The organism is uncultured Porticoccus sp., from assembly GCF_963975625.1.
GTDB lineage: Bacteria > Pseudomonadota > Gammaproteobacteria > Pseudomonadales > Porticoccaceae > Porticoccus.
Genome location: NZ_CAXBHS010000010.1, coordinates 1 through 57,553, shown reverse-complemented (window position 1 = coordinate 57,553; position 57,553 = coordinate 1). Strand labels below are relative to the sequence as shown.

The following is a 57,553-nucleotide window of genomic DNA, read 5'->3' as shown; positions in this document are numbered from 1 at the left end:
AAACATTGGACGACGGCAAAAAATATTCGATTAGCCCCGGAACCCTCTATATTCTTGATCAACACGACCGTCATATCCTGCGATCCTTTAAAGAAATGACAATGGCCTGTGTATTCAATCCTCCGCTCAATGGCAAGGAAGTACACAACGCCGAGGGTGCGTATGAGCTGGATGCAGATTCAGTCAGCCAATGAGGGACAAAACCCGATCCAGCTCAGGAAAATGGAAAAAGATTCAACAGGAGACAATCCTTTAATGAGTTTTCACAGTGTGGAAAAAATCGGCGGCACTTCAATGAGCAACTATGCCGCCGTTAGAGACAATATTATTCTTAAACCCACAGGCGATACGCTTTATCAGCGTATCTTTGTGGTGTCCGCCTATGCCGGTATAACGGATCAACTGCTGGAGCATAAGAAAACGGGCAAAGCCGGTGTTTTTGCCTCATTTGCCAATGGTGTCAATGACGATAGCTGGCTGGATCTTCTTAATGAATTAAGAACCCAGGTTATTGAAATCAACAGCAACCTATTCGGCGACCCGGAAATGCTCGCCGATGCCAACCGGTTTATCGGTGATCGGCTCGATGAGGCCGAACACTGCCTGAGCGATCTGAAAAAACTTTGCCAACACGGCCACTTTGCACTGGATGTGCATTTGGCAACCGTCCGTGAAATGTTGGCCAGCATTGGTGAAGCACACAGTGCCTGGAATACTGCCCGGCTGCTTCAGAGAGATGGTGTCAATGCCTGCTTCGTCGATTTAACCGGCTGGAAAACCACGCGACACATGTCCCTGGATGAACGAATTAAAGTCACTTTTGAGGACATAGATCTCGAGAGTCAACTGCCCATCGTCACCGGCTATGCCCACACTCAGGATGGATTAATGTCCAGTTTTGACCGGGGTTACAGTGAAATGACTTTCAGTCGTTTGACCGTGATCACGAATGCGCGTGAAGCCGTTATCCATAAAGAATTCCACCTCAGCAGTGCCGATCCCCGTATCGTGGGCGACGACAATGCCGTACCCATCGGTCGCACCAACTACGATGTGGCTGACCAGCTGGCCAATCTCGGCATGGAGGCGATTCACCCCAAGGCCGCCAAAGGTCTGCGTCAAAACAATATCCCCCTGCGCGTCAAGAATACTTTTGAACCGGAGCACGCCGGGACGTTGATTACCAGCGACTATATTAGTGAAAAACCTCGCGTCGAGATTATTGCAGGGTGTCGGGGAGTACACGCTATTGAACTGTTTGACCAGGATATGGCTGGCAATTTCAGCCGTTATGACACAACTATCCTGGGGTGTATCAGCCGGTTCAAGGCACATGTGGTTTCAAAGGATATCAACGCAAACACGATTACCCATTATCTGTCCACCAACCTGAAAACAGTGAAGCGCATTTGTCGTGCACTGGAAGAAAAATTTCCCGATGCAGAAATTAATAATCAGGAAGTCGCTATCGTATCGGCCGTCGGCAGTGACATGCAGGTACCCGGACTATTGGCTAAAACAGTAGGCGCGCTCGCGGAAAAGGATATCAGCGTGTTGGCGATGCACCAGTGCATGCGTCAGGTCGACATGCAGTTTGTGATCAACAAGGATCGCTGGGAAGATGCTGTACGAAGCTTGCATAGATGCCTTGTTGAGGTACACGATCACGGACGTGCCATATGCCTCGCATCCTGACCTGCAAACCAGCGACATTCATCCAGGCCAACACACCGGGGTGTGCGATACACGCGCACACCCCGGCAAATATATTGGGCCAGCCCCAACAGCGTTTTTGGCCGACCAAGCCATGAACTATCCGATTCTTCCGGTAGTCGCACCGTACCCGTGGATCGCCTGACTACACCATGATTCTCTCCTTCCTCTGCTTCCTCTTGATGTTCACCCTTGTAGGGGTTCTGTCTGCCAAGAAAAGCCGAGGAACAAAGCAGGACTATTACCTGGCCAGCAATACTGTCCAGCCGTGGCTGGTCGGGTTATCCGCTGTTGCCACCAATAACAGCGGTTACATGTTTATCGGTGTGATCGGCTACACCTACGTCGCTGGCTTGTCGGCTTTCTGGCTAATGCTGGGTTGGATCAGCGGCGATTACCTCGCCTCTCGATTTGTCCACGCCAGGCTTAGGGATGCCGCACCCCGAACCGGCGAAGTGAGCTATGCCGGGGTCATCAGCAACTGGTACGGCAAACGACATTCTGCCTTGCAGAGGACCATGGGGTTAATTTCATTGTCGTTTTTGCTGGTGTATGCAAGCGCCCAGCTGGTCGCTGGCAGCAAGGCCCTTCATGTGCTGTTCGACTGGCCCATCTGGGCCGGCGCGACTCTCTCCGCTTTTCTGGTAACCCTGTACTGTATTGCCGGCGGCATTCGCGCATCGATCTGGACAGATGCGGCGCAGTCAATAGTGATGGTTTTGGCTATGGGCTTGCTACTGGTTATAGCCACCAGCTCTCTGGGCGGTATTGATCAGGCAATGATCGAGATGGGCGCTATCGACGGGTTCATGAGTTGGTTTCCGGGTGATTTGCCTTTCCCCGGTCTGCCAGGGGCATTGCTGTTCGCCGCCAGCTGGTTATTTGCCGGTCTCTCAATTATCGGTCAGCCCCACATCATGGTGCGTTTCATGGCGCTGAACGATAATCGCAAAATGAACCAGGCGCGGCGCTGGTATTATGCGTGGTACGTGCTGTTTTATGCCATGGCGACAGCAGTTGGCATGCTGTCGCGGGTATACCTTTCCGATGCTGCAACTTTTGATGCCGAGCTCGCACTACCGGTGATGGCCCAGGCGCTGTTCCCACCCGTGCTGGTCGGACTGGTGCTGGCAGGCATATTTGCTGCCACCATGTCGACTGCAGACTCACTGGTTCTCGGCTGCTCGGCAGCCATCACCCACGATCTGTTACCCTACAATGTTGAACGCACCAGCGTGATGAAAATTATTACAGTACTCGTCACAGCCTTTGCACTGCTCTGGGCTCTACTCAACAGCCAGAGCGTCTTTAGCTTGGTTGTCATGGCATGGTCTGGCCTTGCTAGCGCTTTTGCACCCTTGCTGATCATCCTATGTCTGGGGGGGAAACCGGGATCCGGTGTGAGCATCCTGGCCGTCTGCTCGGGACTTCTGGTCGCACTGGGCTGGCGTATGATGGGGTGGCACGATTTCGTCTATGAGGGCATGCCGGGCATTCTGTCGGGATTTTTGATCCTGTGCGGTGCTCTCTTTCTATCCAGAAGAAGGGAGGCCCAACTCACTCAATCACTGTAGACCCTCGGCACCCTGCGGGGCATCCTGGTTAACAGCTCGTAACTGATCGTACCCGCACAACCCGCCACTTCGTTGACGGAGAGGCCTTTACCCCAGAGGATCACTTCATCCCCCACCGCCACCGTCGGCAGGTCCGTGACATCCACCGTTATCATGTCCATTGATACGCGGCCCACCATCGGGCAGCGCTGCTTATTGACCAGCACCGGCGTGCCATCTGGCGCATGTACCGGATAGCCATCGCCATAGCCGATTGCAACCGTGGCAATCCTGCTGGGCCGTTGCGCCGACCAACGCGCACCGTAGCCCACTGAGTCCCCTACGGGAACATCCCGCAAAGCAATGACGGAAGAGCGCAATGTCATGACGGGTTGTAATCTGTCGGCTTCCGCATGAGGAACAGAAAAAGGGGAACTACCATAAAGCATGATCCCCGGCCTGTTCCAATCAGCGTGGGTCTCCGGCCAACCGAGTAGCCCCGCAGAATTATCAAGACTTAATGGCACAGTATCGGCATTTGCCAAACTGGCCACTCCTGTCTTGAATTGCTGTAACTGTCGATAAGTCAGATCACTCGCCAACTCATCGGCACAAGCAAAGTGGGTGGCAAGCACAATATCGCTGGCAACATTGCGGCTGGCGGCCAATATCCGATAGGTAGACTCAATCTCGTCAACCGCAATACCCAGTCGGTGCATGCCGCTATCCACACAAATCCAGACAGTTACGGGGGTTTTCAGCGATGCTCTCAAGATCGACTGTTGTTGCTGTTTATTCACCACTGAGAGCCAAAAACCGAGTTCAGCGGCCAGGGGTATTTCGTCGTCGGAGAAAGTCCCCTCCAAAAGGCACACAGGCTTGGTGATGCCCCCTTCACGGAGCTCTACTGCCTCCTCCAAACAGGTAACACCAAAGGCGGGAACCAGCGGCTCAAGGGCGCGAGCAACAGGTAACACACCGTGTCCATAGGCATTGGCTTTGATAATCGCCATTGTTCGGGAATTGGGGGCCAGACTTTTTGCCAACTCGCAATTGTGCCTGAGGGCAAGGAGATCAATATAAGCTTTTGCTGGTCTCGACATAATGCTTTCACCAAAAAGTACAGGCGGGCTGATGCACTCTATTAATAATTAAACTTACCGGCCGTATAAATGCGCTGGGCAGCCAGCCAGACATCGCCCACTTCCCCGCTTCCGACGGGCTTGCCATCGACCTCAATAACAGGCACCACTTCTTTTGAGGAACTCGTCAGCCAGATTTCGTCCGCATTGAGCACTTCTTCCATCAAGACAGGTCGTTCCTGCACGGCGATAGATCCGTCTTTGCGCAGTAGTTCCAACAGAATATGGCGGGTAACTCCCGGTAATTTCTGGCTATCCAGCGCTGGAGTAATGACTTCCCCGTTTTTAACGATGTAGGCATTACAGGCACTGGCTTCTGTCAGCTCACCACGCTCATTGAACAGCAGAATTTCATCAGCACCCTGCTGAAAACCCTGCTGAAAGTGCATGACATTACCCAACAATGCAGTGGACTTGATGTGGCAGCGATCCCATCGCAAATCGCGATCAGTGACAACCCGGTAGGGTCTAACCCGATTTTTGTCCGCCACGGGTGCAGCGGGAATCGCATAAGTGAAAGCAAAAATGGTAGGGGTGATATTTTCCGGGTAAGCATGAAAACGGCGGACATCGGCGCCGCGACTCACATGCAAATAAAGACCGAGATTGCCACCACCATTTTTATCGATGAGTGTATTACAAACCACGCGCCACTGGTGTTGCGACCAGTCAAGTGTTATGTCAATAGACCTCAGACCTTTCAGCATCCGCTGCATATGCAGTGAAAAACCGACGATCTCGCCATCATAGGACGGCAACACTTCATAAATACCATCGCCAAACAAAAAGCCCCGATCCATCGGCGAAATACGGGCTTCAACCATTGGCAGATAGGCGCCGTCGAGATAGACAATACTCATTAAGTTACCTTGTATCTCGCCGAAATAAAGCCGGCCAGCGGGGTCATAAAGCGGCAAATCTTAGCAGTGGGTATCCAGACAGGCAAAGTAAATTCCCCAGCAACTCAGCCTGACCCCTCAACACTGCTAACATCGATCAAATCACGCAACGAATTAACCAGAGCCTTACCCGTTTCACTGGGCAGGCCGTCTTCTGTCAGTGTGTTATCGAGGGTAACGCCATCGATACTGCCCCGACAGGCCAGGTATTCAAGTATGGCCCGGTTATCCCAGTCCGCCAGATAGTCTGTCCCTACGCAATAGGACATCATGGCTACCAACCCCAGCGCTGCCCAGTTGGATACATCCGCTATGACCAACTCGTCACAGGTGGTTATCGACGGAATAATGGTCAGTTCACCCAGTTTATCGAGCACATTACCCATGCCGATCTCATTGCCACCATCACCTAATGCAATGACCGGACAATCCGAGAGCTCAAGAAAGACATCAAAGCAGAGGGTACTGGAGTTGATATCCTCGCCGCGCATATTGTAATAATGCCCGTCAGCTGCGGGCCCGGGAAGTTCGATACTGACCATGAGCTCTGGCTGGCAATACGCTAACAGGTCGGCTACCTGCTGCCTGAGCCCTGCGGGACGACCAAGGGGCACGCGCTCCACGCAATAATCACCGCCTATGGCGTTAGCTAACACATCGCCACAAACCAGTATCGGCTCGGCACCAGTCTGTTCAAGCACTCGATAAAGCGCAATTGCACCGGCCGGCCCATCGGACTCAAAGGTGTCGAGCACAGGGAAACCCGTGCCGATCAATACCCGGCCAGAACAGCTCAACAGCCGCCTTGCTGCCCGCAGACAGTAGCCGGGTTTAAGGCTGGACTGAACGGATTGCATTCCCCGCAGATTGCGTGCCACCAGCAGGTGTTCAATGCTTTTGCTAACTGCCAACTCACGCCGGAGATCATTCATACGCCACCACAATATTAGCCATCAATCACAAACCTCGGGTTTTAGTTGCCTGTACATTCTGTCCGCCGCCAGTCGGATGCGACGGGCCTCCGCCATCGTGACGGACTTAAAAGAAATCAGACCACCCGGTTTTAATTGCGTGAGTTGTGACATGTCCAAAGAAATCACTGAGCCCAGCTTGGGGTAACCACCGATAGTCTGACGGTCATGCATCAGTATGATGGGCAGACCATCCGGAGGGATTTGTATCGCCCCCAGACAGATACCTTCGGATAAAAGATCGGGAAGATCAATATCAATGGGGGGCCCCGCCAACCGAGATGCCATCCGATCGGACTGACTCAACAATCGGTACTCGCTGGTAAAAAACCGTTGCTGCTGCTCATTTTCAACCAAGGTTGACTGATAACCACTCACCACCCTCAACAATACGCGGCCGCCATAAACCGGTCGATAGCCACGTCCCAGCGAGAGGCATTGACGACCCGAGGTGTCTGCACAGGGCAAATGGTCCCCAGCCTGCAACGGGTTACCTGACAAGCCTCCCAAACCTTCACGAACAACCGTCGCCGCACTGCCGAAGGTTGCGGGGATATTGAACCCATCAGCCACCGCCAAATAGGCACGCATGCCCCTGTGGGCATAACCCAACACCACCCTGTCACCGAATTTTACCCGGTGGCTACGCCAGCTCTCCTTTGGTTGCCCGTTAATGGTCAGTGGCATGTCTGCACCACAGAGGGCAAAAATCGTAGCTGCCCGGCATTCAAGTTCCAGACCGCCAATGGTCACTTCAAGAGCCGTTATGCCGCGATCATTCCCGCACAGGCGATTGGCCCAATTGAACGCAAGGGGATCGGCAGGACCACCGGCAGTCAACCCAAGGCGGTGATAGCCAAAGCGACCGGCATCCTGGAGAAGGGTCAGGACGCCGGGACGATCCACACGAAAACCACCCTTCATGCTAACCGGCCACCCCTGGCAAGAAAGGTTTCCCGGCTGATACTGAAAAAGCGTACCCGGTCACCCACCTGAAGCGGCATGCTGGGTTCGCTGAGGGGATCAAACATTCGCTCCGGACAAAGTCCAATCAAATTCCAGCCACCGGGGGAGTCCGCCGGATATACTGCAGTCTGTCGCCCGGCTATACCCACGCTACCACACGGTACCGAAGTTCTGGGTGTATCCAGTCTGGGCATGACAATGCGCGAATCGACCTCCCCGAGGTAAGCAAATCCCGGGGCAAAACCTATTGCGTACACAAGGTATTCCCGGGACTGGTGCAGAGCGATCACCTCCTCCACCGAGACTTTTTTGGCGCGACTGATTTCAGCGAGATCCGGCCCGGACTCCATGCTGTAGTAAACAGGTAATTCGACGAGTTTGCCGACTGAATCGTAAGCAGTTGGTGCAACGTCAAGTAGCGCTGTAATCTGCTGCTCAAGGGTTGTGGCTTCAATCCTCGAGAGATCGAAGATAACCAGTAGCGAGGCATAGGAGGGCACCAGATCAACCAGCACATCGGCTAACGCAGACTCCAGCACAACAGTTGCCTGCCGCACTCTGGCTGAGGTATCTGCGCTAACCACCTGATCAAAATAGATCATCAGCGCATTTTCACTAGCGGGAACGACTTTCATTACTCAAGTAATGCCCGGATTTCACGAATCACCGCGACGCTCTCCGGATTGTCACCATGAATACACAGGGTATCTGCTTTAATGAACAGTGCATCGCCATCCTCGGTCATAACGGAGCCATAACGTTTGAGCTGCTTAACCTGAGCGAGCGTTGTTTGCCTGTCGTGGACCGCACCGGGCTCGGAACGGGGCACCAACATACCATTGCTGTCATAGCGCCGATCGGCAAAAGCCTCAAACCAGAGCGTGACGCCCAGTGCTTCGGCCTCACGACGGTGCAGCTCAGCTTCGGGAGTGGCTTGCATGACAAGATGAATCGGTCGATAAAAACCGGCTACGGATAACATCACTGCACGACGAAGTTGATCATCCACCATCATGTCGTTGTATAACGCCCCATGGGGTTTGACATAGGATAGAGACAGGTTTTGCGAACGACTCATTCCGTCTAGTGCCGATATCTGATAATGCATAAGCGCAACAAGTTCATCGTTCGAGCAAGTCATGGAACGGCGCCCAAAACCCTCGCGATCAAGGTAGCCGGGGTGTGCCCCAACCATCACACTGTATTTTGCCGCCAGATTGAGCGTCCGCTGTATCATCAGGTGATCACCGGCATGGTAGCCACAGGCAATGCTGGCCTGGTGAATGTAGGGCATCACCGCTTCGTCTGCGCCAACCAATCCGCTATCAATGGTTTCGCCGAGATCAGCGTTCAACATCAATGACATCACAAACCTCTCTGAAGCCGAGCCATCACATTATCGCCAATTGGCTGTTTAGCAGGTCGGTCACCAGCATGGAACCTGGGCTGTGGGTAATACACAACGGTGGCATGGCCTGCTCCAACGCAATCTGTGGCGTTACCCCACAGGCCCAGAAGAGGGGTATTTCATCGGTATGGACTGTTACCGAATTGCCAAAATCCGGTTTTTTTAGCTGCCCGATGCCTATTTGCGCCGGATCGCCGAGGTGAATCGGGGCACCATGCATGCTGGGAAACCGGGTACATACCTGAATCGCCCGGATAGCGTCGGCTGCCTTGAAGGGACGCATACTGACCACCATATTTCCACCGAAGCGACCCGACGAACGACAGGGTATACTGGTGCGATACATCGGCACGTTGACTCCCTCCGAAATGTTGCGAATTTCAAGGCCATCAGTCAGCAGTGCCTCTTCAAAAGAAAAGGAACAACCCAGGACAAAAGTCACCAGATCCTGTCGCCAGTAGGCAGTAATCTCCGCTGGCTCGTCAACTAACCGACCTTCCTCAAAGACACGGTAACACGGCACATCCGTGCGAATATCCAGTTCCGCGCCCAGTGACGGCAAACTGTACTGGCCGGCATCAGAGACGGCGATCAACGGACAGGGCTTGGGATTCAGCTGGCAAAAACGCAGAAATTCACCGGCCCAGTCCTCAGGAAGAATAACCACATTCCCCTGCACAAAACCGCGGCAATGCCCAGAGGTGTGCCCGGTAAATTGGCCGGATCGAACAGCCAGTCGCAATTCACGCGGATTGGGTATCGGCATTTGAAATATTCCTGACCAGAGTAACCGTCAACTGACATTCAACCATCGAACACGGCCTATGACCACAGGCAGGAGATGATCAAAGTTCCAGGGGCAAAATCTTTCCAACTTCAACAACAAAACCCGGCAGCACCTGAATACGTACTGCCGCTGCAGGATACAATACATCCCGGGATAATGAAGGCTGGCTTCTTATCCGTCTTCAGGCGGCGCCCATAGATAAGGCTTGTCACTTTGCCCATTTCGCAGACAACTTATCGGTGCAGACCAGGCATTTTTCATAACCTCCTGAAAATCCCCCTGACTCAGATGAAGCAGATGATTGTGGTCACCCGCCTCGATATAAATATCGAGGTTATCCAGCAGAGCGCTGTCCACAATGACATCCAGCTTGAATGCCTGCCCCAGGCCCGGGATTGCACCTTTGTTGCAATCGGGGAAAAGCCCCTGCAGATCCCCTTCCTCGGCAATTTCATACTCGTGCTGGCAACCGTACTCCAGCCACTCAAGTATCAACTTGTTGGTGGCTGGGATAACACACATCGCATAATGATCGTTCTGCTTGACGACCACGGCTTTTGCCAGTTTTTCCGGGGGCACATGTGCCTCTCGGGCAGTGGCCATCGAGTTACTGGTTTGTGCATGTTTCAACACTTCATAATTAATTTTTTTGCGGCCGAGATAATCAGCCAATACGGGTGAGATACTCATAATCCGGCACCTCCTGATCAGTGTATACAGGTTACTTACAGTATAGTTCGACTGATGCACTTTCACCTTCGCAGGGCACAGAACAATTCGATCTATCGGGTGCATCGGGACAGGTCTAATCCAACTTAATCCATTTTTTACTGCGAGATTTGGCCGGGTTGCTGAAGAAATTATGCATCCCCCGTTGTTGTTAAGAATACTTTAAGTATTAGTCAGTACTCTGCAAGGTAACCAGGTACCGATCAGGGTATGAACATGCAAGAGATCAGACAAACCAGTCAGGAATATTCCGACAACATCCATGCCAGGCAGTGGTTGAACCGATGGCTTGTCCCGGCGCCAGCTCTCAACCTGCACTCACCGCATTCTGAAAGCACCGCGACTGTACAACAGTATGTCGCCAGACAGTTTTTTCAAACCTATGGTGCCACAGTGCACGAGTTCCTGCCCATCTTCCTCAGTCTGTCCTGTCGGGATCAACTGTCTGCCGTAACAGGCATCCGGCCCGTCGATGCAAGTCCGCTGTTTCTTGAGCAGTACCTGGACAATCCCATCGAGCTGGAAATTAACCGTTATTCATCTGTACCCGTAGCTCGCCATCAGATTGCCGAAATCGGCAATCTGGCCGCCACCCAAAGGGGCTCAAGTCAACTGTTATTCATTCTGCTGGCGGCCACCCTAAGACGAGCCAATTTTGAATGGCTGGTGTTTACGGCAACACCACAGGTCAGGAAAGCCATCAGCAAGCTGGGATTTGAACTGCATCCTGTCGCAGACGCCAGAGCTTCCCGGCTACAGACATCAACCGAAAAAGAATGGGGCAGCTATTACCGGACCCAGCCTGTTGTGGTTGCCGGGCAATTGGCACAAGCCATAGAGGTGATCAATGAGAGAAAAACCTTGCGGGCCGCGCTCTCATTTTATGATGCACGCATTGACAGCCTGGCCAAAGAACAGCTCAGCGGAGCAGACAGTGCCGACTATTCTTTCACGGCTTGATGGTCTTTATGACGACGATCAGGTCGTCGCCAGAGACGCCACACAGCGCCTGACATACGGTGAATTGATACAACGCTGTTGGGATATAGCCGCTCTACTGAAGAAAAACCACATCGGCAGGCTGGCATTGCATCTCGACAACGGCCTCGACTGGCTGGTGATTGATCTGGCCTGCCAACTGAGCGACATCTGCCTACTCCCCCTGCCAACCTTCTTCTCCAACAGACAGGTGCAACATGCCCTGAGAGAAACGCCCGTTGATGCCATTGTCAGCGGTACCAACACTGTGTTCGACCTATCAGAACAGGTAACGGAAACCGTCCGGCTATCCGGCACTGCCAAGCTCTGGCTGAACCGTATCCCGGCCTTCGAGGACCACGCACTCATTCCGGAGAATACCGGAAAAATCACTTACACGTCTGGCTCTACAGGTACCCCCAAAGGGGTCTGTCTCAGTAACCAGCAGTTAATCGACGAGGCGATGTTCCTCGGCAGCGCTGTGGGACTATCAAAGCCACGGCACCTCTGTCTGTTGCCTTTAAGCACTCTGCTGGAAAATGTTGCCGGTATTTATGCACCGCTGTTGTTCGGCGGAGAGGTCATTGTCCCCACTCTGGAGGAAATGGGCTTCTACGGCAGTTCAACAGTTGAACCGACCACCCTGATTGAAACCATCACCAGATACCAGCCCAACACACTGATCCTGACACCACAACTCCTGCAACTGCTGGTGGTCAGTGTCCGCAATGGGTGGCAGACCCCAGAATCATTGAAGTTCGTCGCAGTGGGCGGTGCCAAGGTGGCGAATCAATTGCTGATAGAGGCATGGCAATCAGGCATTCCCGCTTACCAGGGCTACGGCCTGTCAGAATGCGCCTCTGTGGTGAGCCTGAACACTCCCCGCGATCAGATTACCGGTAGTTGTGGAAAGCCCCTGCAGCACCTGAACGTGCAAATTATCAATGGAGAAGTTGTCGTCAATGGCAACGCCATGCTCGGTTACGCGAATACCCCATCAAGCTGGGGACAACAGGCTATCCACACGGGCGATCTCGGCTATCTTGATGCCAGGGGATTTCTGCATATTCTCGGGCGACGCAAAAACCTGATGATTTCCAGTTACGGTCGCAATATCAGCCCGGAGTGGGTGGAATCCGAATTTCTCGCATCACCAATCTTTGCGGACTTTATCGTCTTCGGTGATGCCCAATCACATTGTGTTGCATTACTGTCGACACGGGATAGCCGCACCACTGATCAACAGATAGATGACATCATTCAACATATCAACCAACAACTGCCAGATTACGCACGCATTCGGAACTGGCAGAGATTGCCCACCGTCTTGACAAAAACCCCTGCACTGATAACGGACAATGGTCGACCAAAACGGGCAGCCATTGCTCAACATTATGCCGGCCAAATTGACCAGCTTTACAACATGCCCGTTGAGGAGTCACACGTATGAATGCACTAACACCCCCCCCTTTTTTCGATACGCTGACGACAGCAACAGACGCAGACAAAAAACACCTGCTCTCTGCACCCATTATCCAGCGGGGCCTTGAAGGTCGCATCAATATCGATGACTACCTGGGATTTCTGCAACAGGCCTACCATCATGTCAAACACACCGTGCCACTACTGATGGCAGTGGGCTCACGGTTACCGGACGAGCAGGAGTGGTTGCGCCAGGCAGTAGCGGAATACATTGAAGAAGAAATCGGTCATCAGGAGTGGATTCTCAACGATATTGCTACCTGTGGTTATGACAGTGACGTGGTCAGACAGGGTCAGCCCAATCCCGCAACCGAACTGATGATCGCCTACGCCTACGATACCGTCATGCGCGTCAACCCGGTTGGATTCTTTGGCATGGTTCACGTACTTGAGGGCACCAGCGTCAATATCGCCGAAACCGTTGCAGACAATGTCCGCGGAACATTAGGTCTTCCTCAAAATGCCTTTTCCTACCTGTATTCGCACGGATCACTGGATAAGGAACATGTCACTTTTTTTGAAGGTCTTATGAACCGCATAGACTCACCGCAGGACCAGGCACAAGTCATTCATTCAGCCAGGATGTTTTATCGACTTTATGGTGACCTATTCCGTTCGCTCAACGATGTTTCGCACAACATTCCACGCACGGCCTGACAGAAACGCAATATGGAACTGAACAACAAAGTAATTTTACTGACGGGTGCCACTGGTGGTATTGGTTGCGCGGTAGCCCGGAGATTGGCTGACGAAGGTGCCCACCTCATGCTGGTTGGGCGAAACACAGCGGCACTGAACCAGCTTGCCGGACAATTACCGGGAAATCACCAAATAATCGTGGCGGATATCGTCACCTCTCTGGGTCGACAGACTATCCTGTCAGAGTGTGTCGATGGCGGCGGCATTGATCTGCTGATAAACCTGGCGGGCACAGCAACATTTCAACGCTTCGAGCAGCAGTCTGAAGCGAGCATCCAGCAGATGCTCGACACAAACCTGATTGCTCCCATGTTATTAACAAGACAGCTGATCCCTCTCTTGAGCAGCAGATCGAAGTCGGCTGTGGTTAATATTGGTTCTACCTTCGGCAGTATCGGTCACCCCGGCTACGTCGCCTATTGTGCCAGCAAATCGGGCCTGAAAGGCTTTACCGAGGCGCTGCGCAGGGAACTCAGCGACACCGCCACTCAGGTTTTTTATCTTGCCCCAAGAGCGACAGACACCAGCTTGAATTCTCCCGCTGCAAACACCCTGAATCGCGCCCTTGGCAACAAGGTAGATACACCGGAACAGGTCGCTGATGCGCTGGTAAAGCTGGTCAAAACCAATCGGTATTGTCAATTCATGGGATGGCCGGAGAAACTGTTTGTGAAAATTAATGCCCTGTTTCCGAGACTGGTTGACCGCGCACTGGTTAAAAAAATGCCGCTCATTAAAAAAATTCTCAACAACCATGAGACGACTAAAATCAATACCTAGAGACTCACATTATGAAACACACTATTAAAAATATCATGGCAAGTTCTGTAGCACTGATTGCGCTAACCGCCAGTTCTGGCTGGGCCGGTGTCACGGAGGAAATCAGTACTCTGCAAAAACGCTGGGCTGAGATCAACTATCAAATGGAGGGCGATGCACAAAGCGAGGCCTTTGCCTCACTTGCTACAGAGGCCGACGCCGTCGTCTCAAAATACCCTGATAATGCAGCCCCACTAATCTGGCGTGGTATTATCAAGTCCACTTATGCAGGGGCCAAAGGCGGTCTCGGCGCATTATCGCTGGTCAAGTCGTCTAAAGCCGACCTGGAAGCGGCATTGGCAATCGACCCTCAGGCATTGGACGGTTCAGCCTATACCAGCCTGGGCACACTTTACTGCCATGTACCGGGTTGGCCAATTGGTTTTGGTGATGACAAAAAAGCCGAAAAAATGCTGCTTAAAGCGCTGGCTATCAATCCCGACGGAATAGACAGCAATTATTTTTATGCCGACTACCTGATTGGGAAAAAACGTTACCAGGATGCCCGAGCTTATTTACTTAAGGCAAAAAAGGCAGCACCGCGCATTAACCGACCACTGGCCGATGCCGGGCGGCAAAAGGAAATCAGCCAGGCGCTGGCCGTTATTGAACAGAAACTGGGAAGCTGATTAGCGTAAATGCAAATTCTGTTGGTAGAAGATGATCAACCTCTGGCCCAGGGGCTTAAAGCCGCCCTGAGCAGGCAACATTACTCTGTTAATCACGTGGACACGGGTAAAGCCTGTATCCATGTAGTGGAGACGGAACCACCGGATATCATTATTCTGGATATCGGTTTACCGGATATCAATGGCCTGAAAGTCCTCGAATCAATTCGCAACCGATCGGCCGAGTTACCGGTATTACTACTGACGGCCAGAGATACCCTGCACGATAAAGTGACCGGGCTGGACTCCGGAGCTGACGACTATCTGGCAAAACCCTTTGAGATGAGTGAACTCCTGGCCCGCCTGAGGGTTCTCGAACGCCGCCTCAGCTCAGTCAAATCGACGAAAATCACGGTTGGCCCGGTCACCCTGGATACCAGCGATCAATCAGTGATCTGTCAGGGTGAACCCGAAGAACTGTCACGCCGGGAATATATGTTACTGAAAGCATTGATGGAAAATGCTGGCCGGATAATGACACGAAACACCCTGGAAGCGCGGCTTTACAGCTGGGGGGAAGAAATCTGTAGCAACGCGCTTGAAGTACACATACATCATCTCAGGAAGAAGCTGGGTGTCGACTTCATCAAAACCGTGCGCGGCGTTGGTTACAAGGTTACGCCCCCGTGAGATCAATCCGGATGTTTCTGATTGCCGCCATACTGGCGGTACTCACCCTGTTCAATTTTGTTGCCGCGTTGCAAGGTTACAGTTCCAGCCTGAAGGAAGCCAACAAGCTGTTTGACCAGCATTTACGACAAACAGCAGAACTGATTGCACGACTCTACGCTGGCCATCCAATAAAGCCCCTCGATGACGAAAGCACGTTAGTCTACCAGGTATGGCGGGGGCAGGAGTTGCTCGCCTCCTTTGGCATTGAGCAAACACGACCCATAACAGATTTTTATCCCGGTTTTGGCCACACCAATTTCGACGGTTATCGCTGGCGAACCCTCGTTTACTATGATCAGAATCACCGAAACTGGATCATCACCGCTGAACGGACAGACTTGCGTTATCTGCTGGCGGAGAGTGTTATCAGTCACGCCATTTTACCGATATTGCTGAGTATTCCCCTGGCCGGTTTGCTGATCTGGCTGATTATCAGTCATGGCCTGAAGCCACTTCGCATACTCTCCCAACAGCTCAAGAACAAGCAGGCCGATGACCTCTCACCAGTGGTATTACCAGAGCTCAAAAGTGAATTACAGCAGGTCAGCCAATCAATCAATGCATTAATGAACCGTCTCGAAGTTGCGCTGAACAGAGAAAAACACTTTACCGCCGATGCCGCACATGAGTTGCGCACCCCCATCAGTGCCCTCAAAATTCAGCTGCACAATCTAGAGGAAGACATCTCTCCGGATAATGAGGCATTTCAACAATTGCGTGCGGGGGTAGATCGTATTCAGCATCTGGTCGAACAACTGTTGTCCCTCTACCGTTCAACACCCGAACAGCTGGCCCACAATTTCTGTCGCATCAATCTTCACCAATTGGCGCAGGATGTTATTGCAGAACTACATACTAAATTTGAAACCAAACAACAGATAGCGGAGCTTGCCGGTGAGCCCTGCATGATAGAAGGTGACCCCTTTGCGTTAACCACTCTGCTTCAGAACCTGCTTAGCAATGCCAATAAATACACGCCCCCAGGGGGTCATATCCTTGTGACGATCAGCACCGAGGAGCATGCGGTATATCTCAAAGTGGAAGACTCAGGATCGGGTATCCCTCCTGAGGACTACGATAAAATATTCAAACGTTTCCATCGGCTGAACAATAAACCCGATGGATCGACAACCCCCGGCTGCGGACTCGGCTTGACCATCGTCCGCAATATTGCGGATCTTCACCACGCTCGTATCGAGATAGAACGTTCCTGTTTTGAGAGCGGCACAGCCTTTATTGTCATCTTCAAACGAACGGAAGACTAAATGATGAGGAGAAGCACTGGCCGTTTTGTCATGCTCCTCGCCTTAACGCTTGGCATAGGCAGTAATACCAGTTTCGCGGGCACACCGGTAGTCGAGCTCAGAATCCGCAACCACCTGTTTTTTCCGGATACACTGGAAGTCCCTGCCCATACAAAAATCAAGCTGCTGGTAATCAACGAGGATCCAACGCCAGAGGAGTTTGAAAGTTATGAGCTCAACCGTGAAAAAGTGATTCTCGGCCATCGTAAAACGGTGATTTTCATTGGTCCGCTGCCACCCGGAGATTACCCCTTTTTTGGTGAGTTTTACCCAAAAACAGCTCAGGGAAAAATAGTGGTTACCGCACAGCAACCATCAGAATGAGACACTTATGTTTCTGAATTCAGTCGTACTGATACTTCAGGAGATACTGGAAGCCGCACTATTAATAAGCATCTTGTTGGTGCTTTCCAGACAACTTCAACTCAGTGCCCGATGGTTCGGCACCGGAATGATATTGGGCGGCATTGGCGCATTCGTTCTATCGGTCAACCTGGCTACGATTTCTGAATGGTTGGACTATGCTGGCCAGGAAATTCTTATCGCCGGAATCATGCTTGCTGTTCTCGGCCTGCTAACAGGGATAGGACTGTATTCAACGTTACCTCCGTCACCCTCAAGGCATGCGCTACCCTACCTGATGTCCATTTGTGTCGCCCTTGCACTCAGCCGTGAAGGGGCCGAAATCGTGATTTATCTGGGCGGCATACTCAACCATCAGGAGAGCATCCAGCCAACATTTACCGGTGCAGGAATTGGGGCCGGGATTGGTCTGAGCGCAGGGGTATTGCTGTACTTTGGTTTGCTCAGCCTTCCTGCGAGATGGATTTTCTGCACCTGTATTTTATTGCTGGCCTTGATCGGCGGCACCATGGCATCTCAGGCAACCCTCCTGCTGACCCAGGTTGACTGGATCACCTATTCTCCGGTTCTCTGGGACAGCTCAATTTGGCTACCGGAGGATTCCATCCCCGGGCACCTGCTCTATGCCCTGATCGGTTATGAAGCTACTCCATCACTTTTTCAGGCAATCGCCTATGGTCTTGGTTTTCTACTGGTCAGCATCTCCGCCACACTAGGCCATCTCAACCAATTCCGTAGCCGTCGCACAAATACGGGTGACAACTAGTATGCACACTACCGTCCAGACACCTCTCGGCTTTGTAACTCGAGGGTTAGGCATCTTATTCTGTCTCACCATCCCGGTGATGTCCCTTGCCGATGGCAATGCCGTGGATAAAATCTACCATCCCTATGTGGACGCTCTGGAACAGGAACTGGAATGGCGTGCAATCTATCAGGACGATCAGCCCGACCAACCGGATCATCGCCAGCTGTATCGCTTTTCCTATGGTCGAGCTTTTGGCGACCGCTGGTTTGGCGAGGTATATTTGACAGGTGACAAATCTGACAATGGTAGTTTTTCGCTGGCGGCTTATGAAGTGGAAGCCAAATGGCAACTCACTGAACAGGGGGAATACTGGGCTGACTGGGGTATCCTGTTTGAGCTGGAAAAACAGGCCAAGGAAAATATCTGGGAGTTTTCCACCGGGATTCTCGCCGAAAAGGAGTGGGGCCGCTGGAGCGGTACTGCCAATATCATCATCAGCCAGGAATGGGGCTCAGACATTGAGGATGAGATTGAATCATCAGTGGGCCTGCAGACACGCTATCGCCTGTCACGCTGGATTGAACCGGCAGTGGAGCTCTATGTTAATGAGCAAACCGTTGCGCTGGGGCCCGTATTAATGGGCAACATACAGACCGGCGTCAGGCGCAGTCTGCACTGGGAGGCAGGCCTCCTCTTTGGCATGAATGATAAAAGCGCCAACAATACGCTACGGGTTCTGATTGAGTATGAATTTTAGGGGGGAAGGCAATCTTCGACAATCTCAACTATCTGACAGCAATTCAATTTTGTAACCATCCGGGTCTTCCACAAAAGCCAGCACTGTCGAGCCGTGCTTCATTGGGCCGGGCTCCCTGACAACCTTCCCCCCCGATGTGCGAATTCGCTCGCAGGCGGCATAGACATCCTCCACACCAATGGCGATATGCCCATAGGCATCACCGAGATTGTAAGTGGAAGTATCCCAGTTATGGGTAAGCTCAAGCACAGTGTTTGCCGACTCATCACCATAACCCAGAAATGCGAGCGTAAAACGGCCATCGGGGAAATCCTTGCGCCGCAAAAGTTGCATTCCCAGCACATCGGTATAAAAGCGAACGGAAGTGTCGAGATCCCTCACCCGCAACATGGTATGTAATAAACGCATAAACTTACCTCTCTAGTTATTCCTGGAATCTGCACGCACTTACCCACAACGGCTTGCAAGAGTATTGAGTTCCAACCAGTCTCGGCTAAAAAGCCATGCTACAAAGTAAATCGGAATTGAATCAAATAAAACCTTTAACAAAGACGTCAATTGGGTCACTGGCTTTTCAAATAATCCAGGCCCACGACCAAGAGATTTTTTTCCACAGTCCCCTGTTTTGCTTTTTCAGCTATTTTTGTGTACTTTTTATGTAACAACCGTGACATTCACCGTTATCCAGAAAAGAGTAATAATAATGATCAATACGTTATCAAGAGACGCTCAAACAGATAGTGATTTTGACTACTGGTGGGAAATGGAAGGCCCCTGGGTTGAAGAACCAAACCATCGACGGGGCGGAATAAGTGGTGTCCAGCGATGCCGAATCAATGGCGCCACCTACTACATCAAAAAACAGACTGACCATACTTGTCGCAGTCTCAGACATCCACTGGGCTATGCCACCATAGCCCGTGAAACCCACCGGCTGGATGTGTGCCACAAGCTGGGAATATCAACGCCGGAAGTCGTCTTTTCGCAAACACGCCTTCACCAGGGGGCAATTCAGGCAATTCTGGCGACTCGGGAATTGGCTGGGTTTTCCAGTGTTGAGGCATGGCAGGAGAGCGTAACTGACGATTTCGTGAAAAAAGAGACACTCGATGCTCTCTCCCGAAAACTTGGCGAGATTCTGTCAAGACTTCACAATAGTCGCTGGCAGCATGGCTGTCTGTATGATAAACACATTTTTTTTCGTCATGAAAGGAAGGGCAGCAACGAGATTGAAGTCGCACTGATTGATCTCGAAAAATGCCGTCGACGGTTATCAATTAGCCAGGCCTCCCGGCACGACATACGCCAGATGCGCCGACATATGCCCGCGATGACTGAACGCCACTGGGGCATTTTCAATTCCACCTATCGACAATTTTCCTACCTCAGTCCAAACAAAGGTGTGCCCTGGCTTTCCACAACCGATTGCAACTAACCCCGCAACCCCGGTTATCGACGACTGGCTGAAAAAAAATCCCAGGCAAAAAAAACCGGGCTTACGCCCGGTTTCTATAAAGCGTTGTTCTCAATCGGTAAAAACCGGTGCCGCGACATATTCCCAGAGCAAGACGGTAGCTACCAGAACAACCACCACATACACAAGGGAAACAGCAAAAATCGCACTGGCATAGAGAAAACCCTGGTCCTCCGGCACATTCATCACATCGGGAATCCCGAGGTACATCAACCGAATTGCATAACTGCAGGCGGCGATAGCAAGCAGAAGATCCAGCCACCAAATCGGATAAACCGCAAAAATACCTGCCAGAAAAACCGGGCTACAACAGAGACCCATAAACACAAACCCTTTTAATGGGCTCGATTCACTATTATAGGTTTTCGACATCCAGGCAATCATCCAGCCAATAAATACCAGCGCGCCCATCAGGGCAAAGTAAAACATGACTATCAAGGGTATTGCGCTAGCTTCGGTAATCCTGGTGGGCTCATCATGGACAATCGTCCATCCAAACTTCGTTGTTCCAATATAAAACCCGATCGCAGGGATCATACCCAGAAAAATAAAATAGATGGCCATGCGCTTGATTGTCTCATCGGACAGTGCAGCAATTTTCTTCCATTCGGACTGTGGATCGTAGAGTAACCCGGCAATGTGACCTAGCATAAAATCCCCGTTTTTCTTATTTAAGACTAACAATCGGCCAACAGACATATAGTTTATTATAAAACACCTGCTTTTATACCGCTTAAATCAAATCGTTGGCATTGATCGAAATCAATAACCCTTATAACACCTACTACAGTCAATGGTGCATGTGCTGATGAGCACTGACCCCATCACTTTGTTCAGAAATCACTTCTCGTTGATGATTATGTGCCATCGCATTCCAGAGGGTCCACGCACCAAATACGATAACTATCATCCCCATGGCTGTTCTCAAAGCACGAATCTGCAACCACCGCTTTAGCTGACTGGAAAAAACGCCCCCGGCCAGCATGACCGGCAACGTGCCCAGGCCGAACGCCATCATGGATAGTGCACTCGACACGGGGTGAGCAGTGGCAGCGGCGTAAACCAGTGCCGAATACACCAGGCCACAGGGTAACCAACCCCATAACATACCAAACAGAAAGGCCCTGCCAACCGTGCGGACACGGAACAACCTGGTTGCGAAAGGCTGAATATGGCGCCAGGCATGTTGCCCCCCACGCTCAAGCCAGGACAGGAAGTGCCACCAACCCGCCAGATACAACCCCATCAGAATAAGCAGCACCCCCGCAAAAATACGCAGTGAAGGCCCCAGAGACAGGTATTCATGACCAAACAATCCCAGCAGACCGACCAGCGCACCGATAAGCCCATAAGATGTAATTCGCCCTAGATTGTAGCTTAGGAGGATTGGCCAACGCCTGCGTTGATCATCGGCGGCAAAACCCAGTGCGGCGACAATCCCGCCACACATACCAACACAATGCCCGGCACCCATCAAACCAATAACCAGCATTGCCAGTATGGACATACTGTCAAATTCAAACATTATTCCGGGCTCTTTGAAGGTGGAGAGTCTTCAGGTTGACGGGGGCGAGCCTCGACATCAACCTCAACAGGGTCATCAGCCCCATCGTCAAATAGTATTCTCTCGCCCTCCCCCTCTAGATCATCATACTGGCCACTGTTTACTGCCCAGAAAAAAAACCAGATCGCCAATGCACAGAAAATCAAGGACACAGGGATCAGCAAATACAAACTGGTCATTGGGTTATAACCTGCCAAAGATGAAAAGTATCAGCCATCGTCACGTGGCAAAACAAGGCTGTTGTGAGCACATCATGGGTACGTCGCCACGCCGACTCAGCCGCAGGGCATTACCCACAACCAATAGCGAACTGGCAGACATACCAATCGCGGCCGCCCAGGGAGGAATCATTCCCGCCACGGCCAGCGGCAATGCCAGGAGATTGTAGAGTAATGCCCACGTGAGATTCTGACGAATGATCTGGCGTGTCCGTCTGGCAAGACCGATCACTTCCGGCAATGTATTGAGGTTGCCCGATAGCAATATACTGTCAGCATGGATTCTGGCGAAATCACTGGCATCACCCAGTGCCACTGAGGCATCGGCACCGCTCAGTACAGGCACATCATTGATACCATCACCAACCATCAACACCCGGTGCCCGGCCTGCTGACAGCGGTTGACCCAATCGAGTTTTGCCGCTGGACTCTGCTGCCCGAACCACTGCTGAATACCCAGCTTGGTCGCCATATTTTCAACCGCTGCAACACGATCACCACTCAGTAAAACTGTCTCCAGACCCTGCGCTGTCAGCTGCTGAATGGCAGACGCCGCACCGGAGCGCAACTGATCCTGTAAAATAATCCAGGCCAGTGGCCGGGATTGTTCCGCCAAAAGAAGTGGTAACTGGCCTGCATCAACTGGTGCCATAGCTGGCATGGGAAGATCAAACAACCTGCTGATATAGTCCGGCTGACCGATAGCAAAGCGACTTCCATCAATCGTAGCGGAAATGCCTGATCCGACTTCCTGAACAACGTCAGTTCCCCTATCCGTCACCGCTGTGCCGGCAAAAGCCCTGGCAATGGGATGCCTGGAATCCTGCTCCAGGGTCGCAGCGATAGCCAGCACATCAGATTCTTTTTGGTCAGCCAGCTCAATCACCTCAACGATACTCAGATCACCCAGTGTCAACGTGCCCGTTTTGTCAAAAACAATTCGATCGACTTGCGACAAAACCTCCAGCATCCGACTTCGACTGATCAGAAAACCGCGCTGACGCAACTCGCCTGTTGCCACCGCAATAGCGGCTGGCGTTGCCAAAGATAACGCGCAGGGGCAGGTAACAACCAGCACAGAGAGCACAACCCAAATAGCTTCCTCCGGTTGGTGCTGCCACCACCAAAAAGCCACCAGGGCGGAGACAACCAACACGGCAGCGACAAAATAACCCGCCACCCGATCAGCCATCGCAACCGCTGCTGGTTTATCACTGCGCGCCTTTTCAACCAACTGCAAAATTGCCGACAAACGGGTCTGATGACCAACGGCAGACACTCTGATCAGCAAGGGGTTCTCACTGTTGACGGTTCCCGCAGAAACCACATCACCGGGGGATTTACCGACCGGCATCTGTTCGCCGGTGAGAACAGCTTCGACCACGCTGCTGACACCCTCGGTAATCTCTCCATCACAGGGAATGGTTTCACCGGAGGCAACGCGAATCAGGTTCCCAGGCAACAGCAGCTTGACCGGAATCGTCTCCTCTTTATTGCCGTTCAATCGCCTGGCTGTCACCGGCAACAATTGGCCGAGCGATTCGGCTCGCATGTCATTGCGATGGCGAACCCGCATCTCGAAATATCGCCCCAACAGTAAAAAAAATGTGAACATGGCAATAGAGTCAAAATAAACTTCGCCCGTTCGGGTCACGGTAGCCCAGCAGCTGGCTGAAAAACCGAGGATTATCGCCAGTGAGACCGGAACATCCATGATCAGATGGCCTTGACGCAAGCTGTACCATGCAGCTCTAAAGAAAGGATAGGCCGAGAACAAAACCACCGGCAGGGCAATAATAAAGCTGACCCAACGCAGGAAATTTTGCCACTCGGGCTCCATACCCTGAAAGGCGCCTGCGTAAAGACCAATGGCGACCATTCCCGCCTGCATCATCCCCAGTCCGGCAATACCCAAACGTTGCAGAAAGCGGCGATTTTCATGATCTCGCAACTGGCGTATAGCCTCGTCACTAACGGGACGAGGGTCGTAGCCGATTTGCTGTAGCTCTTCCAATAATTCACTGAGTTTCAGTGATTCTGGGTTCCAGGTGATGAATGCTCGATGGCTGGTGACATTAACCCGCACCTCAATCACCCCCGGCAATTTACTCAGGTGATTCTCGATCAGCCAGGCACAGGCTGTACAGGTAATGCCCCCTATCAAAAGGCGAATCTGCCGGTTGTCATCGACAGTCTCCACGTAATCCGCTTGCACCTCAGGCAAATCATAAACTGCCAGCGATGCCTGATCCGGAGCTTCCGGACGATTAGCGCTCTTCGTACGATACTGGTAAAAGCGCGCCAATCCACCATCACAGATAGCCGTGGCAACGGCCAGGCAGCCCGGACAACACATAGCCCTTGGCTCCCCCTGAATCACCAGTACCCAGTCAGTACCGGCGGGAACTGGCAATCCACAGTGATAACAGGATTGTGGCGTCATTCCGCCCTCAGGATAATCTGATCTGCAGTTGCAAAATTCAGCTCGCCGACTAACCGCCAATCCCTGTCGGGTTCGGGTAATACCCGCAGGTAATAACGCGACAGCAATGGCTGATTGAGGTCGGTGCGGTAGTGGCCGCCGGTGATCTCGGTCAGCAGCATCTCGCGATCACGTTTTGAGTCTGTTGGATGAAACAACAACAGTGCAAGCTGCTCTGGTAGTGGATGGACCGTATCAATAGTGACAAACAACTCACCACTGGTGGCATCCAGACGCAACTCGGCAGAGAGCCCCAACGCTTCGGCACGTCGATCCTGCTCCAGCACCTGATTGATGGCAAGGCCGTCGCGATAGTAATTATCCACCACCAGACTATCGGCCCCGGAAAATGCAATATAGACAGTCACCAGACTGGCGATCACCACGCTACCTGGCAGCGCTATTAGAAACCATGGCCAGAATTGACGATACCAGGGGGGAGTGTTGCTGTCGGTTGAAAGTGGCAAGGCTGTGTCCTCGGACGCTGACTATGGGCGGAAATACTGTGTCGGGAAATGTTGCAGAAAAACTAGCGTTGCAAACGCGGGCCAATAAAGCGGCTTTCCTGACGTGCATGAATAACTTCACTATCAATCGCCTCAACAACGAACATGACATCCGTGTTAGGAACATCCATCAAACCTGGATCAAGCTCGATTCTGACGGGCATACTCAACACCTCTCCTTCCTTGACACTGACCACATCCTTGCCGAGATAGTTAAATGGATAGTCGCCAGTCACCTCAATGCTGTAGCTATGGTCACGCGTATCCATATTATTGATTTTCAGAGTATAGATATTCTCAACCAAACCCCGGGTAGTTTCACGATAGAGAACATTTCGATCACGAATGACATCCACGCCCAATGGAACACGCGTCGCAATGGTATAGCTGAAGGCTGACACCATTAGAGCCAGCGCAACGGCATAGCCGATAAAACGGGGCCGAAAAATACTGGTCTTACCGTATTCCATGGCGTGTTCCGTGGTAAAGCGAATCAGACCCGGTTCGTAACCCATTTTGTCCATGACGGTGTTACAGGCATCAATACAAAGACCGCAGTCTATGCACTCGTATTGAAGCCCATCGCGAATATCAATTCCCGTGGGGCATACCTGTACGCATAAGGAACAATCTACACAGTCACCCTTGCCTGCTGCCCGATAGTCCTCGTCTTTCCGTCTAGCACCGCGTGGCTCGCCCCGCTTCTCATCATAGGAAACCACCAGAGTATCCTGATCAAACATGACCGACTGAAAGCGGGCGTAAGGGCACATGTATTTACATACCTGCTCCCGGAGAAAACCCGCATTCATGTAGGTCATCACTGAGAAAAAAAACGTCCAGAAGACAGCTGCCGGATGTGCCGAGAAGGTAAAGAGTTCGGGAACCAGCTGTCGGATCGGGTTAAAATAACCCACAAACGTCAAACCGGTAACAAATGCCACCAACCCCCACAACAACAATTTACTGCCCCGGCGCAGGATTTTCTGGCTATGCCAGGGCGCTCTGTCCAATTTGATGCGCTGATTGCGGTCACCCTCACACCAGTCTTCAATGTACATGAAGATCATGGTCCAGACGGTCTGGGGGCAGGAAAATCCACACCACACCCGACCTACCAGAACCGTTACAGTGAACAGGGCAAAGGCTGAGATAATCAGCGCCCAGGCCAACAACATGAAGTCCTGTGGCCAGAAAGTGATCCAGAAAATATGGAATTGCCGGGCCGGCAGGTCAAACCAGATGGCCTGACGGCCATCCAGATTTATCCAGGGAAGCAGAAAATAGGCACTGAGCATCGGCAGCCATGTCCAGCGCTGCAGGTTTCGATAAAATCCAGGAAGCTGACGGGTCTGAATTTTTTCTCTCGTTTCATAGAGATCAAGAACCCGGATAACTTCCTCTGAGGACCGGTTGCCGGCTTTTTTTTCCGGCTCTTGTTCACCCGTCATTTAATTTTGACACTCCCGTTAGGCAAATCCTCAAACGTTATTGGTTTTTGGATAAGCTGTACACATACGCTGTCAACAGATGTATTTTTTCTGCCTTTAGCTTGTCGGCCTGAGCAGGCATGTTACCGTTTCGACCATTGCGAATAGTATGACGAACCAGCGTAGGGGAACCACCATACAACCAGATGCCATCGGTCAGGTTGGGTGCTCCCAGCATCTTGTTGCCAGTACCGTCTGCACCATGACAGGCTGCACAGTAGGTGGCGAATAACTGGCTACCGGCCTCGGCTTTTTTGGCATCATGCTCGCGACCGCTGATTTTGAAAACATACTCGGCGACATTGTCCACGCCATCCTCGCCCAGAGCACCCCCCAGGGCCGGCATGGCACCCTGCCGCCCATTGACTAACGTAGTCTTGATATCTTCCACACTGCCGCCGTAGAGCCAATCACTGTCAGCCAGGTTGGGGAAACCATAGCTGCCCCTGCCATCGGAACCATGACAGACCGCACAGTTATTATTGAACAGGCGACGACTCATTTTCATCGCCTCGGGATTGGCGATCAATTCCTCAACCGGTGTTTCACTATACTGCTCGTAGAGTGGCGCATACTTCGCCTCTGCCTCGGCCACCTCTTCTTCCCACTGGCCCACCTGTGTCCAGCCGAGCACACCCCCAAAGTTTCCCAACCCTGGATACAGCACCAGATAGATGACCCCGAACACGACGGTGCCCACGAACATCTTGAACCACCAGCCTGGCAGAGGATTGTCATACTCCTCAATACCGTCATAAACATGGCCTGTTTTTGGGGCCTCGCCCTCTTTGGTGTCATCGGAAACTTCAACCTTGCGATTGGCGAACAACAACCATGTACAACCGACAATAGTGATTGCGGTAAATACGATAATCCAGATACTCCAGAAGGTACTCATGTCAGCTCATGCCTCTACTTATCTTCATCCTGAGAAGATTTGGTGTCATCAACTTTGGTGTCATCAACAAAAGGTAGTTGTGCCGCCTCATCAAAATCTTTTTTCTTGCGGCCACTGTAAGCCCACCAACAGACCCCGAGAAAAGCGATCATGGTGAGTATGGTGCCGATACCTTGTAATGTGCCCTGATCCATTAGCGTTTCTGCGTCAAAAGTGTGCCGAGTTGCTGGAGATACACCACCAGCGCATCAATTTCCTTTACCTCACCGTTGGCAAAAGGTGCAGCGGCATTGGCGATATCCTCATCCGAATATGGGACGCCAACTGTTCTCAATGCCTTCATTTTGGCTGCAGTATCTTTACCGGTCAGCGTATTTTCAAACAGCCAGGGGAATGCCGGCATGTTTGACTCAGGTACCACATCCCTCGGGTTATAGAGGTGTGCCCGCTGCCAGTCATCACTATAGCGGCCACCAACCCGCGCCAAATCGGGGCCAGTGCGTTTGGAGCCCCAGAGAAAAGGATGCTCGTAAACATGCTCACCCGCGACAGAATAGTGGCCATAACGCTCGGTTTCAGCACGCAACGGCCTGACCATCTGTGTGTGGCACACATGGCAGCCTTCACGGATGTAAATATCACGACCTTCCAATGCCAATGGCCCCAGCGGTTCAAGGCCTTCGACAGGCTGCGTTGTTTGATTCTGCCAGAACAGCGGAATAATCTGGGTTAGCCCACCAAAGCTGATGGCAACCACGATCAGCACAATCATCAGCCCGATATTTTTTTCAACAATCTCATGTTTCACTGTTGTTCTCCTATCAGACTGTACGGGGTTCGGCAGCGGTCACTTCCTGCTGCTGAACATCCCCACGAATGGTTCGCCAGACGTTGTAGGCCATCACCAGCATACCGGCAAAGAAAATCACACCACCCAACAAGCGCACGTAATAACCCGGGTAGCTCGCCTCAATTGACTCAACAAAGCTGTATGTCAGGGTCCCATCGGTGTTGAAAGCACGCCACATCAGACCCTGAGCAATGCCGTTAACCCACATGGAGGCGATGTAAAGCACGGTACCAATGGTTGACATCCAGAAGTGCAGGTTGATCAGTTTTACACTGTACATCTGAGCACGTTGATAAAGCACTGGAATCAGGTGATAGAGCATGCCAATGGAAATCATGGCCACCCAACCAAGGGCGCCGGAGTGAACATGGCCAATCGTCCAGTCAGTATTGTGAGACAGTGCATTTACGGTCTTGATCGACATCATTGGACCTTCAAAGGTCGACATGCCGTAAAAAGACAGGGACACCACCAGAAAGCGCAGGGTCGGATCGTAACGGAGTTTATGCCAGGCACCTGACAGGGTCATCATGCCGTTGATCATGCCACCCCAGGAGGGAGCGAGCAGAATCAGAGACATCACCATTCCCAGACTCTGAACCCAATCGGGCAAAGCCGAGTAATGAAGGTGGTGGGGACCTGCCCAAATGTAGACGGCAATCAGCGCCCAGAAATGCACGATCGAGAGACGATAGGAATATATCGGCCGACCCGCCTGTTTGGGCACGAAGTAGTACATCATGCCCAGGAAGCCCGCCGTCAGGAAAAACCCTACTGCATTGTGGCCGTACCACCATTGCACCATCGCATCGATCGTACCGGCATAGGCCGAATAGGATTTGAAAGCTGTTACCGGGATGGCAGCACTGTTGCCGAGGTGCAACACGGCAATTGTGATAATAAAGGCCCCAAAAAACCAGTTGGCCACGTAGATGTGCTTGGTGCGGCGTTTCATGATGGTGCCGAAAAAAACCACCGCAAACGCCACCCAAACCAACGTGATCAGGATATCGATCGGCCACTCCAGCTCCGCGTACTCTTTAGAGGTGGTCAGCCCCAAAGGCAGGGTAATCGCCGCGGCAACAATCACCGCCTGCCAGCCCCAGAAGGTAAACCCAATCAACCAACCGCCAAACAGTCTTGCCTGACAGGTTCGCTGCACCACATGGTAGGCAGCGGCAAACAGTGCACTACCACCGAAGGCAAAAATAACCGCATTGGTATGGAGCGGACGAAGTCGCCCAAAGTGAAGCCATGGCTGGTTAAAATTAAGACCCGGCCAGATCAGCTCAGCGGCGATAAACACCCCCACCAGCATCCCGACGATCCCCCAGACCACAGTCATGATGGCAAACTGTTTGACCACCCTGATATTGTATTCCGGCTGGTCACCGGCGCTTGCGACATTGCTACTCATTGCATTTTCTCGTCATTAATCCATTCTTTGGAACCCGTGAGAGTAGCCTTCAACTCCCTAAACTACTCCCTGCGTATTATTCCCTAAACCCACCCACACTGATATTGATTTGCATCAACTCGAACAGGTGGCAATCAGGAATCCATCTTGCGATTTTTGTTGGCGGCAATCCGCAAACGCAATGCATTCAGTTTGATAAAACCCTCTGCATCCTTCTGATCATAGGCCCCGGCGTCATCTTCGAAGGTGGCAATTTTCTCATCAAAAAGGCTGTCATCAGACTGACGACCCACCACAGTGACATTACCCTTATAAAGTTTTACACGCACCTTGCCGTTTACCACGTGTTGCGTTTCATCAATCATCACCTGCAACATCTTGCGTTCCGGGGACCACCAGTAGCCGTTATAAATCGTCTCGGCATATTTGGGCATTAATGCATCTTTCAAATGCGCCACCTCACGATCCAGTGTGAGTGATTCGATGGCCCGATGCGCCCGCAACATAATAGTCCCGCCCGGTGTTTCATAACAGCCACGTGATTTCATGCCCACGTAGCGGTTCTCAACCAGGTCTAGTCGACCAATCCCATTGTCGCCGCCCAATTTATTGAGGTGAGTAAGTACTGTAGCCGGTGTCATGGGTTGATCATCAATTGCAACAATATCGCCTTTTTCATAGGTGAGTTCGACATAGGTAGGCTGGTCAGGTGCCTTCTCGGGAGAGACACTCCAGCGCCACATATCCTCTTCAGGCTCCCACCAGGGATCTTCAAGATTACCCCCCTCATAGGAGATATGCAGCAAATTGGCATCCATTGAATAAGGGGATTTTTTCTTCTTGGTAGAAAAATCTACCGGAATATCGTGCTGCTCACAGTAGCCCATCAGTTTTTCACGGGATGTCAGATCCCACTCCCGCCACGGGGCGATCACTTTGATACCCGGCTTCAGAGCATAAGCACCGAGCTCAAAACGTACCTGATCATTTCCCTTACCGGTCGCACCGTGAGAAATCGCATCTGCACCGGTTTCGTTGGCAATTTCGATCAGTCGTTTGGCAATCAGTGGCCGGGCAATAGACGTCCCCAGCAGGTATTCCCCCTCATAAATTGTGTTGGCACGAAACATCGGGAATACATAGTCACGTACATACTCCTCGCGAAGATCATCCACATAGATTTCTTTCACGCCCAGCGCCGCCGCTTTGGCGCGGGCCGGTTCCACCTCTTCTCCCTGACCGATATCCGCAGTAAATGTGACGACTTCACAGCGATAGGTTTCCTGTAGCCACTTGACAATAACCGAGGTATCCAACCCCCCCGAATAGGCTAAAACAACTTTTTTAATGTCGGACACGACATGACTCCTGATTGGTATTTTGTGGGATAAAAGTGGGCACTATTCTAATCGTTAAGTGGATAGTTTCACAGTGAGCAGGGCAGGCTCTGCCGAATCACCCTGATCCTACTCAAAATGTTTAATCCGGCGACCGAAACCGGATCGCCCTCGTTTCTTCTGTTAAGCCAACAACGATTCCGGTAGCATTGATTGACTCAATGACCACCTGTAGCAGCCAACTTGAACATGACTCAATTAACCATCACCCGCCCCGATGATTGGCACCTGCACTTGCGCGATGGGCAACTGCTCGCCTATACCGTACCAGACGCCGCGCGATATTTTGGCCGCGCCATCATCATGCCCAACCTGCTTCCACCGGTACTCAATACCGCTCAAGCCCTTGCCTACCGAGAGCGGATTCTGGCCCATCGTCCAGCCGACAGTCAGTGGAAACCGTTAATGGTGCTGTATTTGACCGACAATACCGACCCGGCGGAGATAGAACGAGCCACGGCGTCTGGGCATGTGGTCGCATGCAAGTATTATCCGGCCGGCGCGACCACCAACTCGGACTCCGGTGTCACCCAACTGGACAATATCTATCCCGTCCTGGCGCGTATGGAAAAAATCGGCATGCCACTGCTGCTGCACGGTGAGGTCACGGATACTGAAGTCGATATTTTCGATCGGGAAGCGGTATTTATCGACAGGCACCTCGGCAAGCTCATCAACAACTTTCCGGCACTGAAAATTGTGCTGGAACACATAACTACCCACGACGGCGCCCAGTTCGTAGCAGAGGCATCAGCCAATATAGCTGCCACCATCACGCCCCAACATCTGCTGTTCAACCGCAACCAGATGTTGGCGGGCGGTATCCGCCCCCATTACTATTGTCTCCCCATACTGAAACGGCAACACCACCAACAGGCACTGATCGCAGCCGCCACCAGTGGCGACCCCAGTTTTTTTCTGGGCACTGATTCGGCGCCCCACAACACCCATCGCAAGGAAACCGCCTGCGGCTGTGCCGGTTGTTATTCCAATCATGCCGCGCTCGAACTCTATGCCGAAGCCTTTGATCAAGCCGATGCGCTGGACAAGCTCGAAGGGTTTGCCAGTTTTTTTGGCGCAGACTTCTATGGCATGCCCCGCCATACTGACACGATCACGCTGCAGCTTTCACCGTGGCAAAGTCCGACCAGCCTCCCCTTTGGCAGTGACACCCTCACACCATTAGGTGCTGGAGAAACCAGGCAATGGAGCGTCAGTTAATTATGCACCCGCCCATCTCGGATCGTTTCAGAGGCTTTCTCCCCGTGGTCATCGACGTGGAGACCGGCGGCTTTAATGCCGCTACCGACGCATTGCTGGAAATGGCTGCTGTGACACTGGCCATGGACGAAGATGGCATCCTCATGCCCAGCGAGATTATCTATCATGCGGTGATCCCGTTTGAAGGAGCCAACGTCGAGCAGGCGGCTCTGAACTTCACTGGTATCGACATCAACGACCCCTACCGGATGGCGCTGGAAGAAAATGAGGCCTTGAGAGCCCTGTTTCAGCCTATTCGCAATGCAGTAAAGGAGGCACACTGCAGCCGCGCTGTCATGGTGGCACACAACGCGCATTTTGACCTTGGATTTGTCAACGCAGCTGTTGAAAGAAATGGCATTAAACGCAACCCCTTCCACCCATTTTCCTGCTTTGATACGGCCACACTGGCCGGGCTTGCCTATGGACAGACCGTACTGGCCAGAGCCTGTGAAGCAGCAGAAATAGAGTTCAGCAACGACAAGGCACACTCTGCAGCCTATGACGCTGAAAAGACGGCAGAATTGTTCTGTGGTATCGTCAACCGCTGGAAAGATCTCGGCGGTTGGCATAAGTAACCCAGGTAAATGGGATACATAGAACGTCGTCAGTCGAAAACCATCACAAACATCATCAAGGAACAGACATTATGAGCGACAAGATAAGCGGCAAGGCCAAGGCAATTATCGCGCACATTACCCTGATCGGCTGGATTGTTGCGTTGGTACTCAACATGCAGAAACGCGACAGTTATGCATCCTTCTATATTCGTCAGTATCTCGGCATCATGATTTGCGGGTTTGTCGGCAACATGGTGTTCAGTATGATTCACAACTCACTGGTCATGATCTGGGCAATACTGGTGCTGGTGGCCTGGATAATCAGTCTTGTTGGTGCCATCACCGACAAGGAAACCGAGATACCTTATGTAGGCAGCTACTTTCAGGACTGGTTCAAAGGTCTTTAGGAGAGATAGAACCCCGGGCACAGGTCGCCACGGGGTTGAAGGAGCATTCACTATAACTGCCCGGCCTACACCTAATACTGGGAAACCGGCAATCTTACTACCAGACCATCCAACTCAGCCGTAACCTTGATCTGACAGCTCAGACGGCTGGTTGGCTCCGGGGCCGGCACCATCTCAAGCATCAACTGCTCACTGCCTTCGGGCGGGCCTACTTTATCAAACCAGTCCTCATCGACATAACAATGGCAGGTCGCGCAACTGCACACACCACCACACTCACCAAGAATGCCGTCAATCATATTATCGACGGCACCCTGCATAACAGATTGCCCCACCGGCACCTCAGCCTCGTACTCTGCACCATTCGCCTCGACGTAATGAATCAACGGCATATAACAACCTCATATTTATCTATTGTGGCCAATCAGCTCAGCCAGTTTTTTGGATCAATAGTTTCATCAGCCAGCGCGACAGGGTCCACAGCAAGCCCTCTGGCCAACAGTTGCCTGGCAACCATAAACTCTTTTGGCCGGTTGATACAATCTGCCGCCAACAGCCGGCCACCACGGAGATACCAGGCAACAAAGCCTCTCTGCCGATCTTTGCCGCCCCGCAGGACCACCTGATCGTAACCCTCACTCAGACCGGCAATCTGCAACTTCAAATCGTATTGATCAGACCAGAACCAGGGATAACTCTGATACGGAACAGGTCGATCACAGAGTGTCCCCGCCGCTGTTTTTGCCTGTTCGACCGCATTGGGAACGGACTCCAGGCGTACACGGCGTCCCAGCAGCTCGTTCGGGTGATTGGTGCAATCGCCAGCGGCAACAATGTCCGGATCAGATGTCCGGGCGAACTCGTCAACCAGAATACCATTGTCTATCGCCAGCCCACAGGCTTCAGCCAATTCCACATTGGGTGTAACACCTACACCGATAATGATCAGGTCCGCAGGAAAGCGGCTGCCATCAGCACAAATCACCACCCTGATTCCATCTCTATCTTCTATGGACAGCACCTCGACACCCGTGTGGATATCCACACCCTCTTCACGATGAACCTCGGCATAAAAAGCGGATACCTCTGACGCACAGACTCTGGAAAGGACACGCGCCTCTAATTCAAGCAGCGTCACGGCCATCCCCAGGCCGCGCAATGCCGCAGCGGCTTCCAGACCAATATAACCACCACCGATTATGACCGCGCTTTTATCCGGTGAAATATTGGCGCGAATGCCGTCCACATCAGCAAGGGTCCGCAGGTAAAACACACCCGGGCTGCCAACACCCCTGATGCTGGCTGGCCTGGCACGCGCGCCGGTACAAAGGGCCAGCTTTTGATAGCTCAATTGTTGCCCATCTTCCAGAGCGACCATTTTTGCTGTCCGGTCAATGCTCAGCACACGACGCCCGGTCAACAGATCGACACCATGGCTGGCATAGGCGGCAGCAGGACGAATCAGGATATTATCGGCCGTTCGCTCGCCAGCGAGATAGTCTTTCGAAAGCGGTGGGCGTTGGTAGGGAGCCTGAGACTCCTCTCCCACCAGCAGAATCTCCCCCTGCCAGTTCTGCTGACGAAGGCTCGACGCAAGTTGAGCCGCAGCGTGACCTGTTCCGACAATAACCACCCGTCTCTGCATGCTGCTCATCGCTCCGGCCAAAGGAACACATTATCCTTAGTCAACGGAAGCATTGGCAAGAGCCCCCTGCAAACAACGCCAATAAAGCCACCGGGGGCCGCCCAGGGAGATTAGCCAGAAAAAAACTGCCATAATGTAGAAAAACTACAAATCGAGCCACTGACCAGGAAAGAGATTACAGCTTGTTTTATCATCAAGAATTCACATTTAAGGCCAAATCCTCATAAAAACTTTTACCAAAGACGAGACATGTTTCGCTTGAAACACCAAAATCATGTATCTAGACTACACAAAATTTGGACGCCTGCGACGACGGCAGAACGCATGGTAATTTCATTACCATTGGCGTTAGAATAGCTGCCCTGCCCGGCCCCTTATAACGATTTAAACCGAGAGAAAAATGGCTGACTCATTCAAAGAAAGTGCCCTGCGTTACCACACCCACCCCGTTCCGGGAAAAATAGAAATTCGCCCAACCAAACCACTCGCCAACAAGCGCGACCTTTCTCAGGCCTATTCTCCGGGTGTTGCCTATGCCTGTGGGGCCATTGTAAAAAACCCCACGGAAGTGGCGAATGTCACAGCTCGGGGCAACCTGGTGGCTGTCATTACGAATGGCACCGCTGTGCTGGGATTGGGCGATATTGGTCCACTGGCCGCCAAACCCGTGATGGAAGGCAAGGCGGTTCTGTTCAAGAAATTTGCCAATATCGACGTGTTTGATATTGAAATTGATGAAACCGATGTGGACAAGCTGGTGGATACCATTGCCTCGCTGGAACCCACCTTTGGCGGCATCAATCTCGAGGATATCAAGGCTCCCGAGTGCTTTCTGGTGGAGAGAAAACTCAGGGAGCGCATGAATATCCCGGTTTTTCACGACGATCAACATGGCACGGCCATTGTTTCAGCCGCAGCGGTCTACAACGGGCTCAGGATCGTCAACAAGAAGATTGAAGACATCAAACTGGTGGTGACCGGTGCCGGAGCAGCCAGCATCGCCTGCGTGGATTTGCTGGTCAGCATGGGACTGCAAAAAGCCAATATTCGAATGATCGACCGCAACGGGGTCATCTACAAAGGCCGTGCAGAAGGGATGAACCCCTGGAAAGAAAGCTATGCGGTGGAGACCGAAGACCGCACTCTGGACGATGCCATCGACGGCGCAGACCTGTTTTTGGGCCTGTCCGGTCCCGGCATCCTTAAGGTCGACATGGTCAAGAAAATGGCACCCAACCCGTTGATTCTCGCCATGTCCAACCCCACCCCCGAAATCATGCCGGAAATCGCCAAGGCCGCCCGCCCGGATGCCATCCTGGCCACCGGCCGCTCCGACTACCCCAATCAGGTCAATAACGTACTCTGCTTTCCGTTCATTTTCCGCGGCGCGCTCGACTGCGGCGCCACCGTCATCAATGACGCCATGAAACAGGCCTGTGTAAAAGCCATCGCCGATCTGGTTCACCGCGAACCATCGGAAGCCGTGGCAGAAGCCTACGCCGATGAAGTATTGAAATTCGGCCCGGAATACCTGATTCCCAAACCTTTTGACCCACGCCTGATCGAGGAAGTCCCCCTGGCGGTAGTCAAAGCTGCCATGGAAAGCGGCGTCGCCACCCGTCCCATCGAGGATATGGAGGCCTACCGCAACAAACTTCACTCTTATGTGAGCCGCAGCCGCCTGTTCATGCAACCAATGATCGAACTGGCCCGTCGTCACCCGTCGCGCATTGCCTATGCCGAGGGAGAGAACGACGACGTATTGCGTGCCATGCAGGGTATTGTGGATGAAAAAGTTGCCAAGCCAATTCTGATCGGCCGCCCCAACGTGATTGAGCGCAAAATTCAGGACATGGGGTTGCGTATCAAGATCGGCACCGACATCGAGATTTTCAATCCCGAAGAAGGTGATCACCACCAGAACTACTGGCAGTTCTATCACCAGCGAGTGGGACGATCCGGCGTTTCCGTGGAAGCCGCCCAAAACACAGTGCACACCAACAACACAGCACTGGCAGCAATTATGGTCGCCCTCGGTGATGCCGATGGATTGATATGCGGCAAAGTCGGTCGTTTCGACAAGCACCTGAAAGACATCAGCAGCATCCTGCCCCAGAGCAGCACCACTGAGATGTCATCGGTTTGCGTGCTACTGATGGAGGACGGACCACTGTTCCTTGCCGATCCATTCGTCAATGTGGACCCCAACGAACAACAGATCGTCGCCACCGCACTGAACACCATCAACTTCGTCAAAGGTTTTGGTATAGCGCCAAAAGTGGCCCTGCTCTCGCACTCCAACTTCGGCACTTACGATGACCACTCTGCCCACAAGATGAAACGGGCCGCCGAGCAATTGCGCGAGCAATTGCCCGATGTCCAGATCGAGGGCGAAATGCACGCCATGTCCGCCATGAACGAAACCCTGCGCGGCAAGACTTACCAGAATGCCAATATGCAGGGGCAGGCCAATGTATTGATCATGCCCAATATGGATGCGGCCAGCATCACCCTTGGCCTGTTGCGCTCACTGACCAATGCCCGATTGGTTGGGCCATTCCTGTTCGGTTTCGACAAACCGGCCCATATCCTGATTCCGTCCGTCTCCGGACGAGGTATTCTGAATATGACAGCGTTAATCGGGGCGGACATCACATCAAAACACGAGTGAGAAACGCCACACCATCAAAAAACGCGGCTTCTGCCGCGTTTTTTCATGACTGTAAAAAGCACTGATCTACACTAACTAGTAGTGAGGTGGCTTCTCGTCTTCGCCCTCTTCATCTGGCAACTTGGCAGCGATCTCCCCTAGTTGCCCGCGCAATGCTTCAGCGCTGGCAGCCAACCGGTCGATCTGATCCTGTTGCCGGCAAATCACATTGTTTAACTGCTGCAGGGTGTCCTCCTGAAAGGCCAACCTGGTTTCGATCTCCACCAGACGATCTTCATCCATCACCCAAGCCCTCTATTATCTAATGAGCCAAAAAAAACCGCAGAAGTCACCTTCTGCGGTTTTTCCAGAGACGACTTGCGTATCAGAGCTTGTCTGAATTTTCGGCAAGATAGGAAGCCACACCGGTGGGTGAAGCATCCATACCTTTGTCGCCTTCTTTCCAGCCGGCGGGGCAAACTTCGCCGTGTTTCTGGTGGAATGACAGTGCGTCGACGATACGCAGCATTTCATCGATATCCCGACCCAGCGGGAGGTCATTGACGATCTGATGGCGCACAACGCCGTCCTCATCGATCAGGAAAGAGCCACGGAAAGCAACGCCAGCTTCATCAAATTCAACATCGTAGGCCCGGCAGATTTCGTGCTTGACGTCGGCTACCAGCGGATATTTAACCTGGCCGATACCGCCTGCATCTACGGGTGTATTTCTCCAGGCATTGTGGGTAAATACCGAATCAATGGAGACACCGATAACTTCCACACCGCGTTTTTTGAACTCATTCAGGCGGTGGTCAAATGCAATCAGCTCTGATGGGCAAACAAAGGTAAAATCGAGCGGATAGAAAAACACGACGGCTTTCTTGCCCTTGATGTTGTCTGACAGCGTAAACGCATCAACGATTTCACCGTTACCCAGTACTGCACCAGCCGTAAAATCCGGTGCTGCTTTACCTACTAATACACCCATGATCTAACTCCTTAAATGGTCTGTTTTTCTGAAGGAATGTAGGGGCTACCTGTAGCAGCCCGTGCTCGAAACTCTTATCTCAATCTTACACAATCAGTTTTTTGTGTCTCATTGTAATTAGCTATAAGCGCCATAAGCCCTGTTTAATGATCGGGCCTTTGCCTACTCTGCAGCTTTCTGTCCACTCTGGGCGGCATCCTGTACCAGCGGAGCCAATTCACCTTTCTGGTGCATGTCAGCAATGATGTCGCAACCACCAATCAGCTCACCATTAACCCAGAGCTGGGGAAAGGTAGGCCAGTTGGCGTATTTTGGCAGATTAGCACGGATGTCCGGGTTTTCCAGAATATCGACATAGGCAAAGCGCTCACCGCAAGCCATCAATGCCTCAACCGTGCGGGCAGAAAAGCCGCATTGGGGCTGATTGGGGGAGCCTTTCATGTATAAAATGACGGGGTTCCCTTCCACCTGCTCACGAATGGTTTCCATAATATCCATTGATATAAACCTCTGACTGAAATTGGGGGCAATAAAAAATAGCCGACTATTACAGTCAACTATTTTACTCCACTGTCCATCAATCTAAAACCACCTGCCCGAAAAAACATTTTACCCCAGGCAATCTACAAATGGTCTCGTAGCTTAGAGATAGCAACAATGCAGATCGTTGCGAACAGGGCAAAACCACTATAATATCCCTGCTCCAGGGCAGCGCAACTCGCGTCTGCCTTTTTTTGTTTTGGAAGAGACCATGACCAGTGACGCATTAATGAACAATTATGGTGCCAGAAAAATCACCCTTACCCGGGGTCAAGGGTCCTGGGTCTGGGATGATCAGGGTCGCCGTTATCTGGATGCCATTTCCGGTATTGCCGTCTGCGGACTGGGTCACGCACATCCGGCAGTAACCAAGGCTATTGCGGAACAGGCTGCCACACTGGTTCATTGTTCAAATCTCTACAACATCCCCGTGCAGGAAGCACTGGCCGAACAGTTGCGCAGCATATCCGGTCTGAGCAAACTGTTTTTTTGCAATTCCGGCGCCGAGGCCAATGAAGCCGCCATCAAACTGGCACGCCTGTTTGGCCACAGCAAAGGGGTGGATCAACCCACCATTATTGTCATGGAAAACGCTTTCCACGGACGCACCATGGCAACACTCTCGGCCACCGGCAACCGCAAGGTGCAGGCAGGTTTTGAACCACTGGTGGGCGGGTTTGTACGGGCACCTCACAACGATCTGGAATCGCTGCATACCATCGCCAAAAATAATCGCAATGTGGTGGCCATTCTGGTCGAACCCATCCAGGGGGAAGGCGGCATACGGGTTCCTGCAGACAATTATTTACCCGGGTTGCGGGACATCTGTGACCAATATGACTGGCTGCTGATGCTGGACGAAATCCAGACCGGCAATGGGCGAACCGGGCAGTACTTTAATTACCAGCACGCCAACCTGATGCCCGATGTGGTGACAACGGCCAAAGGGCTGGGCAACGGGGTACCCATCGGTGCCTGTCTGGCCGGCAACAAAGCAGCTGACCTGATGCAACCCGGTAGTCACGGCACCACCTTCGGGGGTAATCCCCTGGCATGCGCAGCGGCATTGGCCACCGTCAGCACAATCCTCGACGAAAACCTCTGCCAGCGGGCCGCCACCATGGGCAATTATATAAAACAGCGTCTCGTCGAGCGCCTTGCCGACCACCCCAGGGTCGTGGGGGTACGAGGCCAGGGACTCATGCTGGCCATTGAGATGAGCGAACCCTGCCCTGAAATGGTCGCAGAAGCCGCCGCGAAAGGCCTGCTGATCAATGTCACCGCCCAGTCCGTCATCAGACTGCTGCCAACGCTGATTATCAGCGAGGACGAAGCAGATCAACTCGTTCAAATACTGGGTGAACTGATCACCCGGGGGTAACCAATTATGGCCATAAGACACTTCCTTACTTTGCAGGATCTCTCCAGAGACGAGTTGAAAGCGATCCTGCAAAGGGCGACAGAACTAAAGGTTCAGCGCCAGAAAGGCACGGATGACCATCCGTTCTCCGGCAAAGTCATGGCCATGATTTTTGAGAAGTCCTCCACTCGCACCCGGGTTTCCTTCGAGGCTGGCATGGCCCAGCTGGGGGGCAGCGCGCTGTTCCTGTCGCCCAACGATACACAACTGGGACGCGGTGAACCGGTTGAAGATTCAGCCAAAGTGATCTCAAGAATGGTGGATATCATTATGATCCGCACCTTTGGTCACGACCGCATTATCACCTTTGCTGAAAACTCCTCAGTACCTGTCATCAACGCCCTGACCGATGATTTTCATCCCTGCCAGTTACTGGCGGACATGCAAACCTACCTGGAACACCGGGGCAGCATTGCCGGCAAGCGAGTGGCCTGGATCGGCGACGGCAACAACATGTGCCAGTCCTATATCAATGCTGCGGACAGACTGGATTTTGAACTGGTCATCGCCTGCCCCGAAGGCTACGAACCCGATGCGGCACTGCTGGAGAAATTCAGCGACCGGGTATCCATTGTTCGCAATCCCCTTCTGGCTATTACCGGGGCGGACCTGGTGGTCACCGACACCTGGGCATCCATGGGCCAGGAAGAGGAAAAGAAATCACGGGAACGGGCCTTCCAGGGCTTTCAGGTCAATGAAGACATCATGCAGAAAGCGGCACCGGACGCCCTGTTTATGCACTGCCTGCCCGCCTATCGAGGCCTGGAAATCAGCGAAACGATGTTGGAATCAAAATGGTCCGTGGTCTGGGATGAAGCAGAAAATCGCCTGCATGCACAAAAGGCGCTGATTGAATTCCTGCTCAATGAAAGGACCAACAAGTCGAAGTAGAGGCCCTAGCGAAACAGCTTCCAGGGAAGTTCCACAAAGTTGGTCAGGGTCTCGCCAACACGGTATTTCATAAAGCCACTGCCGGTCAGCGCCTGACGCCATAAATCAATAATCTGGTCACTGTTGCTGATACCGGTTTTGCACCAGGTGGCGAAGTGCTCACAGTTGTTGAACACCAGATCAAAGGCAAATTCACCCAACCGGCTTTCGGCGCGCCGCATTACCGCATCCTCTGAAAAATCCAGCTCGCCCGTTTTCAGTCCTCGCAAATTGTCCATCAGACGATTCAGGCCCCGGGTGGTACGATCCAGAATATCGCCACTTTTTAGCGTCTCGAAAAACTGTTCGTAATCCCGCACATGAATCTCGTCGCCCCGGGCAAACCTGTCCATACTGGTACGCCGCACCTGACGAGGCGTCACCCAGTGATCACTGGTGTAATGGATTACCGTACCGTCGCCCGCATCAATACCGTGGTGGGCATAAATCCCACCAAAGCGAAGAGCGTAAATGTGATCACCGCGTGCCATAGGCCAGGTCCAGGTCCAGCTTCCCTTTGGAGAATCCCGTATAAAGGACTACCAAATAATAGCAGCTTAACAGGACACAGCTACTGTTCGTGATATTACGTTCGTGACGTTCGTCGCCGACAGGGACAAACTGATAGATCACCAGCTACCCGGCATCAAACAGCAAAAGTGCTAACCGGCAAAGTAATAGCGACAAACTGGCTAAAGCTGTAAGACGTGTTCACCCGGCCCCCACAATTTTTCAATCTGATTGCGGTAAATCTCAAGGGCGCCACTTGTCCAGAACTCATCACGTCCTACACGGTTGTCCGCTGCAAGCAATCCCTCGGCCGTGAGCCTGCGAACAACCTGATTTGCCACAGCTGTTTCCGTATTGACGATGGTGATATCGGGCCCCGCTAACTCAGCAATCAAATGAGACACATGGTTGTAGTGTGTGCAGCCGAGGATAATGGTATCGACCTTTTTTTCAATAAGCGGGGAAATGTAACGCTTCAGCAGTTCAATCGTCCTGTCACTGTCAAAACTCAATGATTCTATTTGAGCAGCCAGATCAGGACAGGGTTGGAGCTCAATTTTCACCCCGCTTGCGTAGCGCTCCGCCAAATTAACAAAAGAATGTGTTTTCAGCGTTCCCGGCGTCGCCAAGACACCAATCACACCGGTGCGGGAACAGAGTGCAGCGGGTTTGATCCCCGGCTCAACACCGATAATCGGAACCGGGTATTGAGTCCTGAGCTTGGCAATGGCCGACGTAGTCGCCGTATTGCATGCCACAACAACCGCCTTTGCGCCACGGGAAAGCAGGAACTCTGTGACAGCGCTCATTCGTTCCAACAGGAAGCTGTTCTCTTTATCTCCATAGGGAGCATGAAGGGCATCTGCAACATACAGAATGTTTTCACTCGGCAACAACTCCCTGACTTTTCGGGCAATTGACAGCCCACCAATGCCTGAATCAAACAGGCCTATAGCACTGGAATTGGTCATCTCGTTAAATACCGATACTGAAAGCTGAACGTTAAAGAAACTGGGGCAGCACTACAACTTCCCAGGTTTGAGTTGTTTTAGGGTTTCCGGTTTTAAAACTAGGGATAGCTCGTAGGTTGGGGTGAGGAACGAACCCCAACAATATTTACCGTGAAAAGAAAGCTCCCACCTTTTGTATCCGCACGCCGATAAGGCATTTATTCCAATTCAATTGATTTTCTTCATCCTTTTCGTTGGGGTTCGTTCCTCACCCCAACCTACGGGCTATTAAATTATTAAAGGGGTCGGTATTAAAGGGGTCGGTGACAATTGAGGATTATTCTCAATTGTCACCGACCCCTTTAAAAATACCGGACTAGTTTGGCCCTTAAGTTGTGAGTATACTGGACGACCATTGGCCTTTTAGGCTTAACAATCCACTTGATCATTATCGAGAGAGGGAACTTCTATGAAAAAAACTGTAGGATGTTTATTAATCTTGCTGTTGGCGGGGTGTGCCGGAAAATTCTCAGAGTACCCCGAAGCAAAATCATATCCCCATTCAACCCAGCAAAAGCTGCAAGCAGCGTATCACTGGAAGGTTCTAGCAGCTAATGAGGCTGAACTGATTTCATCCAAGCTTCCTCCAAGCGGAATAGTCTATCTGGCATGCACTGCTTCTAAGTGTAATGACAAGAGCAGAGGCTCAAGTATTTTCGACAATACCTATAGAGATCTTCTGACATCTGAGATGGTTAACCGTGGAATAAAAATTTCAGTATCAGAATCTGGCGCAGATCACAAGCTGGCAGTCAATGTCAACACTGTAGAACATATTGATAGAAACAGCTTACCCCCAAAAGCCGGCTATCGCACCGGTGTTCTCAGCTTTCTGGCAGGCCTTGGCACTTCCGCAAATAATTGGAGTGAGCCAGCTTTGGCCTTAATCCCTTTGTCTGCAGCTTCTGATCTCCATCAATACTGGGCTGACCGGGCAGACGAGAGTATTACTGAAGTGATTATCACTACCCAAGTTACATCGAATGGCCAAATAGTTTCCTCTAACAGCTCGATTTACTATTTTAACTCAAACGATTTCGATCACTACCAATCACAAACACGACTGTCTGTGACTGGTAATAGGTAGGGGGCTGACAAATGAAACTATCCAAAATCATATACGCCTTACTTCTATCCACTCTAATCGTTGCAACGTTATCGGCTTGTACCACCTCAAACTCAAAGGCAGGGGGATTCGTTAGTGATGCTGATATTGTCGCCCTCAGCTATAAGGCTGCAGACCTTTTGATGGAGCAGGCAGGTGATAAGATAAAACCAAATAGCAACACAATTGTTGCCAGTTATGCAGATATAAACAACCTATCCGTATCGTCAACTTTTGGCCGTATTGCCGCACAGCAAGTCGCTTCACGACTAACCCAGCGTGGCCATAAAATTACCGAAATGTTGCTAAGAAAAGATATTTATATCCAGGAACGACAGGGTGAGTTTGTCCTATCACGTGCTTTGAAAAACATCTCAGTAGAACATGATGTTACACAAGTAGTAGTAGGCACCTACGCTGTGGCCTCAAGAAATATCTATATAACGGCTAAGCTTATACGGACTTCCGATAGCGAAATCCTAGGCTCAGTGGATTACACCCTACCCTTGGGTCCAGATATGCGCCAACTGACCCGGAACTAGTTCTGATGGGTCATTAAGACTATATGCTATATGTATAGTGGTAGTATTAGTTGACGCAAGCTTTCGTAGATCACCCTCCAAGCCGCTTTCCCAGCGGCTTTTTTCTTAGCTTCTACGCAATTAAAACAGTCGGAATTAAAGGCAATTAAAGGGGTCGTAACGATTATTTGTTAATCAATCAGCCATCGCAGAGCCGCTGTGCTTCGGCGACATCCAGGGTGCCTTCATAGATGGCACGGCCGGTGATGGCACCGAGGATGCCCTGATCGGCCACTTTATTGAGTGCCACAATATCGTCCATATTGGTAATACCGCCGGAGGCGATGACCGGAATGGATGAGGCTCGGGCCATCGCTACGGTGGCATCCACGTTAACGCCCTGCATCATGCCATCGCGGTCGATGTCGGTGTAGACAATGGCGCTGACGCCGTCCGCTTCGAAGCGTTTGGCGAGATCAGCGGCCAGCACTTCGGTGACTTCCGCCCAGCCGTCGGTTGCCACACGGCCGTTTTTGGCATCGAGGCCGACGATGATATGGCCGGGGAATTGTTTGCACATGTCGGTCACAAATTCCGGCTCTTTCACGGCCTTGGTGCCGATAATCACGTACTGAACCCCGGCCTTTAGATAGGCCTCAATCGTCTCGGCATTGCGGATACCGCCACCGATCTGAATCGGCAGATTCGGGTAGGCTTTGGCAATGGCGGTGACGACTTCGCCGTTGACCGGCTCGCCGGCAAACGCACCATTCAGATCCACCAGATGCAAACGCCGGGCACCGGCATCCACCCATCTGGCTGCGGTTTCCAGCGGGCTGCCGGAAAATACCGTGGAGTCCTCCATACGACCCTGGCGCAATCGCACACACTCACCGTCTTTCAAATCAATCGCGGGGATTATCAGCACAATGTATTCCTGTTATTTCTCAATTATTTTCTGACTAAGGATTGTCTGGTATTGCGGGCCGTAAAAATGCCGACCCGATCAATCACCGCGCCATGAGACAAAGTTGCTCAGCAGTTGCAGCCCGGCCGTATGACTTTTTTCCGGGTGAAACTGCACGGCAAACAGGTTGTCGTGAACCAGCGCGGCGGCGAACTTGACCGAGTAATCACAGGTCGCAGCCACAAACTCTGGGCGACTTTCGTCCACGTAATAGCTGTGTACGAAATAGAACCGGCAATCCTGTTCAATGCCGTGCCACATGGGATGGTCGATGGTCTGGTGAACCCGGTCCCAACCCATGTGCGGAACCTTCAGTTTTTCACCGTTCTCATCCCGCAGATGGTGACCAAAAAAACGCACTTCCCCCGGCAGGATGTTCAGGCAATCAACACCATTATTCTCTTCGCTGTGTTCCAACAGAGCCTGCATACCCACACAGATACCGAGTACCGGCTTTTCCTGGACGGCTTTTGCGACAAACCGGTCAAAACCCATTCGCCGAATTTCGGCCATGCAGTCGCGAATGGCACCGACACCGGGAAAGACAATCCGGTCAGCGTCCTCGGCCTCTTCAGTATCAGAGGTGATAATCACCTCGGCCCGCGGAGCCACCAATTCAAGGGCCTTGGCAACGGAATGAAGGTTGCCCATGCCATAATCCAGCACGGCGATACGGGTACGAAAATCTGTCATAGACGGCTCTTTTTTACAGTGTGCCCTTGGTCGAAGGCATCACTCCGGCCATTCTGGGATCCATCTCAACCGCCATACGCACGGCGCGGCCAAAGGCCTTGAAGATGGTTTCAATCTGATGGTGGGCGTTGTGACCGCGAAGGTTGTCGATGTGCAGGGTCACGCCCGCGTGGTTAACGAAGCCCTGGAAAAATTCGTAACTGAGGTCCACATCGAAATCCCCCACTCGGGCGCGGGCAAAATCGACAAACATCTCCAGACCCGGGCGACCGGAGAAGTCCACCACGACTCTGGATAGCGCCTCGTCCAGTGGCACATAGGCGTGGCCGTAGCGACGAATGCCCTTCTTGTCACCCAGCGCCTGCTGGAATGCCTGCCCCAGAGTGATGCCGACATCCTCCACCGTGTGGTGGTCATCGATGTGGGTATCCCCTTCGGCTGTTACCGTTATATCAATCAAACCGTGACGGGCAATCTGGTCCAGCATATGCTCGAGAAACGGGATGCCGGTGGCAAAATTGACCTGCCCGGTTCCGTCGATGTTTACCTCAACGCTAATCTGGGTCTCCAGCGTATCGCGTTTGACTGTTGCTTTCCGTTCCGCCATCTGCGTCTCCAACATGTGTCCCGTTATCGGGCCGTCCCATTATAGAGCCCTCACCGCCACCCTTCCATAAGCAGGAGGAAGTCATTACACTCACCGGCTGTTTATTACACTTATCTGCCTGACCTTTATGCGTTTGCGAAGCCCCAACATTCTTCTCGTCTGCCTGTTGGCTGTCACTACCCTGTGGCTGAGCGAGACGGCGGCCGCCCATGTGCATCTGGACAATCACACCGTCAGCTGTGAGATTCTCCACAGCGCCAGCGGTGGACTGGCCACCCTGCAAAGTCAGTCACCGGATTTTCTGTTACAGCTTGTCAATGCCGGCATCGTCGCAGCGCCGGCTTCGACCCATCTTCTCCAGCCCAGTGCACCGCGCAACAGTCGCGCCCCACCCGCCTATCACTGAACACACAATTCAAGCTCTGAATTTACCTGTTTAAGTTATAGGAATTACACCCATGAAAACGCCTTTTATGGTAGCACTGGCCGTGTCCAGTCTGCCCTGTGTTGCCCTGGCGCAAAGCCAGCACCACAACGAAATCAATGAAGTGATCATCTCCGCCTCACCACTACAGGAGGACTCTGCCGGAATAAAACAGTCCGTCAGTGTTCTGTCGGGTGAAAACCTGCGCAACAAGGCCGCCGCAACCATCGGTGAATCCCTCAAGGATGAACTCGGCGTCACCAATCAGGGGTTTGGCCCCGGGGTTGGCAAACCCGTGATTCGCGGTCAGAGCGACAACCGTGTTCGCGTCCTCCAGGATGGCCTCGGCACCATGGATGCCTCTACCGTGAGTGGCGATCACGCAGTCACCACGGAAGCATTGCTGGCGGAACGTATCGAAATCCTGCGGGGGCCGGCCACACTGCGCTATGGCAGCGGGGCGGTCGGCGGCGTGGTCAATGTGATCGACAACCGGATTCCCGACCAAGTACCTGAGAAACTAAAAGGGGCCGTGGAATATCGCCATAACACCGCCAGCGATCAGGACAGTACTGTGTTCAAACTGGACGGCGGCGCCGGTAGCTGGGCGTGGCATCTGGATGGCATTTACCGGGAAAGCAATGACCTCAAGGTTCAGGGTTATGCCCAGGAACCGGAACCCGGTGAAGAGCCCGAAAGCACCCGTGGCTATATCGAAAATACCGACACCCGGGCCGACGCATTCAGTGCAGGATTATCCTGGATAGGCGATGAAGGTTTTATCGGTCTGTCGTTCAGCCAGATCAACAATGAATACGGCATACCGCCGGGATCCCACGGGCATCACGAAGAAGATGACCACGATGACGATCACGACCATGACCACGACCATGAAGAAGAAGGCGAGCTGATTCGCATCGATATGAAGCAGACCCGGATCGACCTGAAGGGCGAATGGGCAAACATCCTGCCCGGTATCGAACTGGGCCGCTTCCGTCTCGGCTATAACGACTATGAGCACATAGAACTGGAAAGCGGTGAAAAAGGCACCAAATTCTTCAATGAAGCGTTTGAATTCAGAGGAGAACTGGTACACCGGGAAATTGCTGGCTGGAAAGGCGCTTTCGGTACACAGCTGGAAGATCGCCGCTTCGGTGCCATCGGCGATGAAGCCTTCGTGCCCAAGTCCGATATCCGTCAGGGTGGGTTGTTCTGGGTTGGAGAGACCACACACAACCAGTTCAGCCATGAACTCGGGGCACGCTTTGACCGGCAAACCGTAGACCCGGACAACGGTTCCAAAATCAGCCATAACATTTACAGCCTGTCCGCTGGCAGCCTCTGGCAGGTGACCGACGAGCAGTCGTTGAGTCTGTCGCTGAGCCGCGCAGAGCGCGCGCCCGTCGTTGAGGAACTGTTGTCCAATGGTCCCCACTTCGCCAGCCAGAGCTTTGATGTCGGCGACAGGGATCTCGATGAGGAAACCAGCCACAATATTGAGCTGGGCTACCGCTACCAGGGACCAGTTGATCTGAAACTGAGTATTTTCTACAACAAAATTGATGATTTTATCTTCAAGAAAAATACCGGCGAAGAAAATGAGGAAGAGGAGCTGGATATCTATCAGTTCCAGCAACAGGATGCCACCTTCAGGGGTGCCGAAGCCTCACTGGTCGTTCCATTCAAGGATAACTGGCAGGTGGAAATATTCGGTGATTACGTGCGTGCCAAGCTCGATAAAGGCGGTGATGTGCCAAGAATCCCGCCACTGCGTTATGGCATAGCACTGGATTATCAGGCCTACAACTGGCACACCGGCTTCCGGCTCACCGACGTCAAGAAACAGAACCACGCCGGTGAATTTGAAGAGGATACCGACGGCTACACCCGTCTGGATGCCCACTTCAACTACCATGTGGATACTGCCGCCGGGGACTGGCTGTTTTTTGCCAAGGCCAACAATCTGCTGGATGAAGAAATCCGTAACTCCACGTCCTTTCTGCGGGAGTTCGCCCCCGAGGCACACCTGAGTCTGGAGCTGGGGGTACGTTACAGCTTCTGATCCGGCAGCGGCACCAACCCGTCGCGTACAGGTAAACAATCACGGTCATTGCGAGTAACATAGTTGCCTGCAATGGCCGTTTTGCTTTTCCGGACAGAGAGAAATACCCATGAAACTGCTAAGAATTATATTGGTAATGTTACTGGTGTTGATGTTGGTTGTGGCCGGGGGCGTAACTTTTCTGCTATTTGGCGTCGACCCGAACACCTACAAACCTGAACTGGAAAAACTTGCCCGACAGAATGACCTCGAGCTGAAAATAGACGGCGACCTGAGCTGGTCGTTCTTTCCCAATCTGGCCGTTCAGGCGGGCAGCTCATCACTCACCGCCACCAAAGAAGATACCGGAATACCCGATATAAAATTTCGGGAAGCCAGCCTGATTCTCGACTGGCGAGCACTGCTGACACGCACTGTTCGCCTGCAAGCGATCACCCTTGATGGTGCCGATATCCGCACGAAAACAGCAGCCGAAGCCGCCAATGTGGCGGCACTGCCCGGCGCCGCTGCTGCGACCAGTGACACACAAACCGGTGACCTGCCTTTTGAGCTGGCCATCGATGAAATCGCCCTGACCGATAGCCGGATCACCGTGACATCACCAGATGCACCTGACCGGATATTCGAACAACTGAACTTTACCAGCACAAAACTCAATCTCGATGGCAAACCCTTTGCCATAAACCTCGAATTCACCACCGCGCTCCCCGACCAGCCGACCCTGCAGGTCGCGCTGCAATCCTTTGTCGCCGTTGAGGCCAGCCCACAAAAACTCACCCTCTCCGATGCCAGACTATCGGTAAAAGGGCTGGATAAACTGCCGCTGACGTTGAAATTCAATGCCGGTTATGAGGGTGACACAGACAGCGTCTCCATCACGGACATCACCGGCAAACTGGGGTCGGCGAGCATCAGTGGCGCGGTCAATGGCGCAGGATTACAAACCGCTCCTGCGTTGCAGGGCGAACTGTCACTACAGAACCTGGTCCTCGCAGAACTGCCGATAGAAGAGCCTCCCGAAGGTTTCAAAAAGGTGGATGTCGCCACCACCTTTGCCGTATCAGAAAAAGCCGTCTCCCTGAGCAACCTGAAACTGGCGCTGGACAAATTCAATGCCACCGGCAATATGAACCTGCAACTGCAGGGAACTCGCCAGCTAGCCATGAAAATAGAGGGCGATCACCTTGTCCTGCCCGCCACCAGCGAAACGGAATCCACCGAGCAGCAGGCTGCCCTCCTCACTCCATTGCTGGCACCACTGGCACTGCTCGAAGGCGGCAAGGGTGAAGTGGAGCTGAGTCTGGCAAGTCTGACCGCGGATAACATCAGGGTCGACAACCTCCGCCTCAAACTGCTGGCCAATGGCAAAGTAGTGCAAGTCAGCGAACTCTCCGGCGGCATATTTGGCGGCACCTTCAAAACCACAGTCAGGGCAGACCTTGGCAAAGCGGTACCGACCGTCAACTTCACCCAGAACGTCGCTGCCATAGACCTGCACAAGGCACTGGTGACACTGGCCGAGCAGGGCGACATTCACGGCAAGCTGACCATGAATTTCAACGGCAGCAGCGCCGGCGATAACAGCGATGCCCTGCTGGATAACATGAACGGCAACGGCGACTTCAGCTTCTCGGAGCTACAGGTCGACAACATCAATGTGGAAAAAAGCTATTGTGAAATGGCCTCGCTGGTAGAGGGCAGAACATTGACCGGCAGAACCTGGCCCAATCACACCACCCTGCAGGACATGCAGGGCACCATCAAATGGCAGGACCAGCAGATTACCCTGCCCGGTTTTACCACCGGCATCGGCAATATGCTGGTTTCCGGCAACGGCTCGGCTCATCTCGGCAGGGAGACCTACGACATGCTGATCAAGGCCAATCTGCGCGGCGACACCAGCTCGGAGACCGGCTGTACCATCAAAAGTAAATCCATCCAGAACCGGGACATTCCATTCCGCTGCACCGGCTCTTTTGCCGAAAACGGTGGGGGCAGCTGCCTGCCCGACAAGCAATTCATCAACCAGCTGATTCAGGGCAAAGTGCAGGATCTTCTCAAGGAAAAGCTGTTTGATAAATACCTGAAACAGCCATCTACCGCCACAGAAGAGCCTTCAGCCATAGAAGAGCCCTCAGCGGTTGAAGAGCCCTCAGCGGTTGAAGAGCCCTCGGCTGATAAAGAGCCCTCAGCTGATAAAGAGCCCTCAGCTGATAAAGAGTCCTCAACCAATGAAGAGCCTTCAGCCACGGAGGAGCCTTCAGCTGATAAAGAGCCCACGGACCCCAAAAAACAACTGATCGATGAGGTGCTCAAGGGTATCTTCCAATAGTGTCTGCAACATTTTCCGAACAGCTGCTATGCTGGTTTGACCAGCACGGCCGCAAGGACTTGCCCTGGCAGCAGAACAAAGACCCCTATCGGGTATGGGTGTCGGAAATCATGTTGCAGCAAACCCAGGTCAGTACCGTTATCCCCTACTTTCAGCGGTTCATGGCGCGTTTCCCCAACATTTCATCACTGGCAACAGCCCCGCTCGATGACGTATTGCAACAGTGGACCGGTCTCGGTTACTACGCCCGGGCCCGCAACCTGCATCGCTCGGCACAGCTGGTTTGCACAGAACATAGCGGCGTTTTTCCGGATACCCAGGAACAATTAATGGCATTGCCCGGCATCGGCCGCTCCACCGCTGGCGCCATCTGTGCCATTGCCCTCGACAAGCGGGCCGCCATTCTCGACGGCAACGTCAAACGGGTGCTCGCCCGCTATCATGGCATCGACGGCTGGCCCGGCCAGACATCAGTCGCCAGACAACTCTGGGAATGGGCCGAGCAACATACCCCGGCGCAGCACTTTGGCGATTACACCCAGGCGATCATGGATCTCGGTGCCACCCTCTGCACCCGCAGCAAACCGTCCTGCGGCCAATGTCCGCTCTCAGGGGGATGCAAAGCACTGGCAGAGGGCACGCCCACCCGCTACCCCGGCAAAAAACCCCGTCGGCAACAGCCGGTTCGCCAATGCCTGTTTCTGCTCATTCAAAACCCGGCGGGAGACGTGCTATTGCAGCAGCGCCCCGCCAGTGGTTTGTGGGGCGGACTCTGGGTGTTTCCCCAATGCGATCATAAAGATGAGATAGAACAGACCTGTAGCAGCCTCGGTTACCGTGCAACAGACTGGAAATTACTGCCCGGCCGACGCCACAGCTTCAGTCATTACCATCTGGACTACCAACCGGCGCTGATCACCGTTCGGCCACAGCAGCAGGTCATGGATACCAGCGCGCTGGTCTGGTATAACCCCCAGTCAACACTGGCGGTGGGCACCGCCCAGCCCGTCAGGCAACTTTTACAGGAATTGCTAGAACGGCAACAACCCAAGCAATCAACAAGGTAATCCAATGGCACGTATGGTTCACTGCAAAAAACTCAACCGGGAACTGGAAGGACTCGATGCACCACCCTTCCCCGGCCCCAAAGGACAGGATATCTACGAACACGTCTCCAAACAGGCTTGGCTGGAATGGCTCGAACACCAGACCCGCCTGATCAACGAAAAGCACCTCAACATGATGGACATGACCGCCCGCACCTACCTGAACGAACAGCGGGACAGGTTTCTCTCCGGTCAGGACATCGATCAGGCGGAGGGCTACGTACCGCCTGCGGAATAATTTCCGCGCCCGCCCTTGACGCTGGAAATATGAGAAGGTTTAATACGCGCCTTCGCCAGTTACCACTGGTAGAAATGCCCAGATAGCTCAGTTGGTAGAGCAGAGGATTGAAAATCCTCGTGTCGGTGGTTCGATTCCGCCTCTGGGCACCACGATTTTAAAGGCCTGCGACTAATCGCGGGCCTTTTTCGTTTCTGGACTGTACCAAAATTGTGCCCTGGGAAGAAAACCGGACCATGTAAAGCGCAGAAGACCGGTGAAAATTAAATGGGAATGATTCTTAGTTGTCACCGACCCCTTTATCGCCTTATCTTGATTTCTTCCTATATATACACTCGTATATAAAAGTTAAAATGCTGGAAAGTAGGTACCGCCTTTCTACAATAGAAAGCCGTAGTTCATTGACAGGAAATTTAACACCATCGAACTAGATGAGCTGACAGAGCATGATATGGCTTCCTAGATCAACAAAATACTATCGGTGATGCTTGTCTGGCCTACCAGAAAAAGAGTGCGAGACACTCAAGGAGGCCAAAGATTAAGGATAGAGAGTGCAAAAGCATAAGATCAGCACAAAATAGAGGCCAGCCTGTAATCAATTCAGTCAAGTTACTTATAGGTCAAATAATTAATGAAAAGGACAAAAAAATAGCTTTTAGAAATATATTAAAATATTATTTATAACATTTTGAAATAACAAATTATATAGTGATTTCGACAAGATGAATATACAAGCTGGAAGCCGAATAAATCTACCATTCTTAAAGTGGGCTGGAGGCAAAAGGTGGTTAACAAGAACTGATTATAAGCTTTTCCCAAGAGAGTACAGGACTTACAGAGAGCCTTTTCTCGGAAGTGGAGCTATATTCTTTTCGATGCAACCTTCAATCTCTGTTATTGCAGATGTTAATAAAGAGTTAATTGATACGTATAAGGCAATTCAATCTGATTGGAAAAAGGTATATTTATCTCTTCGCAAACATGCCAAGTTACATAGCAAAGAGTACTACTACCATGTTAGATCCTCTAACCCTAGAACCTTACATTCAAGAGCATCAAAATTTATCTATTTGAACCGTACTTGTTGGAACGGACTGTACAGAGTGAATCTAAAGGGTCAGTTCAATGTACCAATAGGTACAAAAGACTCAGTTATTCTCGATACAGATAATTTTGAGCTTATCTCAGAGAAATTAAAGTATTCAAAAATAATTTGCCAAGATTTTAAAGAGACAATAAGACAGTCAGAGAAAGGTGATTTTGTTTATATTGACCCCCCCTACACTGTCAAACACAACAATAACGGATTTATCAAATACAACGAAAATATCTTTTCATGGGATGATCAAATCAGATTAAGAGACTCTGTACTAGAAGGGGTAGAAAAAGGAGTTATGTTTACTATATCAAATGCTAACCACGAATCTATATTAGAGTTATATAAAGATTTGGGGGATATTCTTTATGTCAATCGAAATAGCATCATATCTGGAAAATCAAAATTTAGAGGAAAGACAAGTGAATTACTTATACGTGCCGGGTGGTTATAATAAATACTAAAAATGTTAAGGAGAACCAGATTTGTCTTTTATTGACCCTGTAAAAGTTGAAGAGATTAGAAACAAATTTGTTGTCGACCCTTCAATGCTTGGAAAAATATACAAATCAAAAAAAAACAAGTACATGGAGAAAAGCGTTGATCATTCACTAGTAGAGGATTACTTAAGAGATGGGTGGGAGGATTACACAAAGCCATTAAAAACAAAAACAAAGCTAAGGAAACTTAAATCATATGATCAGCAATTCGAAGATGACATATGGTGTCAGTTTTATGAGCTAGGATATCGTATATTAAATTTCGACAGGCAATTCATACTACCATATGGAAAATCTGCTTCAGAAACCCAACAAATAGATGTCATAGCAGTCAACGATGAAACTATCATACTAGTTGAGTGTAAATCTTCAGAAAAACCCGTTAAAGCACCATCATTTAAGACAGAGCTTGAATCATTACCTTTAAAATTAGATGGTTATAGAAAATCTCTTGCTCAGATTTTTGATAATACTAGGCGAATAAAATATATATTTGCCACAAGAAACCTGAGGATAGATCTAGAAGGCTCTGATGTAGAAAGGATTTATCAAAACAATGCCTTTTACTATAATGACAATACTTACAAATATATCGAAAGATTAATTAAGCTATACAAATCAGCCGCTCATTACCAAGTTTTAGGCATGTTGTTCAAGGGACAGCAAATTGGCAATGAATCATTACGTTTTCCTGCCATTGAGGGGAAAATGGGTGGTCATACTTATTATATGTTTTCTATCGAACCCTCAATTTTATTAAAGCTTGGGTTTATTCTTCACAGAACTGCTGCCAATGAGTCAGAAAGCCCTACTTACCAAAGATTATTAGTCCCGTCACGCCTAAGAGGAATAACTAGCTTTATAAATAACGGCGGGTACTTTCCAAATTCTGTTATTTTAAATTTTACAAGCTCTAAAAAACAAAAAATAAGGTTTGAAGCTGACTCAAGAGAAGGTGATTCAGATTCCAGATCTGGAACTTTAGTTATACCAAAAGCCTATGCCATTGCCTACATTATCGATGGACAACATCGGCTATATGGTTACTCCGGCTCAAACCATGAATTTTCTAACACAATACCTGCGGTAGCATTTATAGGATTAGATTCTACAGACCAGCTTAAAATTTTCATGGATATCAATGAGAATCAGAAAGCGGTTAGCGCATCTTTAAGGCTAACTTTAGAGGAAGATTTGTATTGGAATTCTGAACGAATCGATAGTCGTCTTAAGGCTCTACGGTCAGCTGTAGTAAGAGAGTTAGCCTCAACAGCTGGAGGTCCTCTGTATGAAAAAATTCAAATTGGTGAAGATAAAGCGGCTTTAAGCTTCAAAGGGTTTGCAGATGCCTTATCTAAATCCAGTTTGATTCCAAAGGCTAAACGTCACGAATTTATTCAGGAAACTACAAAATACGGTTTATACAATACGCACAACCACAACCATGAAAAGGAAATGACAAGAGCTAAGAAAAGCCTAGTGAATTTTATCAATACTTGTTACTCATTTGTTCAAGAAGACTATCCTGAAGTATGGAACATGGAAAGATACTTTATATTCTCTAATAGGGGAATAATTCCTTTTATAGGCTTAATTTCTGACTTGAACAAATTTGAAAATGAACTTGGAACAGTCAATACAAATACTAAACCAAGTGATAGATTCGAATCAATAAAGAAGTATTTAATAGTACTCTTAGAAAAGCTTAACAACATGAGCGAACAAGATAGCCGGGGGCTTCTCTCTACTCAAGGCTCTGAAGTTGAAAGACAATGGTTAAGATTTTATCAATCTATAATCAATGATAGGTTTCCAAATTACAATCCACCAGAATTAGTTGACTACAAAGAACGACAAGATACTCAATTACAGAATAGAGGTCGTGAAGTTGGAGTTGCTATTGAAAAACATATCAAGGATGTCGTGATCTCAAGGCTGAAAGAACTTTATGGTGATAACTGGGATCTTGAAATCGCTACTATTAAAAAACAATGTCAGGATAGAGCAGACGCAGAAATCCAAGCAGCGTATGAACAGGGCTTAGGTAGAAAGACAGTGGATTGGACGGAGATGTTCACTATTCTCAACTACAAAACAATCATTGAAAAACATTGGACTAAGCATCCCCAGGTCATTCAGGAAGAGTTTAAAACTTTTGAAGATGTGTTTGCTCTCGATATGGGCCTTGGTAATTTCAATAGCAAAGCAGATAAAGTTAAGTGGATGGCTGTTTTTAATAGTCATAGAAATTTATGGGCACATGAGGGATCAAAAAAGAAGACATTAAATCGCGAGGAGGTAGAGTTTCTTGAAGACCTTCATCAAAAACTTATAGGAACTAGTGCCTCTGTATAATTTGCTACTATCTTTGCTTTATAGACAAATCACTTTAGGATAGTTCCTTATGTTTCATAGGGATAAAAATTGATGCCTTATCCGTCTCTCTCTGGGCACTACAATTATTTAAGGCCTGCGGCTAGTCTAGTCGCGGGCCTTTTTTCATTTCTGGACTGTGCCAACATTGTGCCCTGCACTTCCCCCGGCGCCGCGGCCAGATTTTTTCACCATAGACCTTGAAGCTTGGGGCAATGCTGCAAAACACACCTCGCATTTCCCCCACCCTTTTTTACTCTTTTGCTGCACCCTCTTACTCCCCCCGTGTCCAGTTACCCAGGTCGTCAATTTCAGGCTTTGCGTGTAAACTCGGGCCAATAGCGGATATCTATAACGGAATACTCATAAACCATGTACCATTTCACATTGAATCAACAAGTTGCAGCAGAAGTTTTTGAAGACGAATGTATCATCGCAAATCTGGATAGCGGGCTTTATTACAGTGTTCAGGGCATTGCTGCTGGCCTGATTCAGGCCTTGCCGTGTGCTGACCCTGACGCTGCAATCGCGACGATTTGCTCATCGTTGGGCGAGCAGCGCGCAACGGCTGTGGCTGAACTCTCGAGCATTTGGCAGCGTAAGCTTCCCCAATAGCTGGACAGGTAATAAGTAGAGCTTTCTGGAATAATAC

Annotated in this window: 60 protein-coding genes and 1 tRNA gene (1 of these 61 cut by a window edge); 31 read left to right on the top strand and 30 right to left on the bottom strand. The window is 51.4% G+C overall.

Annotation, left to right across the window (positions count from 1 at the left end; all coding sequences use genetic code 11):
- The 3 genes from AACZ64_RS10095 to AACZ64_RS10085 all read left to right on the top strand — a co-directional run.
- A protein-coding gene (locus AACZ64_RS10095; protein ID WP_293615229.1) for an ectoine synthase crosses the window boundary here: on the top strand, positions 1–194 show its 3' portion. Its footprint begins 211 nt before the window's first position; 194 of the gene's 405 nt are visible here — the last part of the coding sequence; its start codon lies beyond the left edge, outside the window; it ends in the stop codon at positions 192–194.
- 61 nt (positions 195–255) lie between these two features.
- Positions 256–1,695 carry an aspartate kinase gene (locus tag AACZ64_RS10090; protein WP_293615228.1) on the top strand — a complete coding sequence of 480 codons (1,440 nt, stop codon included), beginning with the start codon at positions 256–258 and terminating at the stop codon, positions 1,693–1,695.
- Between the two features lie 170 nt (positions 1,696–1,865).
- Positions 1,866–3,287, top strand: coding sequence for a sodium/proline symporter (locus AACZ64_RS10085; protein ID WP_293615227.1), 1,422 nt, complete (start codon positions 1,866–1,868; stop codon positions 3,285–3,287).
- On the opposite strand, the gene alr is transcribed toward AACZ64_RS10085, so the two are convergent.
- The 8 genes from alr to AACZ64_RS10045 form a co-directional block, all read right to left on the bottom strand.
- Positions 3,275–4,369, bottom strand: coding sequence for an alanine racemase (gene alr / locus AACZ64_RS10080; RefSeq protein WP_293615226.1), 1,095 nt, complete (start codon positions 4,367–4,369; stop codon positions 3,275–3,277). The two genes, AACZ64_RS10085 and alr, sit on opposite strands and share 13 nt — an antisense overlap.
- Before the next feature lie 41 nt (positions 4,370–4,410).
- Positions 4,411–5,268, bottom strand: a complete 858-nt coding sequence (locus AACZ64_RS10075) for an aminotransferase class IV (protein WP_293615225.1) — start codon at positions 5,266–5,268, stop codon at positions 4,411–4,413.
- Between the two features lie 104 nt (positions 5,269–5,372).
- Complete coding sequence (locus AACZ64_RS10070; RefSeq protein WP_339639988.1) at positions 5,373–6,239, bottom strand: glutamate cyclase domain-containing protein; 867 nt, start codon at positions 6,237–6,239, stop codon at positions 5,373–5,375.
- A 21-nt stretch (positions 6,240–6,260) separates the two neighbouring features.
- Entirely contained in the window at positions 6,261–7,202 is a 942-nt protein-coding gene (locus AACZ64_RS10065) for a biotin-dependent carboxyltransferase family protein (RefSeq protein WP_293615223.1), read from the bottom strand.
- Positions 7,199–7,879 (bottom strand): 5-oxoprolinase subunit PxpB, encoded by a 681-nt coding sequence (gene pxpB / locus AACZ64_RS10060; protein WP_339639986.1) that lies wholly within the window; start codon positions 7,877–7,879, stop codon positions 7,199–7,201. Before pxpB ends, AACZ64_RS10065 begins: the two co-directional genes overlap by 4 nt.
- A complete protein-coding gene (locus AACZ64_RS10055) occupies positions 7,879–8,610 on the bottom strand; it encodes a 5-oxoprolinase subunit PxpA (protein WP_293615220.1) in 732 nt (243 codons plus the stop codon). Before AACZ64_RS10055 ends, pxpB begins: the two co-directional genes overlap by 1 nt.
- 25 nt (positions 8,611–8,635) lie before the next feature.
- Positions 8,636–9,418 carry a putative hydro-lyase gene (locus tag AACZ64_RS10050; RefSeq protein ID WP_293615219.1) on the bottom strand — a complete coding sequence of 261 codons (783 nt, stop codon included), beginning with the start codon at positions 9,416–9,418 and terminating at the stop codon, positions 8,636–8,638.
- Positions 9,419–9,610: 192 nt separating this feature from the next.
- Positions 9,611–10,129 carry a YbaK/EbsC family protein gene (locus AACZ64_RS10045; protein WP_293615218.1) on the bottom strand — a complete coding sequence of 173 codons (519 nt, stop codon included), beginning with the start codon at positions 10,127–10,129 and terminating at the stop codon, positions 9,611–9,613.
- Positions 10,130–10,384: 255 nt separating this feature from the next.
- Between AACZ64_RS10045 and AACZ64_RS10040 the strand changes: the two genes are divergently transcribed.
- From AACZ64_RS10040 to AACZ64_RS09995, 10 genes are read left to right on the top strand one after another with little or no spacing between them, the layout of a single operon-like run.
- Complete coding sequence (locus tag AACZ64_RS10040; protein WP_293615217.1) at positions 10,385–11,128, top strand: thermostable hemolysin; 744 nt, start codon at positions 10,385–10,387, stop codon at positions 11,126–11,128.
- Positions 11,103–12,596, top strand: a complete 1,494-nt coding sequence (locus AACZ64_RS10035; RefSeq protein WP_293615216.1) for an AMP-binding protein — start codon at positions 11,103–11,105, stop codon at positions 12,594–12,596. Before AACZ64_RS10040 ends, AACZ64_RS10035 begins: the two co-directional genes overlap by 26 nt.
- Positions 12,593–13,285: an iron-containing redox enzyme family protein gene (locus tag AACZ64_RS10030; protein WP_339639984.1), complete on the top strand. Its 693-nt coding sequence runs from the start codon at positions 12,593–12,595 to the stop codon at positions 13,283–13,285. Before AACZ64_RS10035 ends, AACZ64_RS10030 begins: the two co-directional genes overlap by 4 nt.
- Positions 13,286–13,297: 12 nt before the next feature.
- Positions 13,298–14,107 carry an SDR family oxidoreductase gene (locus tag AACZ64_RS10025; RefSeq protein ID WP_293615214.1) on the top strand — a complete coding sequence of 270 codons (810 nt, stop codon included), beginning with the start codon at positions 13,298–13,300 and terminating at the stop codon, positions 14,105–14,107.
- 11 nt (positions 14,108–14,118) lie between these two features.
- Complete coding sequence (locus AACZ64_RS10020) at positions 14,119–14,775, top strand: hypothetical protein (RefSeq protein ID WP_293615213.1); 657 nt, start codon at positions 14,119–14,121, stop codon at positions 14,773–14,775.
- 9 nt (positions 14,776–14,784) lie between these two features.
- The gene (locus tag AACZ64_RS10015) at positions 14,785–15,444 is read left to right on the top strand and encodes a response regulator (protein ID WP_339639981.1); all 660 of its coding nucleotides are present in this window, start codon (positions 14,785–14,787) and stop codon (positions 15,442–15,444) included.
- Entirely contained in the window at positions 15,441–16,751 is a 1,311-nt protein-coding gene (locus AACZ64_RS10010) for an ATP-binding protein (RefSeq protein WP_339639979.1), read from the top strand. The genes AACZ64_RS10015 and AACZ64_RS10010 overlap by 4 nt, the downstream gene beginning before the upstream one ends.
- Positions 16,752–17,114, top strand: a complete 363-nt coding sequence (locus AACZ64_RS10005) for a cupredoxin domain-containing protein (RefSeq protein ID WP_293615210.1) — start codon at positions 16,752–16,754, stop codon at positions 17,112–17,114.
- 7 nt (positions 17,115–17,121) lie between these two features.
- Positions 17,122–17,919 carry an FTR1 family protein gene (locus AACZ64_RS10000; protein ID WP_293615209.1) on the top strand — a complete coding sequence of 266 codons (798 nt, stop codon included), beginning with the start codon at positions 17,122–17,124 and terminating at the stop codon, positions 17,917–17,919.
- Position 17,920: 1 nt separating this feature from the next.
- Positions 17,921–18,658 (top strand): hypothetical protein, encoded by a 738-nt coding sequence (locus AACZ64_RS09995; RefSeq protein ID WP_293615208.1) that lies wholly within the window; start codon positions 17,921–17,923, stop codon positions 18,656–18,658.
- Between the two features lie 24 nt (positions 18,659–18,682).
- On the opposite strand, the gene gloA is transcribed toward AACZ64_RS09995, so the two are convergent.
- Entirely contained in the window at positions 18,683–19,066 is a 384-nt protein-coding gene (gloA, locus tag AACZ64_RS09990; protein WP_339639976.1) for a lactoylglutathione lyase, read from the bottom strand.
- 295 nt (positions 19,067–19,361) lie between these two features.
- Here gloA and AACZ64_RS09985 point away from each other — a divergent pair, with 295 nt between their 5' ends.
- A complete protein-coding gene (locus AACZ64_RS09985; protein ID WP_036860054.1) occupies positions 19,362–20,093 on the top strand; it encodes a lipopolysaccharide kinase InaA family protein in 732 nt (243 codons plus the stop codon).
- 90 nt (positions 20,094–20,183) lie between these two features.
- Here AACZ64_RS09985 and AACZ64_RS09980 read toward each other — a convergent pair whose 3' ends face one another.
- The 11 genes from AACZ64_RS09980 to AACZ64_RS09930 form a co-directional block, all read right to left on the bottom strand.
- Positions 20,184–20,783 (bottom strand): Yip1 family protein, encoded by a 600-nt coding sequence (locus AACZ64_RS09980; protein WP_293615204.1) that lies wholly within the window; start codon positions 20,781–20,783, stop codon positions 20,184–20,186.
- A gap of 139 nt (positions 20,784–20,922) precedes the next feature.
- Complete coding sequence (locus AACZ64_RS09975) at positions 20,923–21,657, bottom strand: sulfite exporter TauE/SafE family protein (RefSeq protein WP_293615203.1); 735 nt, start codon at positions 21,655–21,657, stop codon at positions 20,923–20,925.
- Positions 21,657–21,875: a cbb3-type cytochrome oxidase assembly protein CcoS gene (ccoS, locus tag AACZ64_RS09970; RefSeq protein ID WP_293615202.1), complete on the bottom strand. Its 219-nt coding sequence runs from the start codon at positions 21,873–21,875 to the stop codon at positions 21,657–21,659. The genes AACZ64_RS09975 and ccoS overlap by 1 nt, the downstream gene beginning before the upstream one ends.
- 40 nt (positions 21,876–21,915) lie before the next feature.
- A complete protein-coding gene (locus AACZ64_RS09965; protein WP_293615201.1) occupies positions 21,916–24,357 on the bottom strand; it encodes a heavy metal translocating P-type ATPase in 2,442 nt (813 codons plus the stop codon).
- Entirely contained in the window at positions 24,354–24,863 is a 510-nt protein-coding gene (locus AACZ64_RS09960) for a FixH family protein (protein WP_293615200.1), read from the bottom strand. Before AACZ64_RS09960 ends, AACZ64_RS09965 begins: the two co-directional genes overlap by 4 nt.
- Positions 24,864–24,925: 62 nt before the next feature.
- Positions 24,926–26,353 carry a cytochrome c oxidase accessory protein CcoG gene (gene ccoG / locus AACZ64_RS09955; protein WP_293615199.1) on the bottom strand — a complete coding sequence of 476 codons (1,428 nt, stop codon included), beginning with the start codon at positions 26,351–26,353 and terminating at the stop codon, positions 24,926–24,928.
- Positions 26,354–26,390: 37 nt separating this feature from the next.
- Complete coding sequence (ccoP, locus tag AACZ64_RS09950; protein ID WP_293615198.1) at positions 26,391–27,290, bottom strand: cytochrome-c oxidase, cbb3-type subunit III; 900 nt, start codon at positions 27,288–27,290, stop codon at positions 26,391–26,393.
- 14 nt (positions 27,291–27,304) lie between these two features.
- Entirely contained in the window at positions 27,305–27,484 is a 180-nt protein-coding gene (locus AACZ64_RS09945; RefSeq protein ID WP_293615197.1) for a cbb3-type cytochrome c oxidase subunit 3, read from the bottom strand.
- Positions 27,484–28,098, bottom strand: a complete 615-nt coding sequence (ccoO, locus tag AACZ64_RS09940; protein WP_293615196.1) for a cytochrome-c oxidase, cbb3-type subunit II — start codon at positions 28,096–28,098, stop codon at positions 27,484–27,486. Before ccoO ends, AACZ64_RS09945 begins: the two co-directional genes overlap by 1 nt.
- Before the next feature lie 13 nt (positions 28,099–28,111).
- On the bottom strand, positions 28,112–29,557 hold the full coding sequence (gene ccoN, locus AACZ64_RS09935; protein ID WP_293615195.1) for a cytochrome-c oxidase, cbb3-type subunit I: 1,446 nt from the start codon (positions 29,555–29,557) through the stop codon (positions 28,112–28,114).
- A 134-nt stretch (positions 29,558–29,691) separates the two neighbouring features.
- Positions 29,692–30,915, bottom strand: a complete 1,224-nt coding sequence (locus AACZ64_RS09930) for an argininosuccinate synthase (RefSeq protein ID WP_293615194.1) — start codon at positions 30,913–30,915, stop codon at positions 29,692–29,694.
- Between the two features lie 228 nt (positions 30,916–31,143).
- On the opposite strand from AACZ64_RS09930, the gene pyrC reads away from it, so the two are divergent.
- The 3 genes from pyrC to AACZ64_RS09915 all read left to right on the top strand — a co-directional run bounded on the left by pyrC (position 31,144) and on the right by AACZ64_RS09915 (position 33,181).
- Positions 31,144–32,175: a dihydroorotase gene (gene pyrC / locus AACZ64_RS09925; RefSeq protein ID WP_293615192.1), complete on the top strand. Its 1,032-nt coding sequence runs from the start codon at positions 31,144–31,146 to the stop codon at positions 32,173–32,175.
- Positions 32,160–32,792: a ribonuclease T gene (rnt, locus tag AACZ64_RS09920; protein ID WP_293615191.1), complete on the top strand. Its 633-nt coding sequence runs from the start codon at positions 32,160–32,162 to the stop codon at positions 32,790–32,792. The genes pyrC and rnt overlap by 16 nt, the downstream gene beginning before the upstream one ends.
- Before the next feature lie 71 nt (positions 32,793–32,863).
- The gene (locus AACZ64_RS09915) at positions 32,864–33,181 is read left to right on the top strand and encodes a hypothetical protein (RefSeq protein ID WP_293615190.1); all 318 of its coding nucleotides are present in this window, start codon (positions 32,864–32,866) and stop codon (positions 33,179–33,181) included.
- 71 nt (positions 33,182–33,252) lie between these two features.
- Here the strand turns inward: AACZ64_RS09915 and AACZ64_RS09910 are convergent, their stop codons facing one another.
- The gene (locus AACZ64_RS09910) at positions 33,253–33,573 is read right to left on the bottom strand and encodes a 2Fe-2S iron-sulfur cluster-binding protein (protein ID WP_036860042.1); all 321 of its coding nucleotides are present in this window, start codon (positions 33,571–33,573) and stop codon (positions 33,253–33,255) included.
- 32 nt (positions 33,574–33,605) lie between these two features.
- Entirely contained in the window at positions 33,606–34,835 is a 1,230-nt protein-coding gene (locus AACZ64_RS09905; protein ID WP_293615189.1) for an FAD-dependent oxidoreductase, read from the bottom strand.
- Positions 34,836–35,226: 391 nt separating this feature from the next.
- Between AACZ64_RS09905 and AACZ64_RS09900 the strand changes: the two genes are divergently transcribed.
- Entirely contained in the window at positions 35,227–37,497 is a 2,271-nt protein-coding gene (locus tag AACZ64_RS09900) for an NADP-dependent malic enzyme (RefSeq protein ID WP_293615187.1), read from the top strand.
- A 75-nt stretch (positions 37,498–37,572) separates the two neighbouring features.
- Here the strand turns inward: AACZ64_RS09900 and AACZ64_RS09895 are convergent, their stop codons facing one another.
- From AACZ64_RS09895 to grxD, 3 genes are all read right to left on the bottom strand, one after another.
- A complete protein-coding gene (locus tag AACZ64_RS09895; RefSeq protein WP_293615186.1) occupies positions 37,573–37,779 on the bottom strand; it encodes a SlyX family protein in 207 nt (68 codons plus the stop codon).
- 82 nt (positions 37,780–37,861) lie between these two features.
- Positions 37,862–38,467 carry a peroxiredoxin C gene (locus tag AACZ64_RS09890; RefSeq protein ID WP_036860038.1) on the bottom strand — a complete coding sequence of 202 codons (606 nt, stop codon included), beginning with the start codon at positions 38,465–38,467 and terminating at the stop codon, positions 37,862–37,864.
- 162 nt (positions 38,468–38,629) lie between these two features.
- Positions 38,630–38,965 (bottom strand): Grx4 family monothiol glutaredoxin, encoded by a 336-nt coding sequence (grxD, locus tag AACZ64_RS09885; protein WP_036860037.1) that lies wholly within the window; start codon positions 38,963–38,965, stop codon positions 38,630–38,632.
- Positions 38,966–39,218: 253 nt separating this feature from the next.
- Between grxD and AACZ64_RS09880 the strand changes: the two genes are divergently transcribed.
- Positions 39,219–40,388 carry an acetylornithine transaminase gene (locus AACZ64_RS09880; protein WP_293615184.1) on the top strand — a complete coding sequence of 390 codons (1,170 nt, stop codon included), beginning with the start codon at positions 39,219–39,221 and terminating at the stop codon, positions 40,386–40,388.
- 6 nt (positions 40,389–40,394) lie between these two features.
- Complete coding sequence (gene argF, locus AACZ64_RS09875) at positions 40,395–41,318, top strand: ornithine carbamoyltransferase (RefSeq protein ID WP_293615183.1); 924 nt, start codon at positions 40,395–40,397, stop codon at positions 41,316–41,318.
- A 5-nt stretch (positions 41,319–41,323) separates the two neighbouring features.
- On the opposite strand, the gene AACZ64_RS09870 is transcribed toward argF, so the two are convergent.
- Together AACZ64_RS09870 and murI are read right to left on the bottom strand one after the other, a co-directional pair.
- The gene (locus AACZ64_RS09870) at positions 41,324–41,848 is read right to left on the bottom strand and encodes a lecithin retinol acyltransferase family protein (protein ID WP_293615182.1); all 525 of its coding nucleotides are present in this window, start codon (positions 41,846–41,848) and stop codon (positions 41,324–41,326) included.
- A 201-nt stretch (positions 41,849–42,049) separates the two neighbouring features.
- Positions 42,050–42,838, bottom strand: a complete 789-nt coding sequence (gene murI, locus AACZ64_RS09865; RefSeq protein ID WP_293615181.1) for a glutamate racemase — start codon at positions 42,836–42,838, stop codon at positions 42,050–42,052.
- 448 nt (positions 42,839–43,286) lie between these two features.
- On the opposite strand from murI, the gene AACZ64_RS09860 reads away from it, so the two are divergent.
- The gene (locus AACZ64_RS09860; RefSeq protein WP_293615180.1) at positions 43,287–43,964 is read left to right on the top strand and encodes a hypothetical protein; all 678 of its coding nucleotides are present in this window, start codon (positions 43,287–43,289) and stop codon (positions 43,962–43,964) included.
- A gap of 11 nt (positions 43,965–43,975) precedes the next feature.
- The gene (locus AACZ64_RS09855) at positions 43,976–44,524 is read left to right on the top strand and encodes a FlgO family outer membrane protein (protein ID WP_293615178.1); all 549 of its coding nucleotides are present in this window, start codon (positions 43,976–43,978) and stop codon (positions 44,522–44,524) included.
- A gap of 178 nt (positions 44,525–44,702) precedes the next feature.
- Here AACZ64_RS09855 and hisA read toward each other — a convergent pair whose 3' ends face one another.
- The 3 genes from hisA to hisB form a co-directional block, all read right to left on the bottom strand.
- Entirely contained in the window at positions 44,703–45,431 is a 729-nt protein-coding gene (gene hisA, locus AACZ64_RS09850) for a 1-(5-phosphoribosyl)-5-[(5-phosphoribosylamino)methylideneamino]imidazole-4-carboxamide isomerase (protein ID WP_036860032.1), read from the bottom strand.
- A gap of 78 nt (positions 45,432–45,509) precedes the next feature.
- Positions 45,510–46,163 (bottom strand): imidazole glycerol phosphate synthase subunit HisH, encoded by a 654-nt coding sequence (gene hisH / locus AACZ64_RS09845; protein WP_293615175.1) that lies wholly within the window; start codon positions 46,161–46,163, stop codon positions 45,510–45,512.
- A 13-nt stretch (positions 46,164–46,176) separates the two neighbouring features.
- Positions 46,177–46,770 carry an imidazoleglycerol-phosphate dehydratase HisB gene (gene hisB / locus AACZ64_RS09840; RefSeq protein ID WP_293615174.1) on the bottom strand — a complete coding sequence of 198 codons (594 nt, stop codon included), beginning with the start codon at positions 46,768–46,770 and terminating at the stop codon, positions 46,177–46,179.
- 127 nt (positions 46,771–46,897) lie between these two features.
- Here hisB and AACZ64_RS09835 point away from each other — a divergent pair, with 127 nt between their 5' ends.
- The 9 genes from AACZ64_RS09835 (at position 46,898) to AACZ64_RS09795 (ending at position 57,516) form a co-directional block, all read left to right on the top strand.
- The gene (locus tag AACZ64_RS09835) at positions 46,898–47,176 is read left to right on the top strand and encodes a hypothetical protein (protein WP_036860029.1); all 279 of its coding nucleotides are present in this window, start codon (positions 46,898–46,900) and stop codon (positions 47,174–47,176) included.
- A gap of 52 nt (positions 47,177–47,228) precedes the next feature.
- A complete protein-coding gene (locus AACZ64_RS09830) occupies positions 47,229–49,256 on the top strand; it encodes a TonB-dependent receptor (RefSeq protein ID WP_293615173.1) in 2,028 nt (675 codons plus the stop codon).
- A 109-nt stretch (positions 49,257–49,365) separates the two neighbouring features.
- Positions 49,366–51,588, top strand: a complete 2,223-nt coding sequence (locus tag AACZ64_RS09825) for an AsmA family protein (protein ID WP_293615171.1) — start codon at positions 49,366–49,368, stop codon at positions 51,586–51,588.
- Positions 51,588–52,655 carry an A/G-specific adenine glycosylase gene (mutY, locus tag AACZ64_RS09820; RefSeq protein ID WP_293615170.1) on the top strand — a complete coding sequence of 356 codons (1,068 nt, stop codon included), beginning with the start codon at positions 51,588–51,590 and terminating at the stop codon, positions 52,653–52,655. The genes AACZ64_RS09825 and mutY overlap by 1 nt, the downstream gene beginning before the upstream one ends.
- 4 nt (positions 52,656–52,659) lie before the next feature.
- On the top strand, positions 52,660–52,932 hold the full coding sequence (locus AACZ64_RS09815) for an oxidative damage protection protein (protein WP_036860025.1): 273 nt from the start codon (positions 52,660–52,662) through the stop codon (positions 52,930–52,932).
- Between the two features lie 76 nt (positions 52,933–53,008).
- A tRNA-Phe gene (locus AACZ64_RS09810) sits at positions 53,009–53,084 on the top strand.
- Positions 53,085–53,654: 570 nt separating this feature from the next.
- Positions 53,655–54,482 carry a Dam family site-specific DNA-(adenine-N6)-methyltransferase gene (locus AACZ64_RS09805; RefSeq protein WP_293615169.1) on the top strand — a complete coding sequence of 276 codons (828 nt, stop codon included), beginning with the start codon at positions 53,655–53,657 and terminating at the stop codon, positions 54,480–54,482.
- A gap of 31 nt (positions 54,483–54,513) precedes the next feature.
- Entirely contained in the window at positions 54,514–56,883 is a 2,370-nt protein-coding gene (locus AACZ64_RS09800) for a DGQHR domain-containing protein (RefSeq protein ID WP_293615168.1), read from the top strand.
- A gap of 390 nt (positions 56,884–57,273) precedes the next feature.
- Positions 57,274–57,516, top strand: a complete 243-nt coding sequence (locus AACZ64_RS09795; protein WP_293615167.1) for a hypothetical protein — start codon at positions 57,274–57,276, stop codon at positions 57,514–57,516.
- Positions 57,517–57,553: the final 37 nt, after the last annotated feature.

Bases quoted from the DNA above. Each gene is read 5' to 3' on its own strand.
- AACZ64_RS10090 (WP_293615228.1), top strand. From the start codon at position 256: ATGAGTTTTCACAGTGTGGAAAAAATCGGCGGCACTTCAATGAGCAAC.
- AACZ64_RS10085 (WP_293615227.1), top strand. From the start codon at position 1,866: ATGATTCTCTCCTTCCTCTGCTTCCTCTTGATGTTCACCCTTGTAGGG.
- alr (WP_293615226.1), bottom strand. From the start codon at position 4,369: ATGTCGAGACCAGCAAAAGCTTATATTGATCTCCTTGCCCTCAGGCAC.
- AACZ64_RS10075 (WP_293615225.1), bottom strand. From the start codon at position 5,268: ATGAGTATTGTCTATCTCGACGGCGCCTATCTGCCAATGGTTGAAGCC.
- AACZ64_RS10070 (WP_339639988.1), bottom strand. From the start codon at position 6,239: ATGAATGATCTCCGGCGTGAGTTGGCAGTTAGCAAAAGCATTGAACAC.
- AACZ64_RS10065 (WP_293615223.1), bottom strand. From the start codon at position 7,202: ATGAAGGGTGGTTTTCGTGTGGATCGTCCCGGCGTCCTGACCCTTCTC.
- pxpB (WP_339639986.1), bottom strand. From the start codon at position 7,879: ATGAAAGTCGTTCCCGCTAGTGAAAATGCGCTGATGATCTATTTTGAT.
- AACZ64_RS10055 (WP_293615220.1), bottom strand. From the start codon at position 8,610: ATGTCATTGATGTTGAACGCTGATCTCGGCGAAACCATTGATAGCGGA.
- AACZ64_RS10050 (WP_293615219.1), bottom strand. From the start codon at position 9,418: ATGCCGATACCCAATCCGCGTGAATTGCGACTGGCTGTTCGATCCGGC.
- AACZ64_RS10045 (WP_293615218.1), bottom strand. From the start codon at position 10,129: ATGAGTATCTCACCCGTATTGGCTGATTATCTCGGCCGCAAAAAAATT.
- AACZ64_RS10040 (WP_293615217.1), top strand. From the start codon at position 10,385: ATGCAAGAGATCAGACAAACCAGTCAGGAATATTCCGACAACATCCAT.
- AACZ64_RS10030 (WP_339639984.1), top strand. From the start codon at position 12,593: ATGAATGCACTAACACCCCCCCCTTTTTTCGATACGCTGACGACAGCA.
- AACZ64_RS10025 (WP_293615214.1), top strand. From the start codon at position 13,298: ATGGAACTGAACAACAAAGTAATTTTACTGACGGGTGCCACTGGTGGT.
- AACZ64_RS10020 (WP_293615213.1), top strand. From the start codon at position 14,119: ATGAAACACACTATTAAAAATATCATGGCAAGTTCTGTAGCACTGATT.
- AACZ64_RS10015 (WP_339639981.1), top strand. From the start codon at position 14,785: ATGCAAATTCTGTTGGTAGAAGATGATCAACCTCTGGCCCAGGGGCTT.
- AACZ64_RS10005 (WP_293615210.1), top strand. From the start codon at position 16,752: ATGATGAGGAGAAGCACTGGCCGTTTTGTCATGCTCCTCGCCTTAACG.
- AACZ64_RS10000 (WP_293615209.1), top strand. From the start codon at position 17,122: ATGTTTCTGAATTCAGTCGTACTGATACTTCAGGAGATACTGGAAGCC.
- AACZ64_RS09995 (WP_293615208.1), top strand. From the start codon at position 17,921: ATGCACACTACCGTCCAGACACCTCTCGGCTTTGTAACTCGAGGGTTA.
- gloA (WP_339639976.1), bottom strand. From the start codon at position 19,066: ATGCGTTTATTACATACCATGTTGCGGGTGAGGGATCTCGACACTTCC.
- AACZ64_RS09985 (WP_036860054.1), top strand. From the start codon at position 19,362: ATGATCAATACGTTATCAAGAGACGCTCAAACAGATAGTGATTTTGAC.
- AACZ64_RS09980 (WP_293615204.1), bottom strand. From the start codon at position 20,783: ATGCTAGGTCACATTGCCGGGTTACTCTACGATCCACAGTCCGAATGG.
- AACZ64_RS09975 (WP_293615203.1), bottom strand. From the start codon at position 21,657: ATGTTTGAATTTGACAGTATGTCCATACTGGCAATGCTGGTTATTGGT.
- ccoS (WP_293615202.1), bottom strand. From the start codon at position 21,875: ATGACCAGTTTGTATTTGCTGATCCCTGTGTCCTTGATTTTCTGTGCA.
- AACZ64_RS09965 (WP_293615201.1), bottom strand. From the start codon at position 24,357: ATGACGCCACAATCCTGTTATCACTGTGGATTGCCAGTTCCCGCCGGT.
- ccoG (WP_293615199.1), bottom strand. From the start codon at position 26,353: ATGACGGGTGAACAAGAGCCGGAAAAAAAAGCCGGCAACCGGTCCTCA.
- ccoP (WP_293615198.1), bottom strand. From the start codon at position 27,290: ATGAGTACCTTCTGGAGTATCTGGATTATCGTATTTACCGCAATCACT.
- AACZ64_RS09945 (WP_293615197.1), bottom strand. From the start codon at position 27,484: ATGGATCAGGGCACATTACAAGGTATCGGCACCATACTCACCATGATC.
- ccoN (WP_293615195.1), bottom strand. From the start codon at position 29,557: ATGAGTAGCAATGTCGCAAGCGCCGGTGACCAGCCGGAATACAATATC.
- pyrC (WP_293615192.1), top strand. From the start codon at position 31,144: ATGACTCAATTAACCATCACCCGCCCCGATGATTGGCACCTGCACTTG.
- rnt (WP_293615191.1), top strand. From the start codon at position 32,160: ATGGAGCGTCAGTTAATTATGCACCCGCCCATCTCGGATCGTTTCAGA.
- AACZ64_RS09915 (WP_293615190.1), top strand. From the start codon at position 32,864: ATGAGCGACAAGATAAGCGGCAAGGCCAAGGCAATTATCGCGCACATT.
- AACZ64_RS09910 (WP_036860042.1), bottom strand. From the start codon at position 33,573: ATGCCGTTGATTCATTACGTCGAGGCGAATGGTGCAGAGTACGAGGCT.
- AACZ64_RS09905 (WP_293615189.1), bottom strand. From the start codon at position 34,835: ATGAGCAGCATGCAGAGACGGGTGGTTATTGTCGGAACAGGTCACGCT.
- AACZ64_RS09900 (WP_293615187.1), top strand. From the start codon at position 35,227: ATGGCTGACTCATTCAAAGAAAGTGCCCTGCGTTACCACACCCACCCC.
- AACZ64_RS09895 (WP_293615186.1), bottom strand. From the start codon at position 37,779: ATGGATGAAGATCGTCTGGTGGAGATCGAAACCAGGTTGGCCTTTCAG.
- AACZ64_RS09890 (WP_036860038.1), bottom strand. From the start codon at position 38,467: ATGGGTGTATTAGTAGGTAAAGCAGCACCGGATTTTACGGCTGGTGCA.
- grxD (WP_036860037.1), bottom strand. From the start codon at position 38,965: ATGGATATTATGGAAACCATTCGTGAGCAGGTGGAAGGGAACCCCGTC.
- AACZ64_RS09880 (WP_293615184.1), top strand. From the start codon at position 39,219: ATGACCAGTGACGCATTAATGAACAATTATGGTGCCAGAAAAATCACC.
- argF (WP_293615183.1), top strand. From the start codon at position 40,395: ATGGCCATAAGACACTTCCTTACTTTGCAGGATCTCTCCAGAGACGAG.
- AACZ64_RS09870 (WP_293615182.1), bottom strand. From the start codon at position 41,848: ATGGCACGCGGTGATCACATTTACGCTCTTCGCTTTGGTGGGATTTAT.
- murI (WP_293615181.1), bottom strand. From the start codon at position 42,838: ATGACCAATTCCAGTGCTATAGGCCTGTTTGATTCAGGCATTGGTGGG.
- AACZ64_RS09860 (WP_293615180.1), top strand. From the start codon at position 43,287: ATGAAAAAAACTGTAGGATGTTTATTAATCTTGCTGTTGGCGGGGTGT.
- AACZ64_RS09855 (WP_293615178.1), top strand. From the start codon at position 43,976: ATGAAACTATCCAAAATCATATACGCCTTACTTCTATCCACTCTAATC.
- hisH (WP_293615175.1), bottom strand. From the start codon at position 46,163: ATGACAGATTTTCGTACCCGTATCGCCGTGCTGGATTATGGCATGGGC.
- hisB (WP_293615174.1), bottom strand. From the start codon at position 46,770: ATGGCGGAACGGAAAGCAACAGTCAAACGCGATACGCTGGAGACCCAG.
- AACZ64_RS09835 (WP_036860029.1), top strand. From the start codon at position 46,898: ATGCGTTTGCGAAGCCCCAACATTCTTCTCGTCTGCCTGTTGGCTGTC.
- AACZ64_RS09830 (WP_293615173.1), top strand. From the start codon at position 47,229: ATGAAAACGCCTTTTATGGTAGCACTGGCCGTGTCCAGTCTGCCCTGT.
- AACZ64_RS09825 (WP_293615171.1), top strand. From the start codon at position 49,366: ATGAAACTGCTAAGAATTATATTGGTAATGTTACTGGTGTTGATGTTG.
- AACZ64_RS09815 (WP_036860025.1), top strand. From the start codon at position 52,660: ATGGCACGTATGGTTCACTGCAAAAAACTCAACCGGGAACTGGAAGGA.
- AACZ64_RS09805 (WP_293615169.1), top strand. From the start codon at position 53,655: ATGAATATACAAGCTGGAAGCCGAATAAATCTACCATTCTTAAAGTGG.
- AACZ64_RS09795 (WP_293615167.1), top strand. From the start codon at position 57,274: ATGTACCATTTCACATTGAATCAACAAGTTGCAGCAGAAGTTTTTGAA.